General features: G+C 71.9%; 52 protein-coding genes, 1 pseudogene and 1 riboswitch (1 of these 54 running past the window's edge). Of the genes and pseudogenes, 36 read left to right on the top strand and 17 right to left on the bottom strand.

All coding sequences use genetic code 11. The features are described from left to right. Positions 1 to 91: 91 nt before the first annotated feature. Positions 92 to 574 carry a DUF3515 family protein gene (locus AB0F03_RS29560; protein WP_361997312.1) on the bottom strand — a complete coding sequence of 161 codons (483 nt, stop codon included), beginning with the start codon at positions 572 to 574 and terminating at the stop codon, positions 92 to 94. Between the two features lie 199 nt (positions 575 to 773). On the opposite strand from AB0F03_RS29560, the gene AB0F03_RS29555 reads away from it, so the two are divergent. The 6 genes from AB0F03_RS29555 (at position 774) to AB0F03_RS29530 (ending at position 7,537) form a co-directional block, all read left to right on the top strand. After that, on the top strand, positions 774 to 1,283 hold the full coding sequence (locus AB0F03_RS29555; RefSeq protein WP_361997310.1) for an RICIN domain-containing protein: 510 nt from the start codon (positions 774 to 776) through the stop codon (positions 1,281 to 1,283). Positions 1,284 to 1,411: 128 nt separating this feature from the next. Then, positions 1,412 to 2,614, top strand: coding sequence for a hypothetical protein (locus AB0F03_RS29550; RefSeq protein WP_361997308.1), 1,203 nt, complete (start codon positions 1,412 to 1,414; stop codon positions 2,612 to 2,614). A gap of 94 nt (positions 2,615 to 2,708) precedes the next feature. Beyond that, positions 2,709 to 3,173 carry a hypothetical protein gene (locus AB0F03_RS29545; RefSeq protein ID WP_361997306.1) on the top strand — a complete coding sequence of 155 codons (465 nt, stop codon included), beginning with the start codon at positions 2,709 to 2,711 and terminating at the stop codon, positions 3,171 to 3,173. Further along, positions 3,170 to 3,745, top strand: a complete 576-nt coding sequence (locus AB0F03_RS29540; RefSeq protein ID WP_361997305.1) for a TlpA disulfide reductase family protein — start codon at positions 3,170 to 3,172, stop codon at positions 3,743 to 3,745. Before AB0F03_RS29545 ends, AB0F03_RS29540 begins: the two co-directional genes overlap by 4 nt. Before the next feature lie 142 nt (positions 3,746 to 3,887). Beyond that, on the top strand, positions 3,888 to 5,690 hold the full coding sequence (locus AB0F03_RS29535; protein ID WP_361997303.1) for an ABC transporter ATP-binding protein: 1,803 nt from the start codon (positions 3,888 to 3,890) through the stop codon (positions 5,688 to 5,690). After that, positions 5,687 to 7,537 carry an ABC transporter ATP-binding protein gene (locus AB0F03_RS29530; RefSeq protein ID WP_361997301.1) on the top strand — a complete coding sequence of 617 codons (1,851 nt, stop codon included), beginning with the start codon at positions 5,687 to 5,689 and terminating at the stop codon, positions 7,535 to 7,537. Before AB0F03_RS29535 ends, AB0F03_RS29530 begins: the two co-directional genes overlap by 4 nt. A gap of 2 nt (positions 7,538 to 7,539) precedes the next feature. Here the strand turns inward: AB0F03_RS29530 and AB0F03_RS29525 are convergent, their stop codons facing one another. From AB0F03_RS29525 to glgX, 5 genes and pseudogenes are all read right to left on the bottom strand, one after another. After that, entirely contained in the window at positions 7,540 to 8,778 is a 1,239-nt protein-coding gene (locus AB0F03_RS29525) for a hypothetical protein (RefSeq protein ID WP_361997299.1), read from the bottom strand. A 26-nt stretch (positions 8,779 to 8,804) separates the two neighbouring features. Continuing rightward, positions 8,805 to 9,524 (bottom strand): annotated as a pseudogene (locus AB0F03_RS29520) (dolichyl-phosphate beta-glucosyltransferase); the annotation flags it as partial. 125 nt (positions 9,525 to 9,649) lie between these two features. Next, positions 9,650 to 10,327, bottom strand: a complete 678-nt coding sequence (locus AB0F03_RS29515; RefSeq protein ID WP_361997297.1) for a hypothetical protein — start codon at positions 10,325 to 10,327, stop codon at positions 9,650 to 9,652. 10 nt (positions 10,328 to 10,337) lie between these two features. Beyond that, entirely contained in the window at positions 10,338 to 10,844 is a 507-nt protein-coding gene (locus AB0F03_RS29510) for a SigE family RNA polymerase sigma factor (RefSeq protein WP_361997295.1), read from the bottom strand. Positions 10,845 to 10,991: 147 nt separating this feature from the next. Next, positions 10,992 to 13,232 (bottom strand): glycogen debranching protein GlgX, encoded by a 2,241-nt coding sequence (gene glgX / locus AB0F03_RS29505; protein WP_361997293.1) that lies wholly within the window; start codon positions 13,230 to 13,232, stop codon positions 10,992 to 10,994. Between the two features lie 151 nt (positions 13,233 to 13,383). Between glgX and AB0F03_RS29500 the strand changes: the two genes are divergently transcribed. From AB0F03_RS29500 to AB0F03_RS29475, 6 genes are all read left to right on the top strand, one after another. Then, entirely contained in the window at positions 13,384 to 14,607 is a 1,224-nt protein-coding gene (locus tag AB0F03_RS29500; protein ID WP_361997292.1) for an Ig-like domain-containing protein, read from the top strand. A 161-nt stretch (positions 14,608 to 14,768) separates the two neighbouring features. Then, entirely contained in the window at positions 14,769 to 15,992 is a 1,224-nt protein-coding gene (locus AB0F03_RS29495; RefSeq protein ID WP_361997330.1) for an Ig-like domain-containing protein, read from the top strand. A 78-nt stretch (positions 15,993 to 16,070) separates the two neighbouring features. Then, a complete protein-coding gene (locus AB0F03_RS29490) occupies positions 16,071 to 16,838 on the top strand; it encodes an enoyl-CoA hydratase-related protein (RefSeq protein WP_361997290.1) in 768 nt (255 codons plus the stop codon). A 300-nt stretch (positions 16,839 to 17,138) separates the two neighbouring features. After that, complete coding sequence (locus AB0F03_RS29485; protein WP_361997288.1) at positions 17,139 to 17,642, top strand: ATP-binding protein; 504 nt, start codon at positions 17,139 to 17,141, stop codon at positions 17,640 to 17,642. Positions 17,643 to 17,719: 77 nt separating this feature from the next. Then, the gene (locus tag AB0F03_RS29480) at positions 17,720 to 18,514 is read left to right on the top strand and encodes a polysaccharide deacetylase family protein (RefSeq protein ID WP_361997286.1); all 795 of its coding nucleotides are present in this window, start codon (positions 17,720 to 17,722) and stop codon (positions 18,512 to 18,514) included. Continuing rightward, positions 18,514 to 19,698, top strand: coding sequence for a hypothetical protein (locus AB0F03_RS29475; RefSeq protein WP_361997284.1), 1,185 nt, complete (start codon positions 18,514 to 18,516; stop codon positions 19,696 to 19,698). The genes AB0F03_RS29480 and AB0F03_RS29475 overlap by 1 nt, the downstream gene beginning before the upstream one ends. Positions 19,699 to 19,705: 7 nt before the next feature. Here AB0F03_RS29475 and AB0F03_RS29470 read toward each other — a convergent pair whose 3' ends face one another. Continuing rightward, complete coding sequence (locus tag AB0F03_RS29470) at positions 19,706 to 20,344, bottom strand: GNAT family N-acetyltransferase (protein ID WP_361997282.1); 639 nt, start codon at positions 20,342 to 20,344, stop codon at positions 19,706 to 19,708. Between the two features lie 166 nt (positions 20,345 to 20,510). Here AB0F03_RS29470 and AB0F03_RS29465 point away from each other — a divergent pair, with 166 nt between their 5' ends. Further along, on the top strand, positions 20,511 to 20,723 hold the full coding sequence (locus AB0F03_RS29465; protein ID WP_361997280.1) for an EF-hand domain-containing protein: 213 nt from the start codon (positions 20,511 to 20,513) through the stop codon (positions 20,721 to 20,723). A 184-nt stretch (positions 20,724 to 20,907) separates the two neighbouring features. Further along, positions 20,908 to 21,570 carry an NAD(P)-binding domain-containing protein gene (locus tag AB0F03_RS29460; protein WP_361997278.1) on the top strand — a complete coding sequence of 221 codons (663 nt, stop codon included), beginning with the start codon at positions 20,908 to 20,910 and terminating at the stop codon, positions 21,568 to 21,570. Between the two features lie 16 nt (positions 21,571 to 21,586). Here the strand turns inward: AB0F03_RS29460 and AB0F03_RS29455 are convergent, their stop codons facing one another. The 6 genes from AB0F03_RS29455 to gcvT form a co-directional block, all read right to left on the bottom strand. Next, positions 21,587 to 22,141, bottom strand: a complete 555-nt coding sequence (locus AB0F03_RS29455; protein WP_361997276.1) for a glycoside hydrolase family 25 protein — start codon at positions 22,139 to 22,141, stop codon at positions 21,587 to 21,589. A gap of 36 nt (positions 22,142 to 22,177) precedes the next feature. Next, a complete protein-coding gene (locus AB0F03_RS29450; RefSeq protein WP_361997274.1) occupies positions 22,178 to 23,209 on the bottom strand; it encodes a phosphatidylinositol-specific phospholipase C domain-containing protein in 1,032 nt (343 codons plus the stop codon). Between the two features lie 244 nt (positions 23,210 to 23,453). Continuing rightward, a complete protein-coding gene (locus AB0F03_RS29445; RefSeq protein WP_361997272.1) occupies positions 23,454 to 24,821 on the bottom strand; it encodes an L-serine ammonia-lyase in 1,368 nt (455 codons plus the stop codon). Positions 24,822 to 24,924: 103 nt separating this feature from the next. Then, positions 24,925 to 26,190 carry a serine hydroxymethyltransferase gene (glyA, locus tag AB0F03_RS29440; protein WP_361997270.1) on the bottom strand — a complete coding sequence of 422 codons (1,266 nt, stop codon included), beginning with the start codon at positions 26,188 to 26,190 and terminating at the stop codon, positions 24,925 to 24,927. Between the two features lie 14 nt (positions 26,191 to 26,204). Further along, complete coding sequence (gcvH, locus tag AB0F03_RS29435; RefSeq protein ID WP_361997268.1) at positions 26,205 to 26,582, bottom strand: glycine cleavage system protein GcvH; 378 nt, start codon at positions 26,580 to 26,582, stop codon at positions 26,205 to 26,207. A 137-nt stretch (positions 26,583 to 26,719) separates the two neighbouring features. Then, positions 26,720 to 27,838 (bottom strand): glycine cleavage system aminomethyltransferase GcvT, encoded by a 1,119-nt coding sequence (gene gcvT / locus AB0F03_RS29430; RefSeq protein WP_361997266.1) that lies wholly within the window; start codon positions 27,836 to 27,838, stop codon positions 26,720 to 26,722. Between the two features lie 157 nt (positions 27,839 to 27,995). Then, positions 27,996 to 28,099: riboswitch (glycine riboswitch) on the bottom strand. Between the two features lie 162 nt (positions 28,100 to 28,261). Here gcvT and AB0F03_RS29425 point away from each other — a divergent pair. The 10 genes from AB0F03_RS29425 to AB0F03_RS29380 all read left to right on the top strand — a co-directional run bounded on the left by AB0F03_RS29425 (position 28,262) and on the right by AB0F03_RS29380 (position 40,176). Further along, a complete protein-coding gene (locus AB0F03_RS29425) occupies positions 28,262 to 28,954 on the top strand; it encodes an AAA family ATPase (protein ID WP_361997264.1) in 693 nt (230 codons plus the stop codon). A 92-nt stretch (positions 28,955 to 29,046) separates the two neighbouring features. Then, positions 29,047 to 29,838: an enhanced serine sensitivity protein SseB gene (locus tag AB0F03_RS29420; protein WP_361997262.1), complete on the top strand. Its 792-nt coding sequence runs from the start codon at positions 29,047 to 29,049 to the stop codon at positions 29,836 to 29,838. A gap of 157 nt (positions 29,839 to 29,995) precedes the next feature. Next, positions 29,996 to 30,811 carry an enhanced serine sensitivity protein SseB C-terminal domain-containing protein gene (locus AB0F03_RS29415; protein ID WP_361997261.1) on the top strand — a complete coding sequence of 272 codons (816 nt, stop codon included), beginning with the start codon at positions 29,996 to 29,998 and terminating at the stop codon, positions 30,809 to 30,811. A gap of 350 nt (positions 30,812 to 31,161) precedes the next feature. Further along, the gene (locus AB0F03_RS29410; RefSeq protein ID WP_361997259.1) at positions 31,162 to 32,160 is read left to right on the top strand and encodes an ABC transporter permease; all 999 of its coding nucleotides are present in this window, start codon (positions 31,162 to 31,164) and stop codon (positions 32,158 to 32,160) included. A gap of 35 nt (positions 32,161 to 32,195) precedes the next feature. Next, on the top strand, positions 32,196 to 33,968 hold the full coding sequence (locus AB0F03_RS29405; protein WP_361997257.1) for an ABC transporter substrate-binding protein: 1,773 nt from the start codon (positions 32,196 to 32,198) through the stop codon (positions 33,966 to 33,968). A gap of 72 nt (positions 33,969 to 34,040) precedes the next feature. Next, positions 34,041 to 35,048 (top strand): ABC transporter permease, encoded by a 1,008-nt coding sequence (locus tag AB0F03_RS29400; RefSeq protein WP_361997255.1) that lies wholly within the window; start codon positions 34,041 to 34,043, stop codon positions 35,046 to 35,048. Beyond that, the gene (locus AB0F03_RS29395) at positions 35,045 to 36,139 is read left to right on the top strand and encodes an ABC transporter ATP-binding protein (RefSeq protein WP_361997253.1); all 1,095 of its coding nucleotides are present in this window, start codon (positions 35,045 to 35,047) and stop codon (positions 36,137 to 36,139) included. Before AB0F03_RS29400 ends, AB0F03_RS29395 begins: the two co-directional genes overlap by 4 nt. Further along, a complete protein-coding gene (locus tag AB0F03_RS29390; protein ID WP_361997251.1) occupies positions 36,076 to 37,977 on the top strand; it encodes a dipeptide ABC transporter ATP-binding protein in 1,902 nt (633 codons plus the stop codon). The genes AB0F03_RS29395 and AB0F03_RS29390 overlap by 64 nt, the downstream gene beginning before the upstream one ends. A 100-nt stretch (positions 37,978 to 38,077) precedes the next feature. Then, complete coding sequence (locus AB0F03_RS29385; protein ID WP_361997249.1) at positions 38,078 to 39,469, top strand: M1 family metallopeptidase; 1,392 nt, start codon at positions 38,078 to 38,080, stop codon at positions 39,467 to 39,469. A 47-nt stretch (positions 39,470 to 39,516) separates the two neighbouring features. Then, positions 39,517 to 40,176 carry a trimeric intracellular cation channel family protein gene (locus tag AB0F03_RS29380; RefSeq protein ID WP_361997247.1) on the top strand — a complete coding sequence of 220 codons (660 nt, stop codon included), beginning with the start codon at positions 39,517 to 39,519 and terminating at the stop codon, positions 40,174 to 40,176. On the opposite strand, the gene AB0F03_RS29375 is transcribed toward AB0F03_RS29380, so the two are convergent. Next, positions 40,085 to 41,332 carry an alpha/beta hydrolase-fold protein gene (locus AB0F03_RS29375; RefSeq protein WP_361997245.1) on the bottom strand — a complete coding sequence of 416 codons (1,248 nt, stop codon included), beginning with the start codon at positions 41,330 to 41,332 and terminating at the stop codon, positions 40,085 to 40,087. The two genes, AB0F03_RS29380 and AB0F03_RS29375, sit on opposite strands and share 92 nt — an antisense overlap. A gap of 173 nt (positions 41,333 to 41,505) precedes the next feature. Here AB0F03_RS29375 and AB0F03_RS29370 point away from each other — a divergent pair, with 173 nt between their 5' ends. Continuing rightward, positions 41,506 to 42,366 carry a thioesterase family protein gene (locus AB0F03_RS29370; protein ID WP_361997243.1) on the top strand — a complete coding sequence of 287 codons (861 nt, stop codon included), beginning with the start codon at positions 41,506 to 41,508 and terminating at the stop codon, positions 42,364 to 42,366. Between the two features lie 118 nt (positions 42,367 to 42,484). Here AB0F03_RS29370 and AB0F03_RS29365 read toward each other — a convergent pair whose 3' ends face one another. Further along, on the bottom strand, positions 42,485 to 43,111 hold the full coding sequence (locus AB0F03_RS29365) for a TetR family transcriptional regulator (protein ID WP_361997242.1): 627 nt from the start codon (positions 43,109 to 43,111) through the stop codon (positions 42,485 to 42,487). Positions 43,112 to 43,269: 158 nt separating this feature from the next. Here AB0F03_RS29365 and AB0F03_RS29360 point away from each other — a divergent pair, with 158 nt between their 5' ends. From AB0F03_RS29360 to AB0F03_RS29350, 3 genes are all read left to right on the top strand, one after another. Then, positions 43,270 to 43,437, top strand: a complete 168-nt coding sequence (locus AB0F03_RS29360) for a hypothetical protein (RefSeq protein ID WP_361997240.1) — start codon at positions 43,270 to 43,272, stop codon at positions 43,435 to 43,437. Positions 43,438 to 43,550: 113 nt separating this feature from the next. Next, on the top strand, positions 43,551 to 43,829 hold the full coding sequence (locus tag AB0F03_RS29355; RefSeq protein ID WP_361997238.1) for a DUF4190 domain-containing protein: 279 nt from the start codon (positions 43,551 to 43,553) through the stop codon (positions 43,827 to 43,829). A gap of 64 nt (positions 43,830 to 43,893) precedes the next feature. Beyond that, a complete protein-coding gene (locus AB0F03_RS29350; protein WP_361997236.1) occupies positions 43,894 to 45,063 on the top strand; it encodes a cysteine desulfurase family protein in 1,170 nt (389 codons plus the stop codon). A gap of 224 nt (positions 45,064 to 45,287) precedes the next feature. Here AB0F03_RS29350 and AB0F03_RS29345 read toward each other — a convergent pair whose 3' ends face one another. After that, positions 45,288 to 45,956 (bottom strand): N-acetylmuramoyl-L-alanine amidase, encoded by a 669-nt coding sequence (locus AB0F03_RS29345; protein ID WP_361997234.1) that lies wholly within the window; start codon positions 45,954 to 45,956, stop codon positions 45,288 to 45,290. Between the two features lie 102 nt (positions 45,957 to 46,058). Here AB0F03_RS29345 and mnmA point away from each other — a divergent pair, with 102 nt between their 5' ends. Beyond that, the gene (gene mnmA / locus AB0F03_RS29340) at positions 46,059 to 47,186 is read left to right on the top strand and encodes a tRNA 2-thiouridine(34) synthase MnmA (protein WP_361997232.1); all 1,128 of its coding nucleotides are present in this window, start codon (positions 46,059 to 46,061) and stop codon (positions 47,184 to 47,186) included. Positions 47,187 to 47,250: 64 nt separating this feature from the next. On the opposite strand, the gene AB0F03_RS29335 is transcribed toward mnmA, so the two are convergent. Continuing rightward, a complete protein-coding gene (locus tag AB0F03_RS29335) occupies positions 47,251 to 47,574 on the bottom strand; it encodes a DUF427 domain-containing protein (protein ID WP_361997230.1) in 324 nt (107 codons plus the stop codon). A gap of 65 nt (positions 47,575 to 47,639) precedes the next feature. Between AB0F03_RS29335 and AB0F03_RS29330 the strand changes: the two genes are divergently transcribed. From AB0F03_RS29330 to gatA, 7 genes are all read left to right on the top strand, one after another. Continuing rightward, positions 47,640 to 48,170 carry a TIGR00730 family Rossman fold protein gene (locus AB0F03_RS29330; protein WP_361997228.1) on the top strand — a complete coding sequence of 177 codons (531 nt, stop codon included), beginning with the start codon at positions 47,640 to 47,642 and terminating at the stop codon, positions 48,168 to 48,170. Between the two features lie 40 nt (positions 48,171 to 48,210). Continuing rightward, on the top strand, positions 48,211 to 48,909 hold the full coding sequence (locus AB0F03_RS29325; protein WP_361997226.1) for an SDR family oxidoreductase: 699 nt from the start codon (positions 48,211 to 48,213) through the stop codon (positions 48,907 to 48,909). A gap of 31 nt (positions 48,910 to 48,940) precedes the next feature. Next, complete coding sequence (locus AB0F03_RS29320; RefSeq protein ID WP_361997224.1) at positions 48,941 to 49,948, top strand: methionine synthase; 1,008 nt, start codon at positions 48,941 to 48,943, stop codon at positions 49,946 to 49,948. Positions 49,949 to 49,963: 15 nt separating this feature from the next. Continuing rightward, positions 49,964 to 52,159: an NAD-dependent DNA ligase LigA gene (gene ligA, locus AB0F03_RS29315; RefSeq protein WP_361997223.1), complete on the top strand. Its 2,196-nt coding sequence runs from the start codon at positions 49,964 to 49,966 to the stop codon at positions 52,157 to 52,159. A gap of 258 nt (positions 52,160 to 52,417) precedes the next feature. Continuing rightward, on the top strand, positions 52,418 to 54,658 hold the full coding sequence (locus AB0F03_RS29310) for a bifunctional diguanylate cyclase/phosphodiesterase (RefSeq protein WP_361997221.1): 2,241 nt from the start codon (positions 52,418 to 52,420) through the stop codon (positions 54,656 to 54,658). A 187-nt stretch (positions 54,659 to 54,845) separates the two neighbouring features. Further along, positions 54,846 to 55,142, top strand: a complete 297-nt coding sequence (gene gatC / locus AB0F03_RS29305) for an Asp-tRNA(Asn)/Glu-tRNA(Gln) amidotransferase subunit GatC (RefSeq protein ID WP_031117542.1) — start codon at positions 54,846 to 54,848, stop codon at positions 55,140 to 55,142. A 6-nt stretch (positions 55,143 to 55,148) separates the two neighbouring features. Next, positions 55,149 to 56,335: the 5' portion of an Asp-tRNA(Asn)/Glu-tRNA(Gln) amidotransferase subunit GatA gene (gatA, locus tag AB0F03_RS29300; RefSeq protein WP_361997218.1), read on the top strand. The gene runs 313 nt beyond the window's last position; 1,187 of the gene's 1,500 nt are visible here — the first part of the coding sequence; its start codon is at positions 55,149 to 55,151; the stop codon falls past the right edge of the window.

Raw genomic sequence — 56,335 nt, 5'->3', positions numbered from 1 at the left:
CCGCCAACCTACCCGGAGCGTCGGACATCGGCACACCGGTATAGTGCCAACTTTCCCTCTGCGAACGGCTGACCGCTCGCACGGGGAGCGGTCAGGGGGTGTCGATGCAGTGCGAGCGCTGCGGGATCGGGGCCACGAGACGGGACAGGTCGATCAAGGCCGCGTCGGGCTTGCTCCCACCCTCGAGGACCACCTGCGTGGCCGGGACGCGGCCATAGGTGACGACGACCTTGCGGGTCTGTGTGGAGTGCCGGGAGTCGACCACCCAGTCGACACCGTCGACCGCGACGCACAGATCCTCGGTGGGTCCCGGAGGCGTCACACCGCACCGCAGGACGATGCGACGGTCGCCCCACACGGCCACGCCGGTCGCATCACTGTCCCAGCGGGAGAAACCCCCCAGGGATTCGGGGGCGGCGCCGGTGATCCGCCGGCAGGGCGCCGTGTCGGCCCCCTTCGCGGCGGGCACGCCGGGGTCGCGTTGGGTGAGGGCATGACCGGTGACCGCGGCGACCGCGCCGAGGACGCACACCCCTGCGGCGAGTACGAACCGATTCCGGCGAGTGGAAGGCACGTTGGGGGGCTCGACTTTCCGGTGAGGGCAAGCGGTCTCGCAGCACGGTAGAGCACCCGCGCGCCCCGGTCCGAACCGGCCCCGGCATGCCTCCCTTTCGGGCAATGCCCCTTGGTACACCTCCCCAACGGACCTGGTGGCGTCCCCGGAACGTGCCTAGGTTCGGTCGCCGTACAAGACGACTGACCAAGGAGATGCGATGCGCAAGGCAGCCACCTCGTTCGTGCTCGCCGCCGTGGCGACCGGAACCATGACCGCGGTCGCGGCCCCGGCGGGCGCCGCTCCCCAGGCCAGGGACCCCTACGCCCACACCCGGCTGGAGCGTGTGTGGGCCCCCAACGTGTGCCTGTCGATGGGGGGAAGCACCAAGAACAACGCCCGTGCCGTCGTCGGCAAGTGTTCCAGGACCGACAAGACGCAGCGGTGGACGCTGAAGCGGCTGAACCGCGGAGGCTCCGTGTTCACCATCAAGAATGACAAGTCGGGCAAGTGCCTGGCCCTGGACTCCGCCGGCCACGTCGTCCAGTACACCTGCAAGCCGTCGTCCAAGAGCCATCAGTGGTGGCTGACCGATTCCCACCTCGTCAACGTGGCGAAGAACAAGGCGCTGGCGTCCAACTCCACCCGGTCCGGCTCCAAGACGTACCTGGAGAAGACGGACCGGAGCGGCTCCGCGGGTCGCGTCCGCCAGGAGTGGGGCCTGTCCTGACCCGACGGGCCGGCTTCCGAGGTCGCGCTCGGGGCGTGGAAGGCCGGCCCCGGCCCCCCGGCAGGTGACCACCCTGACCATCGCCGTCCGCACGGCCCGAACCACCCCGGAATGAGGAAAACCCCCCTATGAAGTGGCAGCCATCCGTACCGCGTGCCCTCGCGGCAGCGGCTGTTCCGGCCGTCCTCCTGGCTTCGTCGCTGACGTCCGCGTCCGCCGAGGAAGCCACCCCGCCGGCCGTGAGCCAGGCCGTCTTCGTTCTCGACTCCGACCACGGCAGTTTCACCACCGGCAAGCAGGCCCTCACCGGTCACACCGCCGGTGTCAAGCGCGTCGCCACCTACATCGGCAAGGCCACCGACACACAACTCCTGTCGGCCGGGGGGCAGAAGGTCATCGCCGACATCACCCTCGCCGCCTCTCCGGCGAAGAACGAGCGTGCCGCCTGGGCGGCCTCCCCCCGCTTCGTCGACGTGTCCTGGCCCGACCTGGGTGCGGGCCGCTACACGGTGTACCGCGACGGTGTCCGGATCGCGGCCACCACCGGGCACAGCCTCCGCGACACCGGTGTGAACGCCGGCAGCGAGGTGAACTACCAGATCTCCGGTGAGGCCGACGGGCGCGGGCACACCTGGGGCCTGACCGCCACCGTTCCCACGGCCGACGACGCCGCCACGCTCGCCAGCACCGCGCAGCGGGTCGAGGAACGGGCGAGGAGGTACACCAAGACGGCTGTGGTGTGGCGGTCGTTCATCCGCCAGAAGTGGGCCACCGTGCCCAAGCAGCTCGGCAGCGTATCCGGCTGCAAGTACACCCGGGGTTACCAGTACAGGGGTGACAACCGCGGCTTCTCCAGCAAGGTCACCGGCCCTTCCTTCCGGGCCAGTCTGCGCGGTGTCGTCTACTGGACGAAGTCCCCGTACGACCTCTTCCCCGAGACCGGCGTGACGAGGGTCTACCGCAACGGAACGGAAGTGGACCGGCGCAAGGCCTCCACCAGGGGCATCGACTTCCGCACCCGGACCCGCTTCGACGGCAAGACCCGCGCCGTGCACGGCGAGATCGAGGCGTCCGACCCCTTCTGCCCGTCCGGTGGCATCCGCCGTGCCGGCATCGGCGCGTTCTACGACGCACGCCTGGCCCGCAACGGTGACTTCTACGTCTCGGGCAAGTACCGGCAGGCTCCCGACCACGAGATGTACCTCTACGGCTACACCAGCGGCAGCCGGCACTCGACGAAGACCGTGCACCAGTCGAAGATGCGCAGCCTGATGTGCCTGTCCCAGCCCGCCTGTGAACTGGGCACCATCGGCAACTCCGGCGGTTACTGACCCCCGCCCTCCCGGCCCTCTTGGGCCGGGGGGACAATGATCGTGCGAAATGGGTCGCCCACTGGATGACCCGTCGTCAAAAGGGGTAAGTGATATGACCGTCACATGGCGCGGTGCCCTCTCCTACGCGCTCACCGTCACCCTGCTTTCGTGGTTGACCGGAGCCGCGGTGGACCTCGTCTGGCAGGCTGTCGGCGGAAGTCTCAGGACATGGGTGTCGACCTGGGTGGGGGACCCGTGGAGCGCGGTCTTCATCGTGGTCGCGGCGGCCACACTGACGATGACGCGCCGGCTGACGGCTCCGCTGCCCGTGTGGCGCGTTCCGCTGATCGACGGTTTCGCCTATCTGGCCGTACTGCTGGTCTGTGCGGGACTGTCCTCCTGGACCGCCGGAGACGAGGCTCCGGCCGACTCGGCCTTCGTGGTGGCCATCCTTGCCCTGTTCAGCCTCCAGTTGCCCTCCGCATGGCTGCTGAGTGCCTGGCGGGCCCGCCACCTGGAAACCGTCCTCACCCGGTCCGGTATCCGGAGCGCGTCCGCCCGGCTGACCGAACGATGACGGCCCCGCGACCGTACGCGGCAGCGCTCGGGATGTTGGCGGTCGGCGCCCTCCTGGCCGGCTGCACCGGCTACACGCCCGTCGGCGACACCGACGCCGCCGGCTCGCTCACCCACACGCTGAGCGAGGAGGACCGCCCGACAGCACCCGAGCTGGGCGGGGCCACGCTGGACGGCGACACCGTCCACCTGTCGGACTACCGGGGTGACGTCGTCGTCGTCAGCGCGTGGGGGTCCTGGTGCGGTCCATGTGTCGGCGAGGCACCCGAACTGACGAAGATCGAGCGTAAGTGGCGTCACCGCGGAGTGCGTGTGCTCGGCCTCGACAACGACGCCGACAGCGACCGAGGACGCGACTTCCAGAAGGAGCACCGCCTCGGTTTCCCGTCCTTGCGGGATCCGAGGGGACAGCTGGGGCGTCGCTTCCCGCACGGCCTCGTCAACCCGCAGGCTCTGCCCTACACGATCGTTGTCGATCGCACAGGGAAAATCGCCGCGTCCCGCATGGGGGCGGTGACCGAAGGTGAGATGGCGGCCGTCGTCACCCCCTTGCTGAGGACTCCGCGGCCGTAACGGTCCCCAGCGATGTCCCGTCATTGATCCCGGCCGCGCCCCGTAGCCGATGCCGCACCGGCCCCAGCACGACCGGACGCGGCCCCGCGCCCGCCGGAAACCCGGTGGGCGATGTCGGTGGCGGTCCGTAGGCTCGCACCTGATGCCCACGACACCCGCAACCACCGAGGACCGGTCCGCCGTCCGCACCCTCCTGCGCCTGTGGCCGTACGTCCGCCCCGTGCGTGCCCGGCTGTTCACCGCCGCGTTCGTCGCCGTCGTCGCCTCCTGTACGGGGCTGGTGATCCCGCTCGTCCTGAAGTGGCTGGTCGACGGGCCGGTTTCCGGCCGGGACCCGGCGGGTGTCTGGCTCGGCGCGCTGTACCTGCTGCTGCTCGGCGTCGCCGAGGCCGTCCTGTTCGGCATCAGACGGTGGCTGGTGGCCCGCCCGCTGTCGCACGTCGAGGCGGAGATGCGCGCGGACCTCTACCGCCGGCTGCAACGCCTGCCCGTGGCCTTCCACGACCGCTGGGCGTCCGGCCAGATGCTCTCCCGGGGCACCACCGACCTGATGCTGCTCCGTCAGTTCCTCGCCTTTCCGCTGACGTTCCTGCTGGTCAACGGCGTGACCATCACCGTCGGGCTGGTCATCATGCTGATGCAGGACTGGCAGCTGGGGCTGGTCATCCTCGGACCCACCCTCCCCGTGATGTGGACCTGCGCCGTCTTCGAACGGCGGTACGCGCAGGTGGCGCGGCGCGCCCAGGACCAGGTCGGGGACCTGACCACGGTGGTCGAGGAGAGCGTGCTCGGCATCCGCATCATCAAGGGCTTCGGCCGGCACCGCAGTCAGGCCCGGGCGTTCCGCGTCCTCTCGGGCACCCTGCGCGGCACCGAGCTGCGCAAGGCGCGGCTGCTGGCCGCGATCTGGGGTGTCATCGTCACGCTGCCCGAGCTGGCGATCGGGGCGGCGCTGGTGCTGGGGGCCGTGCGGGTCGCCGACGGCGGGCTCAGCACGGGCACGCTGGTCGCCTTCCTGAGCACGGCACTCGCGCTGCGCTGGCCCGTGGACTCGATCGGGTTCCTGCTGGCGATGAGTCAGGAGGCCGCCTCCGCCACGGAGCGGTACTTCGAGGTGATGGACCAGGCGCCGGAGGACCCCTCCGACGGGGCCGGGGACGCCCACGCGCGCGTCGGGGACGCCGCCGTGCCCGCCACCGTGCGCGGACTGCGGTTCGAGAACGTCTCGTTCCGCTATCCCGACGCGCCCCCCGGCTCCCCGCCCCTCCTCACCCGTGTCGATCTCCACGTCCGGCCCGGCGAGTCCATGGCCCTCGTCGGAGCCACCGGCAGCGGGAAGACCACCCTCACCGCGCTGGTGCCCCGGCTGCACGAGGTCACCTCAGGGCGGATCACCCTCGACGGCGTGGACATCACCGCGATGTCCCGCGAGGAACTGCGCACCAGGGTCGCCGTCGCCTTCGAGGAACCCACCCTGTTCTCCGCCACGGTGGGCGAGAACGTCCTGATGGGGGCACCGGACGGGGCGGGGGACGCGGACCTCGGCCGGGCGCTCGCCATCGCCCAGGCCGACTTCGCGCACGCGCTCCCGCACGGCACCGCCACCCGCGTCGGCGAGCAGGGACTCAGCCTGTCCGGCGGCCAGCGGCAGCGCCTCGCGCTGGCCCGCGCGGTGGTCGGCCGGCCGGAGTTCCTGGTGCTGGACGACCCGCTGTCCGCGCTGGACGTGCACACGGAGGCCGCCGTGGAGGCCGCGCTGCGGCGGGTCCTCGCCGACACCACCGCCCTGATCGTGGCCCACCGCCCGTCCACCGTGCTGCTCGCCGACCGGGTCGCCCTGCTCTCGGGCGGCCGGATCGCCGCCGTCGGCACCCATCAAGAACTGCTGCGCGGCAACGCCGAGTACGCCCGCCTGATGTCCGCGGAACCGGAGGACCAGCGATGACGACGACCGCCTCCGCCCCCGCCACGGGCAGCGACGACCGCAGCGCCCCGGACCCCGGCGACCCCTTCGACCGAGATGTCCTGTCCGCCCCGCCCGGCGCGACGGGCGCCCTGCTGCGCTCGCTGCTCGCACCCCTGAGGGGCCGGGCGGTGTTCACCGGGCTCCTGCTGCTGCTCCAGCAGGCGGCGACGCAGGTCGGCCCGCTGCTGGTGGCGTACGCCATCGACACCGCCGTACCCGCGTTCCGGGACGACCGGCACGGCCCGCTGATCGCGGTGGCCGTCGGCACCGCGCTGAGCGCCCTCGCCTCGGGCGTCTTGCAGTTCGGCTTCATCGAGTACAGCGCGCGGGTCAGCCAGGACGTGCTGCTGGACCTCCGGGGCCGGATCTTCCGGCACGCGCAGGCGCTGAGCCTGGACTTCCACGAGCGGTACACCTCGGGCCGGCTGATCTCCCGTGCCACCACGGACGTCGAGTCGCTGCGCGAACTCCTCAACGACGGCATCCAGGAACTGGTGACCGTCGTGCTGTCCTTCGTGTACATCGCGGCGATGCTGCTCTGGCTGGACCTCGGCCTGGGCGCGGTCGCGGTGGCCTCCTTCGTGCCGCTGTACCTGCTCGTCCGGCTCTACCAGCGGCGGGTGGGCCGGGTGTACCGGGCGCGGTCCACGGCGATCGCCTCGGTGATCGTGCGGTTCGTGGAGACGATGAACGGCATCCGGCCGGTGCGCGCGTTCCGCCGGGAGGCCGCGAACGACGCCGAGTTCGCCGTGCTGAACCGGCGGCACGAGCGGACCAACGGGGACGCGCTGCTGGAGATGGCCCGCTATGTCGTCGGCTCCCGGCTGGTGGCCAACACCTCGGTCGCGGCGATCGTGCTGTGGGGCGCCTACCGGGTGGCGTCCGGCTCGCTGGACCTCGGGGTGCTGGCGGCGGCGGTGCTGTATCTGCGCCGGCTGTACGACCCGATCGACCGGCTCGGCATGTTCCTGAACTCCTACCAGTCGGCCGCCGCCTCCCTGGAGAAGATCGCCGGGCTGCTGGCGCAGACGCCGTCCGTGCCGGAGCCCGCGGAGCCCCGCGCACTCCCGCCGCTGACGGGCGGCCTCCCGGGCCGCGAGGTCGTCTTCGACGGGGTGCGGTTCGCCTACCGCACCGGCGGCGAGGTGCTGCCCCGCTTCGGCCTGACCCTGCCGGCCGGACAGACCGTCGCGGTCGTCGGCTCGACCGGCGCGGGCAAGTCCACCCTGGCCAAGCTGCTCGCCCGCTTCTACGACCCCTCCGACGGGCGGGTCCTGCTGGACGGGGTGGACCTGCGGGAACTGGCTGCGCCGGAACTGCGGCGCGGGGTGGTCATGGTGACGCAGGAGGCGTTCCTGTTCTCCGGCACGGTCGCCGACAACATCGCGATCGGCCGGCCCGACGCCGGCCGGGACGAGATCGAGCGGGCCGCGAAGGCGATCGGCGCCCACGAGTTCATCAGCGCGCTGCCCGACGGCTACGACACGGACGTCCGCAAGCGCGGCGGGCGCATCTCCGCCGGGCAGCGCCAGCTGGTCGCCTTCGCCCGGGCGCTGCTCGCCGACCCGGCGGTGCTCATCCTCGACGAGGCGACCAGTTCGCTGGACATCCCGGGGGAACGGGCGGTGCAGCGGGCGATGTCGACGGTGCTGCGGGGCCGTACCGCCGTGGTGATCGCGCACCGGCTGTCCACCGTGGAGATCGCGGACCGGGTGCTGGTGATGGAGCACGGCCGGATCGTGGAGGACGGCCGCCCGCAGGACCTCATCGCCGGCACCGGCCGGTTCGCGGACCTGCACAAGGCATGGCGGGACAGCCTGGCCTAGCTCTAGGGCACTCCCAGTTCGAAGAGCGCGTACCCCGCGTACGACCCGGAGGCCAGCGCCGCGATGCCGAGCAGCGTGCACTGCACCGGCAGGCTCAGCCGGCGCATCGCCACCGCGAGCGGCAGGAACAGCGGGAAGCAGGGCAGCAGATAGCGGGAGATGTTGGCGACGATCTGCTGGCTGCCGAGCACCAGGGCCAGCGTCAGGACGGTGTACACGATCAGCACCGGCGGCGGGCGCAGCCGCAGCAGCAGCGGCAGCAGCGCGCAGGCGAGCAGGATCACGCCGACGGAGATGACGTCCGCGAAGGGGTACGCGAAGAGGTAGTCGAACTTGCCCACGGGCACGGACGTCAGCACGTCCAGGGTCTGCTTGCCGTAGTCGAAGCGGTGCGCCCAGGCGCCCGACTGGAGCTTGAAGTAGCCGCCCAGGTCGCCCATCCGGTTGCCGACCCAGAGCAGATAGCCGAGCAGTCCGAGCGGGGCCAGGGCCGTGGCGAGCAGCGGACGCAGGGGGCTCTCCTCGCGGCGGCGCAGCGCCAGCAGCGCGGCGACGCCGAGCGCGGCGATCAGCGCGGCGGCCGTGGGCCGGTTGAGGCCGGCCGCGAAGGTGAGCACCCCGGCGGTGAGCCAGTGGCGGGTGATGACGGCGTGACAGGCCCAGACGGCGAGGGCCACGTAGAGCGAGTCGGAGTAGACCGCCCACTCCACGCCCGAGCCCGGCCACACCGCCCACAGTCCGGCCGCCGCGAACCCGGCCCGCCGGCCGCCGAACCGCTCGGCGACGGCGTACACGCCGAGGGCGGCGGCGAAGGAGGCGGCGATCGAGACCAGCAGCCCGGCGCCGTACGAGCCGAGACCGGTGACCGTCGAGGTCAGCCGGATCAGGGCCGGGTACAGCGGGAAGAACGCCGCCGAGTTGCCCTCCAGCGTGATCAGGCCGGTGGCCCCCGGGACCGGGACGAGTCTCGGGTCGTAGCCGTGCAGCGCGATCTGCTGGTACCACCAGCCGTCCCAGGTGGCCAGGACGTCCCAGGCGTGCGCGCCGCCGCCGAACCGGGGGTGCCTGGTGCGGTAGTCCCCGCTGGCCGACAGCAGGTACATGAAGGAGCAGAAACCGGCCAGCTTCAGCGCGCCGAACACGGCGAGGACCGGCCCGTGACGGCGGCCGGCGGCCCGGAGCCGGGTGCCGGGCGCGGTCCGGGACGCCGGCGCCGCCGTCCCGGGGAGGGTCGCGGTCACCGGGTCACCGGCCCGGGACGGCGGCGGGCCAGGGTGCGCCGCATCCGGACGATCCCCCGCAGATCGGCCAGCGCGGTGGCGAGGAGGTCGACGCTGCTGTCGGGGTCGTCGACCCAGTCCACCGGGACCTCGTGGATCCTCAGGCCCGCCCGCTCGGCGAGCACCAGCAGTTCGGTGTCGAAGAACCACTCCCCGTCCCGCACCAGGGGCAGCAGCCGCTCGGCGGTCTCCCGCCGGACCGCCTTGAACCCGCACTGGGCGTCGGAGAACCCGACGGCGAGCGTGCAGCGCAGCAGCGCGTTGTAGCACCGGGATATGACCTCACGTTTGGCACCGCGCACCACCTGGGCGCCCGGGGCGAGCCGGGTGCCGATGGCCACGTCGGAGTGGCCCGAGATCAGCGGGGCGACCAGCGGCAGCAGCGCGGCCAGCCCGGTGGACAGGTCCACGTCGAGATACGCCAGCACGGGCGCCCGGGAGCCCGACCAGGCCGCCCGCAGCGCCCGGCCGCGGCCCTTTTCGGGCAGCCGCAGCGAGGTCACCTCCGGGAGTTCGCCGGCGAGCAGGGTGGCGATGGCCGGGGTGCGGTCGGTGCTCGCGTTGTCGGCGATGGTGATCCGGAACGCGTAGGGGAAGGTGTCCCGCAGGTGTGCGTGCAGCCGCCGGACGTTCGGTTCCAGGTCCTTCTCCTCGTTGAACACCGGTACGGCCACGTCCAGGACGGGCTCGTCGGGATCCGTCGGCAGGGGCGCGCGCCGGGACGCCGGGGACACCGCCGGTGGCCGGCTCGGTCGTATGTGTGTCACGTCATTCCCTGGGGTCAGGTGTGTCGGGCGTGCCGGGGCACGCGGGGCGGAGGGCGGAGCGGGGGCTAGCCGGCCGGGCCGGCCGTGGAGGAGGGCCGGTCCGACGGCACGGCGGGTGCGTGCACCGGTGCCGTGGTGCTGCCGCCGGCCCGGGAGCCGGCCGTGGCCGACGGCGGCCGGGGTGTGGTGGTGGCCGTGCTCCCGGGGTCCGGCCCGGCCGTGGCGGTGGCGGTGGTGGTGGCGGTGGCGGTGGTGGTGGCGGCGGCGGTGGTGGTGGCGGCGGCGGTGCTCGACGGTGTGGGCGGGACCGTCGTCGGGAACGACGTGGACGGCGGCGCACCCGGTGACCGGGACGACGACGGCGACGGCGACGACGACGGTGACGGCGTTGTACTGGGGCCGGGTGCCGGGCTGGTCAGGGGCTGGGGGCGCGGTGCGCTGGGCCGGTCGTCGGTGTGGCCGTGCGGCCACAGCAGCAGCCCCAGGCCGAGGCCGGCCACGGCCAGCGCGGAGCCGGCGGCCCGGCGCGCCGTGCGCGCCCGGTGCCGGGCGCGCACACCGGCGCGGAGCGCCTCCCGGTGCCGGGCCTCGAACGGCGCCGGCTGCCGGGCCTGGTGCATGAGCTGTGTCAGCTGCCGCTCGAAGTGATCCGCGCGGTCCGCGCCGTCCATGCGGTCCGTCCCGTCCATACCGTCGAAGCCGTCGAAGCCGTCGAAGCCGTCGAAGCCGTTCCTGCGGTCCATGGGTCCTCCCTCACCCCACCGGCTCGATGACGTCGGCCAGGAGCCGGCGCAGCCGGGCCACCCCGCGTGCGGCATGGGACCGGGCCGTGCCCACCGGGCAGCCCAGGGCCTCCGCCACCTGCCGGTCGGGCAGGTCCTGGTAGTAGCGCAGCACCACCGCGGCCCGTTGCCGCGGGGTCAGCTGGGCGAGCGCCGCCTCCAGCCGGGAGCGTTCGGCCACGGTCGCCGACACGTCGCCGGCCGCCACCACCTCGGGCAGCTCCTCCACCGGCCGTTCGCCCCACCAGCGGCGGCGCGCCGACCGGGCCGCGGCCCGCGCCAGCACCTTGCGCACATACGCCTCCGGCGCCTCGTCGGCGACCTTCGGCCAGACGAACCACAACGCGACCAAGGACTCCTGCAACAGGTCCTCGGCGCGGTACCGGTCCCCTCCGGTGAGCAGACGGGCGAGATGGAACAACACCGACCAGCGGGCCGCCACGAACGCGTCGTACTCACCGGCCCTGGTCTGCTCCATCCCCACGGTCCCCGTTCTCGCCGGCTGTTCACACCAGGAGAAAGGCCCTGGACCCCCGCCCGCGCTGCACCCGGCGAGCGTGATCCGCGTCACGCACAGCCGGTGCACAGGCTCCGGGGAGTCTCTCGCACCGCCGTCCGGGCCGGTTCAGGCGACCCGCAGGAGCAGGACCGCCCGCGCCGGCACGGTGATCTCCGCCCCCGCCGGGTGGACCGTGTCCGGCGCCCCGGCCTGTTCCTCCCGCGAGGTGTCCACGACGACCTCGTACCGCTCGGCCCACGGCGGCCCGGGCAGTACGAAGCCCGTCGGCCGGTCCCCGGCGTGCAGCACCGCGAGGAAGCTGTCGTCCACCACCGGCGCGCCCCGCTCGTCCCGGCCGGGTATGTCCCGCCCGGAGAGGTACATGCCGAGCGTGGCCGCGGGGGCGTACCAGTCGCCCTCGGTCATCTCCGCGCCCCGCGCGGTGAACCAGGCCAGATCGCGAAGCCCGTCCGCGGTCTGGGCCCGGCCGGAGAAGAAGGCGCGCCGGCGCAGCACCGGGTGGCGGTGGCGCAGCGCGATCAGCCGGGACGTCAGGTCGTACAGCGCCCGCCAGCCGGGGTCCTCCAGCAGCGACCAGTCCAGCCAGCTGATCTCGTTGTCCTGGCAGTAGGCGTTGTTGTTGCCGCGCTGGGTGCGGCCCAGCTCGTCACCGGCCACCAGCATGGGCACGCCGGTGGACAGCAGCAGGGTGGTGAGGAGGTTGCGCAGCTGCCGGCGCCGCAGCGCCTCCACCCGCTCGTCGTCCGTCCCGCCCTCGGTCCCGCAGTTCCAGGAGCGGTTGTCGTCGGTGCCGTCCCGGTTGTTCTCCCCGTTGGCCTCGTTGTGCTTGGTCCCGTACGACACCAGGTCGCGCAGGGTGAAGCCGTCGTGCGCGGTGACGAAGTTGACCGAGGCGTACGGGCGCCGGCCGCCCCAGGCGTACAGGTCGCTGGAGCCGGAGAGGCGGTAGCCCATCTCGCGGACGTCCGGCAGGGCGTGCCGCCAGAAGTCCCGGACGGTGTTGCGGTAGCGGTCGTTCCACTCGGTCCACAGGGGCGGGAAGGCGCCCACCTGGTAGCCGCCGGAGCCGATGTCCCACGGCTCGGCGATCAGCTTCACCCGGCGCAGCACCGGGTCCTGGGCGATGACCGCCAGAAACGGCGAGAGCATGTCGACGTCGTGCATCGAGCGGGCCAGCGCCGCCGCGAGGTCGAAACGGAAGCCGTCCACGCCCATCTCGGTCACCCAGTAGCGCAGCGAGTCGGTGATCAGGCGCAGCACCTGCGGCTGGACGACGTGCAGGGTGTTGCCGCAGCCGGTGTAGTCGGCGTACCGGCGGGCGTCGTCCTGGAGCCGGTAGTAGCCCCGGTTGTCGATGCCCTTCAACGACAGCGTCGGCCCCAGCTCGCCCGCCTCCGCCGTGTGGTTGTAGACCACGTCGAGGATGACCTCGATGCCGGCCGCGTGCAGCGCGCGCACCATCCGCTTGAACTCGCCGACCTGCGCTCCCGTCGTACCGGAGGCCGCGTAGGCCGCGTGCGGGGCGAAGTAGCCGATCGAGTTGTAGCCCCAGTAGTTCCGCAGGCCCCGGCGCAGCAGGTGGTCCTCGTGCGCGAACTGGTGGACGGGGAGCAGCTCGACGGCCGTCACACCGAGGCGCACCAGGTGCTCGACCGCGGCCGGGTGCGCCAGCCCGGCGTACGTGCCGCGCAGTTCCTCGGGGATGTCCGGGTGCAGCCGGGTGAAACCGCGCACGTGCAGTTCGTAGATGACCGAGTCCGCCCACGGTGTCTTCGGGCGGTGGTCGTCGGACCAGTCGTCGTCGTCGTGGACCACGACGCCCTTCGGGACGTACGGCGCCGAGTCCCGCTCGTCGCGCACGGTGTCCGCGACATGCTGCTCCGGCCAGTCCCGGACGTGCCCGTACACCTGCGGCGGCAGGCCGAACTCGCCGTCCACCGCCCGCGCGTAGGGGTCCAGCAGCAGTTTCGCCGGGTTCCAGCGGGCGCCGGTCCACGGGTCCCAGCGGCCGTCCACCCGGTAGCCGTACCGCTGTCCGGGCAGCACGCCGGGCACGAAGCCGTGCCATATCTCGTGCGTCAGCTCGGTCAGCGGGATCCGTGTCTCCCGGCCGCCCTCGTCGAACAGGCACAACCGCACCGCCTCGGCCCCGGCCGCCCAAAGGGCGAAGTTGGTGCCGGCGACCCCGTCCGGACCGGCCCGGAAACGGGCCCCCAGCGGGGTCGGCGCACCCGGCCACGCGGCCGGGACGGGCGGTACGGCACGCCGGGCGCCCCTCACCGCCGCCGTCTGCCCGCTCCCGGCCGGCTCCCCGGCCGGTGCCCGCTGCTCGGCTGCGCTCGTCACAGTCGGCCCCTCTTCCCAGTGGCTCCGGCCGGGCTGGGGGCGCCCCCCTTTCCCCGGGGAGGCACCCCCACGTGTCGTCCTTCCCTCTGTTCTGCCCAGTGCGTGGCTCGCACTCACGTTTCCCCGGGGCGCCCCCGTCGTTGGGAGTCGTGTGAGGCACGTACAACGACGCGCACGGCGCGTGGGGGCCGCGCTGGCCGCCGTACTGACATGGGCGGGGCTGCTGTCGGGCTGCTCCTCGGACGGCTCCGGGCCGCTGGGCATGGGCGGGGGCCCGGGCAGACCCCCCGCCGCCGAGGAGGTCATCAAGGTCACTCCCGGCGACGGCGGCAAGGCCGTGCGCCCCGGCGAGCGGCTGCGGGTGCGGGTACCCGGCGGGCGCCTGGAGAAGGTGACGGTGGTCAGGGAACAGGACGCGCAGAGCTCGCCGGTCCCGGGGCGCGTCAGCGACGACGGGCTGACCTGGCGGCCCGACGAGGACCGGCTGGCGCTCGCCGCCCGGTACACCGTGGACGCGGTCGCGCTGGACTCCCACGGCCACCGCACCGCCCGGCACACCACGTTCACCACCTACGTCCCCGACGAGCGGTTCATCGCCTACGTCACCCCCGAGAACCGCGCCACCGTGGGCACCGGCATGATCGTCTCCCTCTCCTTCAGCCGGGACATCGCCGACCGGGCCGCCGTCGAACGCGCCGTCCGCGTCAGCGCCCGGCCCCCGGCCGAGATCCGGCCGCACTGGTTCGGCAAGAACCGCCTGGACTTCCGTCCCGAGCGCTACTGGAAACCCGGCACCGAGGTCACCGTCGACCTGAACCTGCGGGACGTGCAGGGCGCGCCCGGTGTCTACGGGCTCCAGGACCGCACGTTCGCGTTCACCGTCGGCCGCAGCCAGGTCTCCCTGGTCGACGCCGCGAAGCACACCATGGACGTACGGCGCGACGGACAGCTGCTGGCCACCGTCCCCATCACCGCGGGCGCCCCGAAACACCCGACGTACAACGGGAAGATGGTGGTGATGGACATGCTGGAGGTGACCCGCATGAACAGCCGCACGGTCGGCTTCGGCGGTGAGTACGACATCCCGGACGTCCCGCACGCCATGAAGCTCACCGACTCCGGCACCTTCCTGCACGGCAACTACTGGGCCACGGACGCCCCGGGAGAGGCCAACGTCAGCCATGGCTGTGTGGGGCTCGTGGACGTCAAGGGCGGCAGCTCGGACACCCCCGCCGGCTGGTTCTTCGACCGCAGTCTCGTCGGGGACGTCATCGAGGTCGTGCACAGCAAGGACAGGACGGTCGCACCCGACAACGGCCTCGGCGGCTGGAACATGGGTTGGAGGGAGTGGAAAGCGGGCAGCGCGGTGAAGTAACCGGGTGAGGGGCGGGGGCGCGGTGGGGTGCCGGGTGCGAGTTGCGACGGAACGGTGACATCTGCCTGACACCCCGCTCAAATCCGGGCGGTTAATATGCGCGCACCGATGTGGTGGGGAGCGGGCCTGAGCAGGTCCGGCGAGGGGAGAACAAGGTGGACGTGCGGCCTGTGACGGGGGCGGCGGCTCGGGGGCGGCGGGGTCGCGGGGGACTGGCACTCATAGCCGGCGCCCTGGTGCTGTCGCTCGCCGCGTGTGGCGGAGGCGGGGATTCCGGTTCTGGGAACGGAAAGGGCGAGGACCGGGGCAGCGGACGGGGCGCGCAGTCCACGGCCGCCGTCAGCATCGCCCCCGCATCCGGTGCCACCGGCGTCGACACCAGCGGCGCGCTGAAGGTCGGCGTCACCAAGGGCAGACTGACCCGGGTCAGCGTCAAGGACGCCAAGGGCGGCGAGATAGCCGGGGCCATCACCGGGGGCGGCGCCTCCTGGACCCCGTCGACCCATCTGGCCGCGGCCACCAAGTACACCGTGCACGCGGTCGCCAAGGACTCCGAGGGCCGCGAGGCCGCCGAGGACGCCAGCTTCACCACCCTCACGCCGAAGAACACCTTCGTCGGCTACTTCACCCCCGAGGACGGCTCCACCGTCGGCGTCGGCATGCCGTTCTCCATACGCTTCACCCGGGGCATCACCCAGCCCGCCGCGGTCGAGAAGGCCATCCGGATCAGGACCGAGCCGGCCGTCGACGTCGAGGGCCACTGGTTCGGCAACGACCGCCTGGACTTCCGTCCCGAGACGTACTGGAAGACCGGCACCAAGGTCACCGTCGACCTCGACCTGGACGGCGTCGAGGGCCGCGACGGCGTCTACGGCAAGCAGCGCAAGACCGTGAAGTTCACCATCGGCCGCAACCAGGTCTCCGTCGTGGACGCCAAGAAGCACACGATGCGGGTCACCCAGGACGGCAGGACCGTCAAGACACTCCCCGTCACGACCGGCAAGGCCGGGTACGAGACCTGGAACGGTCAGATGGTCATGAGCGAGAAGCTCTCCGTGACCCGGATGAACGGCGAGACCGTCGGCTACGGCGGCGAGTACGACATCAAGGACGTCCCGCACGCCATCCGCCTCACCACCTCCGGCACCTTCATCCACGGCAACTACTGGGGCGGCGGCGCCTTCGGCCACTACAACGCCAGCCACGGCTGCGTGGGCCTGCGCGACGTGCGCGGCGGCTCCGACGGCTCCGCCCCGGCGGCCTGGTTCTTCCGCCACTCGATCATCGGTGACGTGGTGGTCGTGAAGCACTCCCACGACCGCACGGTGGACCCGGCCAACGGCCTGAACGGCTGGAACATGTCCTGGGCCGACTGGAAGAAGTGACCCCACCCGCCCCACCGGCCCGGCGCTGTGACCTACGGCACCGGGCCGTCCGGCGTTAGTGGCCGTTAACCTGCCTGCATGACCGTCTCTCTCGAAGTCGCCGAAGGCGTCGGCACGCTGCGTCTGGACCGGCCGCCGATGAACGCGCTGGACATCGCCACCCAGGACCGGCTGAAGGAACTCGCCGAGGAGGCCACGCGCCGCGACGACGTGCGCGCCGTGGTGATCTACGGCGGCGAGCGGGTGTTCGCGGCGGGCGCGGACATCAAGGAGATGCAGAACATGGACCACGCGGGGATGGTCCTGCGGGCCCGCGCCCTCCAGGACTCCTTCACCGCCGTGGCCCGCATCCCCAAGCCCGTCGTCGCCGCCGTCACCGGCTACGCGCTCGGCGGCGGCTGCGAACTGGCGCTGTGCGCCGACTACCGCATCGCCGCCGACAACGCCAAGCTCGGCCAGCCCGAGATCCTGCTCGGCCTGATCCCGGGCGCGGGCGGCACCCAGCGGCTGGCCCGGCTGGTCGGCCCCTCCCGGGCCAAGGACCTGATCTTCACGGGCCGTCAGGTGCGGGCCGAGGAGGCCCTCGCGATCGGCCTGGTGGACCGGGTCGTGCCGGCCGCCGAGGTGTACGAGCAGGCGCACGCCTGGGCCGCCGGGCTCGCCAAGGGGCCGGCGATCGCGCTGCGCGCGGCCAAGGAGTCCGTCGACACCGGTCTGGAGACCGACATCGACACCGGGCTCACCGTGGAACGGAACTGGTTCGCGGGGCTGTTCGCGACCGAGGACCGCGAGCGTGGCATGCGCAGCTTCGTGGAGGAGGGGCCGGGCAAGGCCAAGTTCCGCTAGGCGTCGGCAGCCCGAGGTTGCCGGTTAACTCCCGTGGGGGGTGGCGTAGTTGACGGGCCGTCCAGTTGGGGTCCCTCGATGGGGCGGTTTATGGGAGCCTTAAGGCAACCTTAAGTCTGTCGCGTCGAGGGAGCCCGACGATTGCCCGGTTGTGAGCCGTCGCCGCAGGTCGGACAGGTTGTGCCGGACGCTGCCGTGCCGAAGGCATATGCCGGTCGCACAGGGTGGAACAGGGGCGTGCGGGGGGCGTATTCCTCCGGAACGGCCCCCGAGGACACACCGGACGGCCATCATGGGGGCATGGCGGGGCTGGAGGGCATCGAGCAGCCGCGGGGACAAGGCCGCACAGCCGCGGCACGCTGGTCGCCCGCGGTCGAGGACGAACAGGCGCTCAAGGCGCTCGAACTGTTCGGAAACCCCGCGGAGGCGGAAGTGCCGCTGCCGTCCCGCCCCGAATCCGCGGCCACCGCCCGCCGCCTCGCCCAGGTCGTCGTCCTGCGCACCTGGCGGCTCACCCCGAAGCTGGCCGAGGACGCCGTCCTGCTCGTCTCCGAACTCGTCGGCAACGCCGTACGGCACACGGGCGCCCGCGTCTTCGGCCTGCGGATGCGCCGCCGCCCCGGCTGGGTCCGGGTGGAGGTCCGCGATCCCTCGCGCGGGCTGCCCTGTCTGATGCCGGTCCAGGAGCTGGACGTCAGCGGACGCGGCCTGTTCCTCGTGGACAAACTCTCCGACCGCTGGGGCGTCGACCTGCTGCCGCGCGGCAAGACGACCTGGTTCGAGATGCGGGTCGCCGACCGCTGACACCGCTCCCGGCGCCGCGACCCGAAATCGCCCCCCGATCGGGCTAATCGGCCGTTTTCCCGGCCATCACGCCTTAAATGGTGCGAGTGACCTCCACCAACCGACGCGGAGTGCTGCGCGCGAGCGCGGGGCTCGTCGCCGGCGGCGCGTTCGCCGCCGGTTGCGGCACCGGCCGGGCCGCCCCGCCCGCCGCCCCGGCCTCCGGCTCCCCGACGACCGCCGCCCCCGCCGCGCGCCCCGCGGCGGCCCCCGCCCCCCGCGCCTACCCCGGCCTGCCCGCCCAGATCACCCACGGCCCGCGCACCCGCCCCCAGGTGGCCCTCACCTTCCACGGCCAGGGCGACCCCGCCCTCGCCCGCTCCCTGTTCACCGAGGCCGAACAGCGCGGCGCCCGGCTCACCGTGCTCGCCGTCGGCACCTGGCTGGACGGGCACCCGGACCTCGCCCGCCGCATCCTCGACGGGGGCCACGACCTCGGCAACCACACCCAGCGGCACGTCTCCGTCAACGCGATGTCCGAGGCCGACGCCCGCCGGGAGATCACCGACTGCGCCGAACGGCTACGGCGGCTCACCGGCTCCATCGGCACCTGGTTCCGCCCCTCCCGCGCCCCCACCGCCACCCCGCTCGTCACCCGGCTGGCCCACGCCGCGGGCTACCCGCACGTGCTGTCGTACGACGTCGACTCGCTCGACTACACCCGCCCGGGCGCCGCCGCCGTCACCCGCACGGTCCTCGACACCGTGCGCAACGGCTCGGTGGTGAGCCTGCACCTCGGATATCCGGACACGGTCGCCGCCCTCCCCGACCTCCTGACCGAACTCGGCCGTCGCGGACTGCGCGCGGTCACCACCACGGAGCTGCTGAGCTGATGCGAACCACGAAAGCCGCCCGCCTGCTGGCCGCCGGTGCCGCCGTCACCGCCCTGACCCTGCTGTCCGCGTGCGACGGCGGGAGCGGGTCCCACGCGGCCCCCGCCAGCAAGGCCCCGGTCCAGCCGGAGGTGCGCAGACAGCCCCGGGTGCACGTGCTGCCCGGGATGCCGCCGGTGGAGGACCCGGCCGACATCTACGCCGCCGACCGGCCCGGCCGGCTCTCGCCCGTGGTCCGGGGCTTCCCCTCCCGCGTGTACGTCCCCAACACCAACTCCGACACGGTCACCGTCATCGACCCCGCGACCTACCGGGTCATCCGCACCATCCCGGTCGGCCGCCAGCCCCAGCACGTCGTACCGTCCTGGGACCTGAAGACCCTCTGGGTCAACAACGACCTCGGCAACAGCCTCACTCCCATCGACCCCAGGACCGGCAAGGCCGGCGAACCGGTCGACGTGCACGACCCGTACAACCTGTACTTCACGCCCGACGGTAAGTACGCCGTGGTCATGGCCTCCATGGACCGCCGGCTGGTCTTCCGCGACGCGCACACCATGAAGGTCGTCAAGTCCGTCCCGGTCAGCTGCCACGGCGTCAACCACGCCGACTTCTCCACCGACGGCCGCTACTTCATCGTCTCCTGCGAGTTCAGCGGTGAGGTGCTGAAGGTCGACACCGCCCGGATGAAGGTCGTGGCCCAGGAGAAACTGCCGTTCCAGGGCGCCATGCCGCAGGACGTGAAGATCTCCCCGGACGGCAAGCTGTTCTACATCGCCGACATGATGGCCAACGGCCTGTGGATCCTCGACGGCGACAAGTTCACCCGGCCCCGTTTCCTCGCCACCGGCAAGGGCGCCCACGGCCTCTACATCAGCCGGGACTCGCGGGAGATGTACATCTCCAACCGCGGCGAGGGCACCATCTCGGTCTTCGACTTCACCCGCGACCGCCTGACCAGGAAATGGGACCTGCCCGGCGGCGGCAGCCCCGACATGGGCGGCGTCTCCGCCGACGGCAAGGTCCTGTGGCTGTCCGGCCGCTACAACGCCGAGGTCTACGCCATCGACACCCGCACCGGCACCCAACTGGCCCGCATCAAGGTCGGCAGCGGCCCCCACGGCCTCGCCGTCTACCCCCAGCCGGGCCGCTACTCCCTCGGCCACACCGGCATCTTCCGCTGACGCCCGCTCAGCCCTCCGGGGCGAGCAGCAGCGCCTCCGCGCCCACCGGGCGGTAACCGGCCGCCAGGAACGCCCGCAGGCTGCGGGCGTTCCCCGGGGTCACCTGCGCCCACAGCGGCTCCGTGACCAGGTGCCGGGCGGCGGTCACCAGCAGCCGGCCCAGCCCCCGGTGGTGTACGTCCCCGGCCACCTCGACCGACACCTCGAGGCGTCCGGCGACCCCGCGCCCCATGACGAGCACCCCGCCCTCGGCGGTCCAGGCGCGCACCGCGTCCCGGCGCCCCCGGGCGTACCGGATCCGGGGATGGCCGGCGTCCCGGATCTCCCGCAGCGCGAGCGGCGGTCCGCCCGGCAGCGGGGAGCCCACCAGCAGCGCGTCGACCGTCTCGGCCCGCCGCCCCGTCCGGTCCATGAGGGCGGCCAGGAAGCGGGGGTGCATCGGCGCCGCCAGGGGATCGCAGTCCAGGGCGCCCAGTGTCCGCGCCACCCAGGCCGGGTCCTCGTCCGTGAAGACGACCGCGTGCGCGGTGAAGGACAGCACCCCCGCGTCCCGCGGTGACGCCTGCGGCAGGATCGTCGTACCGCCGTCGGGCGGCGGGAAGACACCGGCCGCCGCCGCACCGAGAACGTCCTGCAAGGTCTTCAAGGCCACCCCTTCGGTCTCCACCCACCCTACGACCGGACGCGCGAACGCCGTCGGCGGCGACGGCGCCAGGGTGGTCGCCGCACCCCGCGTTCCCGCGGGCCGTTAATCTGACCAGCGACAGAACGCCGGTACGGCATGTGACACACGAGCAAAAAGGGGCGGATCGGTGGCGGACATCGAGGAAGCACGCAAGCAGTTCCAGCGGATCGACGCGGACGGTGACGGATTCATCACCGCGGCGGAGTTCAAGTCCGCCCTGGCCCAGCAGGGTGACTGGAACGTCACCGAGACGGTGGCGGAGGCCATCATCCGCACCCGTGACGTCAACGGCGACAAGGTGCTGTCGTTCGACGAGTTCTGGGCCTACCTGAGCAAGTGACGCCGGCAGGGGGTGTCCGTCCCACGGGGACCGGGCGCCCCCGCGCCGTCCACGGGCCCGCTGCGCCGCCGCAGGTCCGTGGCGTTCACCCGGTCGCCGCGGCGGTGGAATAGCCCGCCGCCCCGCACGGTTGTCGACCCACACGACGCATGCACATGCATCGACAACCCCGGAAGGGCCTGTCATGAAGATCGGCATCATCGGCGCGGGCAACATCGGCGGCAACCTCACCCGGCGGCTCACCGCCCTGGGCCACGACGTCTCCGTGGCCAACTCCCGCGGCCCCGAGACACTCAAGGACCTGGCGCAGGAGACCGGCGCGACCCCGGTCCGGGCCGAGGAGGCCGCCAGGGACGCCCAGGTCGTCGTCGTCACCGTCCCCCTGAAGGCGGTCCCGGACCTGCCCGCCGGGCTGCTGGACGGCGCGGCCGAGGGCGTCGCGGTCATCGACACCGGCAACTACTACCCGCAGCAGCGCGACGGCCGGATCGCCGCCATCGAGGACGAGGGCCTGACCGAGAGCCGCTGGACCGAGCGGCACCTCGGCCACCCGGTGATCAAGGCTTTCAACGGCACCTACGCGCAGGACATCCTCGACCGCGGCCGTCCCGCCGGCGACCCCGAGCGCATGGCCCTCCCGGTCGCGGGCGACGACGAGGATGCCAAGCGGACCGTGCGCGACCTGATCGGGGAGCTGGGCTTCGACACGGTCGACGCGGGCGGCATCGACGACTCCTGGCGCCAGCAGCCCGGCACCCCGGTCTACGCCCTGCGCGCCGGCACCGAGGCCGTGCGCAAGGCCCTGGCCGAGGCGCCCCCGGAGCGCCCGGCGGACTTCCGGGGCTGACGCCTGGGCACGGCTCCTACGGCGTGGCCCACGCGCGCAGGTCGTCCTGCCGCGCGAACCGGGCCACGTCCTTGTCGTGCGGCTCGCTGGTGTACTGGTGGAACAGCCAGTCGGCCTTGATGCGGGGCTTGCCGGCCGTGACGTAGTCGGCGATCCAGAGCCCGTCGCCCGCGTACGAGGTGGTGTCGACGGTCAGCCAGAAGTGGCGGTTGCAGTAGAGGACGACCCGGTTGTCCGGCCGCAGTTCCTTGAGCCTGCGCAGGAAGCGGTCCTTCTCCGCGTTGCTCGCGTGCGTGCCGTCGCCGGTGGTCTCCCAGTCGACGGCGAGGATGTCACCCGGCCGGTCGGGAGCGTGCCGGAGAAAATAATCGGCCTGGGCGGTGAGGTCGCCGGGCCACAGGAAGTGGTAGAAGCCGACGACCAGTCCGGCGTCACGGGCCCGCTTCGTCTGCGCGGCGAGCCGGGGACTGGCGTAGGAACGGCCCTCCGTCGCCTTGACGAAGACGAAGGAGAGGCCGTCCGTGGCATAGGAGGAGGACTGATAGGCGCTGACGTCGATGCCATGGAGCATGGGGGAGTTGTGCCCCCTGCGGCCGTGGCCGGAACCTCAGCCCCGGGTCGTCACCGAACTCAGTACGGCCGGTGACTTCGCCGACCAGTCCGAGGTGATCAGACTCGCGTGGTGCTGGGCCAGCAGCGCGAGCCGGGCGGTGACTTCGGCGTCCGTCGGGTTGGTGGCGGAGATGGCGGGGGAGACGTTGTGGGCGTCCGTCGTGATCAGGATGTAGTGGTTCGCGGAGTAGAACGAGGTGTCGTAGCCGTTGTTGACGTAGGTGGCCGCGTCACCGTCGAAGAACACGAACCAGGGCCGGATCGAGGCGTCGTAGCGGCTGGTGCGCGGGTCGCCGCCGGCGGCGCCGAGCACCGCGGGGAAGGCCTGGGCCGCGGAGATGTTCCCGGCCGCGGACAGGTCGCGCAGGTGGTCGCCGTACTCCTCGTCCGTCCAGTAGGTGTCGAACGGGTTGGACTGCTCCACCGTGCCCGGGATCAGTTCGAAGAGGAACTTGCCCCGGAGGGCGTCACGGGCGGGCCAGGCGTCGGCCTTCGCTGCGGCGTCCAGCGTGCCGTACGTCCCGCCCAGCAGGGCGGCCGGCTTGTACACGCTGCTGCCGAGCTTCTGCGCGACGAGCGTGTCGAACTCGTCGGGTCCGAGGCCCGATCTGTCGTTGAAACCGACCTTCATCTCGACCTTGACGACGATCGGCGGGTGGTCGGGGTGCAGCTGGTTCCAGGCGGCCATGTTGTCCAGGCAGCTGCCGAGGTCCTGGTTGCGGCTCTTGCTGTACAGCTCGGCCGGGGTCTTCGCGGCCTCGCAGTTGTTGTCGTCGCCCAGCGGGTTGCTGTGGCTGACCCGCCAGCGGTGGCTGACGGTGTCCGCGTACACGTCCAGCTCCAGCAGCGAGGCGCCCGAGTCCAACGCCTGTGCGAAGTAGGTGTACTTGGCCTTGTCGTACGCGTTGTGCGTGCCGACGGCCGTCGTCGCGGAGAACTTGGGCGACGCCGCGTGCGCGTTGCCCGGCGCCATCACCAGCAGAGCGGCGGCTCCCAGCAGCGCCGCCGCCCGTCTCAGTCTGAGCATGTGTCAATTCCCCTTCGCAGTCGCCGAGTTCGGCGGCAGCGTAGGGGCATGCGGTTACTTAGGGGTAGCCCTTGGGGGAACAGCGGTCAGCACTCGATCGGCAGGCTCGAGCGGTCCCGGCTCACCTACTGGGGTTCACGGGCATAGGCGACCCCGGCGACACTCCGGGGACGTTCCGCCGCACAGGCAGGGAAAGGCCCTGACGGCGCCGAAAGACACCGACGCGCCGGTCAGGGCCGCCCGGTCAGCACTCGATGATGTTCACCGCGAGTCCGCCCCGGGCCGTCTCCTTGTACTTGACGCTCATGTCCGCGCCGGTTTCCTTCATGGTCTTGATGACCTTGTCCAGGGACACCTTGTGGGAGCCGTCGCCGCGCATCGCCATCTTCGCGGCCGTGACCGCCTTCACCGCGGCCATGCCGTTGCGCTCGATGCACGGGATCTGCACCAGGCCGCCGACCGGGTCGCAGGTCAGGCCCAGGTTGTGCTCCATGCCGATCTCGGCCGCGTTCTCGACCTGCTCGGGGGAGCCGCCGAGCACCTCGGCGAGGGCGCCGGCCGCCATGGAGCAGGCGGAGCCGACCTCGCCCTGGCAGCCGACCTCGGCGCCGGAGATGGAGGCGTTCTCCTTGAAGAGCATGCCGATCGCGCCGGCCGCCAGCAGGAACCGTACGACTCCGTCCTCGTCGGCGCCGGGGACGAAGTTGATGTAGTAGTGCAGGACCGCGGGGATGATGCCGGCCGCGCCGTTGGTCGGGGCGGTGACGACCCGGCCGCCGGCGGCGTTCTCCTCGTTCACGGCCATCGCGTAGAGCGTGATCCACTCCATGGCGTGCGCCAGCGGGTCGCCCTCGGCGCGCAGCTGGCGGGCCGAGACGGCCGCGCGGCGGCGGACCTTGAGACCGCCGGGCAGGATGCCCTCGCGGGACATGCCGCGCTGCACGCACTCGCGCATCACCCGCCAGATCTCCAGCAGGCCCTCGCGGATCTCCTCCTCGGTGCGCCAGGCCCGCTCGTTCTCCAGCATCAGCGAGGAGATGGACAGGCCCGTCTCGCTCGTGCGGCGCAGCAGCTCGTCGCCGGTGCGGAAGGGGTACTTCAGGACGGTGTCGTCCAGCTTGATGCGGTCCGCGCCCACCGCGTCCTCGTCGACCACGAAGCCGCCGCCGACCGAGTAGTACGTCTTGGAGAGCACCTCGGCGCCGTCGGCGTCGTACGCCAGGACGGTCATGCCGTTGGCGTGGTAGGGCAGCGCCTTGCGGCGGTGCAGGACCAGGTCGTCGTCGAAGGAGAACGGGATCTCGTGCTCGCCGAGGATGTTCAGCCGTCCCGCCCGCTTGATCGTCTCGACCTGCTCGTCGGCCGTCTCGACGTCCACCGTGCGCGGTGAGGCGCCCTCCAGGCCGAGCAGCACCGCCTTCGGGGTGCCGTGGCCGTGCCCGGTCGCGCCGAGCGAGCCGTACAGCTCGCAGCGCAGGGCCGCGACGGAGCCGAGCAGCTCCTCGTTGCGCAGCCGGCGGGCGAACAGGCCGGCCGCGCGCATCGGGCCGACCGTGTGGGAGCTGGACGGGCCGATGCCGATCGAGAACAGGTCGAAGACCGAGATGGCCACGGGTGACTCCTCAATGCGGGGGGTGGTGCAAAAGGCGGTACAGGGTGCGGGCACCGCGCACCTCCGGTTCCTCCAGTGTGCGCGGTGCCCGGCGAAAGGTGACTTACTTGTTCAGCCCCGGGTACAGCGGGTGCTTGTCGGCCAGGGCCTTCACCCGGACCTTGAGCGCCTCGGCGTCGTAGGACGCCTTCAGCGTCTCGGCGATCACGTCCGCGACCTCGGCGAAGTCCTCGGCCGTGAAGCCGCGGGTGGCGAGGGCGGGCGTACCGATCCGCAGGCCGGAGGTGACCATCGGCGGGCGCGGGTCGTCCGGGACGGCGTTGCGGTTGACCGTGATGCCGACCTCGTGGAGCCGGTCCTCGGCCTGCTGCCCGTCCAGCTCCGAGGCACGCAGGTCCACCAGGATCAGGTGCACGTCGGTGCCGCCGGACAGGACGTTCACGCCGGCCTCGCGGGCGTCCGCCGCCGTCAGCCGCTCGGCGAGGATGCGCGCGCCCTCCACCGTACGGCGCTGGCGCTCGGCGAACTCCTCCGAGGCGGCGACCTTGAAGGAGACCGCCTTCGCCGCGATCACGTGCTCCAGGGGGCCGCCCTGGAAGCCCGGGAAGACGGAGGAGTTCAGCTTCTTCGCGAAGTCCTTCTTCGCGAGGATGATGCCGCCGCGCGGGCCGCCGAGGGTCTTGTGGGTCGTGGAGGTGACCACGTCCGCGTACGGCACCGGGTTCGGGTGGAGACCGGCGGCGACCAGGCCCGCGAAGTGCGCCATGTCGACCCAGAGGTACGCCTCGACCTCGTCGGCGATCCGGCGGAACTCGGCGAAGTCCAGCTGACGCGGGTACGCCGACCAGCCGGCGATGATCACCTTCGGGCGGTGCTCCTTGGCCAGCCGCTCGACCTCGGCCATGTCGACCAGGCCGGTCTCCGCGTCCACGTGGTACGCGACCACGTCGAACTGCTTGCCGGAGAAGTTCAGCCGCATCCCGTGGGTCAGGTGGCCGCCGTGTGCCAGGTCCAGGCCGAGGATGGTGTCCCCGGGCCGGGCCAGGGCGAACAGGGCCGCCTGGTTCGCGGAGGCACCGGAGTGGGGCTGCACGTTGGCGTACTCGGCGCCGAACAGCTCCTTGACCCGGTCGATGGCGATCTGCTCGGCGACGTCGACGTGCTCGCAGCCGCCGTAGTAGCGGCGGCCCGGGTAGCCCTCGGCGTACTTGTTGGTGAGGACCGAGCCCTGGGCCTCCATCACCGCGAGCGGCGCGAAGTTCTCGGACGCGATCATCTCCAGCGTGGACTGCTGGCGGTTCAGCTCCGCGTCGACCGCGGCGGCGATCTCCGGGTCCAGCTCGTGGAGGGACGTGTTCAGGACAGTCATGGGGCTACGACTCCTCAGCCGGCGGTGTGGGCGGCGTACTCGTCGGCGGAGAGCAGGTCGGCCGGCTCCTCGGTGACCCGTACCTTGAACAGCCAGCCGCCCTCGAAGGGCGCGGAGTTCACCAGCGAGGGGTCGTTGACGACATCCTCGTTGATCTCGGTGATCTCACCGCTGACCGGCGAGTACAGGTCGGAGACCGACTTCGTCGACTCCAGCTCACCGCAGGTCTCGCCCGCCTCGACGGTGGAGCCGACCTCGGGGAGCTGGGCGTAGACCACATCGCCGAGCGCGTTGGCCGCGAACTCGGTGATGCCGACCGTCGCGACGCCGTCCTCGGCGGTCGACAGCCACTCGTGCTCCTTGCTGTAGCGCAGCTGCTGGGGGTTGCTCATGGCCTGGATTCTCCTGTACGCGCGGGAGTGCTGATGAAGGGGGGACGGTAGGACCTGCTGGTGAGCAGGGGAAATGTGCGCAGGGTCACGTCCGGCGACGCGGGGCGGGGCGCCGGGAGCGCCGCAGCGCCCAGTGTCTACTTCTGGCGCTTGTAGAACGGCAGCGCCACGACCTCGTACGGCTCGTGGGTGCCCCGGATGTCCACGCCGACGCCCTCGGTGCCCGGCGCCGCGTACGCCGCGTCGACGTACGCCATGGCGATCGGCTTGCCCAGGGTGGGGGAGGGGGCACCGGAGGTGACCTCGCCGATCACCTGGCCCCCGGCGACGACGGAGAACCCGGCGCGCGGCACCCGGCGGCCCTCGGCGACCAGGCCGACGAGCACCCGGGGCGCGCTCGCCTCGGCCCGGGAGGCGGCCCCGGCGAGCGCCTCACGCCCGACGAAGTCCCCCTCCTTCTCGAACTTGACGACCCGGCCGAGCCCGGCGTCGAAGGGGGTGAGCGCGGTGGTCAGCTCGTGCCCGTACAGCGGCATGCCCGCCTCCAGGCGCAGGGTGTCCCGGCAGGACAGGCCGCACGGCACCAGGCCGACGCCCTCGCCGGCCTCGGTCAGCGCCTGCCACAGCCGCACGGCGTGCTCCGGCCGCACGAACAGCTCGAAGCCGTCCTCGCCGGTGTAGCCGGTGCGGGCGATCAGCGCCGGGACGCCGGCGACGGTGCCGGGCAGACCGGCGTAGTACTTCAGCCCGTCCAGGTCGGCGTCGGTGAGCGACTTCAGGATGCCGGGGGACTCCGGGCCCTGCACGGCGAGCAGCGCGTAGGCGTCCCGGTCGTCGCGGACCTCGGCGTCGAAGCCGGCGGCCCGCTCGGCCAGCGCGTCCAGCACCACCTGGGCGTTGGAGGCGTTGGCCACGACCATGTACTCGGTCTCGGCCAGCCGGTAGACGATGAGGTCGTCCAGGATGCCGCCGTCGGCCCGGCAGATCATGGTGTAACGGGCGCGGCCGACGCCGACGGAGGCGATGTTGCCGACCAGGGCGAAGTTCAGGAGGGCGGCCGCCCCGGCGCCGCTCACGGTGATCTCGCCCATGTGGGAGAGGTCGAACAGGCCGGCCCGGGTGCGCACCGCGAGGTGCTCGTCGCGCTCGGAGCCGTAGCGCAGGGGCATGTCCCAGCCGGCGAAGTCGGTCATGGTCGCGCCGAGCGCGCGATGCACGGCATCCAGCGCGGTGTGGCGGAGTTCGGTGCTGCTCATCGGTCGGTCGTCTCCCAGGGCATACGGACGGGGCGAGGAACGTTCCTCCCCATCTGTCATCGGAACCTGAGAGGTTCGCCGTGACCGCCACGGGGACGATCACGGTTTGCACCTTGGGTGGGACCACTGGACACAGCGGCCCGCTTTTCAGATGTGCCTCGCCCGCGCGGTAACGGGGCCTGAGAGATTCAAGGGAGGGACTTGCTCCTTCGGCGCCCCAGACGGTCCAACGGGACCTGGGGACTCTCCCGCGCGGATTCAAGCGGCCGGTATGCAGTTGGCGGGCACATCATTGCACGCGAGCCCGGCTTCTGTAACCGACCTGTGGCACGACCCGCACCGAACCACCGGCCAGTGGGCATTACCTTCCCTTTAACTTCAAGGGGCAGGACATGACCGAGCCCACAGGGGAGGACGACCACGGTGAACAGGACCACGGCGTACGTCACCGCCGCCACCACCGGCCTCGCGGTGCCGGAGCAGCGCTCCGCGCCCGCCACCGCCCGCGAACGTCACCCCGCGCGCCCGGTCCCGGTCGTCCGTGACCTGCGCGACCGCGCCGGCCGCAGCCCGCGCGCCCTCGTCTTCGGGCCGCGGGACGTGGTGGTGATCACCGGCCTGCCCGGCAGCGGCAAGTCCACGCTGATGCGGCGCGCGGTCGCCGGCCACCGCATCGACTCCCAGGACGCCCGCGACCGCTTCGCGGCCCGCCTGCCCCGCTTCCTGCCGTACGCGCTCTACCGCCCCCTGGTCCGCCTCGCGCACTACGCCGGACTGCGCCGCGCGCTGCGCACCGGCGGCGGCGTCGTCGTCCACGACTGCGGCACCCAGCCCTGGGTGCGCGGCTGGCTCGCCCGCGAGGCCCGCCGCCGTGGCGGCACCCTGCACCTGCTGGTGCTCGACGTCGCCCCCGAGACCGCCCGCGAGGGCCAGCGGGAGCGCGGCCGGGGCGTCTCCCGCTACGCCTTCCGCCGGCACCGCCGTACCGCCGCCCGGCTGCTGCGCGCGGTCGAGCGGGGCGAACCGCCCATGGGCTGCGGCTCGGCGCTGCTGCTGGACCGGGCCGCCGCGGACACCCTGCACCGCGTGGACTTCGCCGCCCCGGACCCCCGCTGACGCGGCGCGCGTGTCCCCGGCGGAGCCGCGATGTCACAGCCACCCGATAGCCTTCGACCTCACAGCAGTGGTTCCCAGCAGGCGGTAGGCAGATGGACTTCCCGGCGGACCTTCCCGCGGACTTCCCGGCACAGACACACCCCCACCCGCACGGCGGTTGGCCCGGCAACGAACTGGAGGAGGTGCTCTCGGCCTCCCTCGGCGTCCCCACGGCGGGCGGCCGGATCATCGAGGTCCTCGGCCGCAGCTTCCTGTGGATCCCGCTGCCGGCCGGCGGCGGTCCGGACAGCGGCCCGCTGGACCTGCCCACCGTCGACATCGAGGGCCAGGTGTACGTGCCGGTCTTCAGCTCCGAGGAGCAGTTCCGGCAGGCGGCCGGCTCCCACATGTCGTACGCCGTCGCCCCCGCCGTGGAGTTCGCCCGTGGCCTGCCGCCGCAGGCGGGCCTGGCCGTGAACCCGGGCGGCGTGATCGGCATCCCGCTGCCGCCCGAGGCCGTGGCCGAACTGTGCCGGGTGGGCCGCACCCCGCTCGACGGGCCCGGCAGCGGCGGCCGGGTCCGCCTCTTCGAGCCCGACTGGCAGGACGACCCGGTCGACTTCCTCTCCGCCGCCTCCGCCGAGTTCGCGGACACCGGCGTGGTGGTCACCGCCCGCCGCTGCCTGGCCGCCGTCGAGACGGCCGAACCGGTGATGTTCGTCGGCGTGGAACTCTCCCAGTGGGAGGGCGACCTGCGCACCGCGCCCCTGGAGGCCCTGGGCCGGGCGCTGGGCAGGGTCCCGGTGAAGTGGCCGGTCAACCTCGTCCTCATGGACGTCACCGACGACCCGGTGGCGAACTGGCTGAAGGCGAACGTCCGCCCCTTCTACCGTTTCGGCCACTAACGGCCGGGGCGCGGAGCCGGGCCGGCACGCGATGGTGCGCCGGGCGCGGCACGCCACCGCGCGCCCGCCCCCGTGTACGGCCACGAGGTCCCGGGCCACCGGGCGCTTAAGCTGTCCCCCAACGCGGGGCACTCCACGAGAAGGGGCGGTAAGACAGGTGAGCGCGAGCCCGAGCGGCAGCGTCGAGCACATGCTGCGCCAGGTCACGCCTGGACGTTACGACTACGACGCCTACGAGGCCCTGCTGCGCGCCCTCGCCGCCCCCTCCTCCGGCCAGATCTGGATGTTCCTGTGGCACGGCCAGGCCGGTTCCCCGGACGCCCAGTACGGCGACATGGAGATCGACGGCATCCACTACGCCCCCTGTGTCACCTCCGCCCAGGAACTCTCGGCCAGCGGCTGGAACCGCTCCTACGAGGTGGTCGACGGCCTCGACGTGGCCCGCACCCTCTACCCCGACCACTACGGCCTGTGGCTCAATCCGCACGCCCCGGGCGGCGGCGTGGGCATCCCCTGGCTCGACCTGCGCCGCATCGCCACCGGCCTGGACCGCCAGCCCGCCGGCCCCCTGAGCCTGTCGGAACCCGGCATCGAGATCCCGCAGTTCTACGCCCTGCTCGCGCAGAACGCGCACCGCACCCCCGCGCTGCGCTCGCTGCGGCGCGCCTGGGTGCAGCCCGCGCTCGGGGCGCCGTACCTCGCCCTCGGCCTGGACGTGTACGACACCTCCCCGGCGGCGGTCGACTCGGTGCGTGCGATGATGCAGCAGTCGGTCGGCGCGGTCCCGGAGGGGCTGCCGGTGTCGACGGTCGTGATGACCGACGGCTACGACCCGGTGGTCATGTGGATGCGGGCCAACGCGCGTCCCTTCTACGACCGCGAGGCGCACGCCGTCGCCCCGCCGCCCCGGCCCCCGCTCCAGATTCCGCCGGCGACCGGCTACGGCTACCCGCCCGCGCACGGCGGCTACTGACCAACGGGCGAGCATGTCAAGAGGTTTGAGCGGGGTCACGGTGTCCGCGTGAGCGGGCCTCTTCTGCGCGCGTAGACATCGCCAGTACGTCCCGTTCCGGGTGAATGTGCCGTTCTGCCCCAACTGACCCGCGTCCGGGAGTCGTTACCCACTGTTCGGATAACGGAATCCCCTGCACTGCATCACGGTTGCGCATACTTTCACCGCCAACTCTGGCGGGTGATCACGACGACGCTGAAGACTCGCGACTCAGACGCGAGGCCGAGGCCTCGTGCTCGATGGCAAGTCGACAAAGCCGCAATCCGCGGCAGGCGCAGGCCGGTCACCACCGGCGAGAGGGGTCGCTCACCGTGACCGCACCGATCGAGACCACCGGAGCGGCAGCCGAGGCACAGCCGGAGGCTGTGCTGGAGGGTGTCGGAAAGGGGCAGATCGAGGGTCGTTCCCTGGGCCAGATCGCCTGGACCCGGTTCAAGAAGGACAAGGTCGCCGTCGCGGGCGCCGTCATCGTGGTCCTGCTGATCCTCGTCGCGATTCTCTCGCGCCCCCTCCAGGCCGTGTTCGGGCTCGACCCCAACGCCTTCCACCAAGACCTGATCACCCCCGACACCTCGCTGCCCAAGGGTAGTTGGGGCGGCATGAGCCTGGATCACCCGCTCGGTGTGGACCCGAAGTTCGGCCGTGACATCGCCACCCGCGTCCTGGAGGGCTCCTGGGTGTCGCTGGTGGTCGCCTTCGGCGCCACCGTCCTGTCGAACGTGATCGGCGCGGTCCTCGGTGTCGTGGCGGGCTACTACGGCGGGCGGGTCGACTCGATCATCAGCCGGCTGATGGACACCTTCCTCGCCTTCCCCCTCCTGCTCTTCGCGATCGCCATCTCCGCCACCCTCCAGGGCGGCGCCTTCGGTCTCAACGGGCTGCCGCTCCACCTGAGCGTGCTCATCTTCGTCATCGGCTTCTTCAACTGGCCCTACCTGGGCCGGATCGTGCGCGGCCAGACGCTGGCCCTGCGGGAGCGCGAGTTCGTGGACGCCTCCCGCGGCATGGGCGCCAAGGCCCCGTACATCCTGTTCCGCGAGCTGATGCCCAACCTGGTCGGCCCGATCATCGTCTACTCGACGCTGCTGATCCCGACCAACATCCTCTTCGAGGCGTCCCTGAGCTTCCTCGGCGTCGGCATCCAGCCCCCGCAGGCGTCCTGGGGCGGCATGCTCCGTGAGGCGGTCACCTACTACCAGGTCGACCCCCAGTTCATGATCGTCCCCGGACTCGCCATCTTCGTCACCGTCCTCGCGTTCAACCTGCTCGGCGACGGTCTCCGCGATGCTCTCGATCCGCGCAGCCGCTGACGCCTGCTGCGAAGAGCCCGAAAATTTTGTCAACAATGGAGGGGAAAGCGCCCATCATGCGAAGGTCAGCGCTGGCCGCGATCGCGGCCATCGGCTCCGCCAGCCTGCTTCTTGCGGGTTGCAGCAAGGCCGATGACAACAAGAACGACAACGGCACCAAGTCGGCCGGGGCCAACGCCGCGACCAAGGGCGTCGTCAACGCGTCCGACAAGAAGGGCGGCACGCTCACCTACGAGCTGTCCGACGTGCCGGACTCCTTCGACCCCGGCAACACGTACTACGCGTACATGTACAACCTCAGCCGGCTGTACGCCCGCCCGCTGATGACCTTCCAGCCGGGCGCCGGCCAGAAGGGCAACACCCTCGTCCCGGACCTCGCGGCGAGCAAGGGTGTGCCGAGCGACGGCGGCAAGACCTGGACGTACAAGCTGCGTGCGGGCCTGAAGTACGAGGACGGCTCGCCGATCACCTCGAAGGACGTCAAGTACGCCGTCGAGCGCTCCAACTTCGCGCGTGACGTGCTCTCCCTCGGCCCGAACTACTTCCAGCAGTTCATGGCCGGCGGCGACAAGTACAAGGGCCCGTACAAGGACAAGAGCGCCAAGGGCCTGTCCTCCATCCAGACGCCGGACGACACCACCATCGTCTTCCACCTGAAGCAGGCCTTCCAGGAGTTCGACTACCTGGTCGCCGCCCCGCAGACGGCCCCGGTGCCGCAGGCGAAGGACACGGGCGTCGACTACATCAAGCACATCGTCTCCTCGGGCTCGTACAAGTTCCAGAGCTACCAGGACGGCCGGCAGGCCGTGCTGGTGCGCAACCCGAACTGGGACCCGAAGACGGACCCGCTGCGCAAGCAGCTGCCGGACAAGATCGTCGTCAAGCTGAAGGTCAACGCGGAGACGATCGACCAGGACGTCCTCGCCGGCGACGCGATCGACCTGGCCGGCACCGGTGTCCAGGCCTCCACCCAGGCCAAGGTCCTCACCGACGCCGACAAGAAGGCCAACACGGACAACACCTACGGTGGCCGTCTCGTGTACCTGGCGATCAACACCAAGGTCGCGCCGTTCGACAAGCCCGAGTGCCGCAAGGCCGTGCAGTACGCGATCGACAAGGTCTCGGTGCAGACCGCCGAGGGCGGCCCGATCCGCGGTGACGTCGCCTCCACCGTGCTGCCGCCGGACATCCCGGGCTACGAGAAGTCGGACGTCTACGCCAGCCAGGGCAACAAGGGTGACGCCGCCAAGGCCAAGCAGCAGCTGAAGGCCTGCGGCAAGTCGTCGATCACGACGAACATCGCCGCGCGTTCCGACCGTCAGCCGGAGATCGACGCCGCGACGGCGATCATCGCCTCGCTGAAGAAGGTCGGCATCAACGCCTCCCTGAAGCAGTACCCGTCGGGCAAGTACTTCACCGACTACGTGGGTGTGCCGAAGTTCTCGGAGAAGCAGAACCTCGGTCTGATCATGATGCAGTGGGGTGCCGACTGGCCCTCCGGCTACGGCTTCCTCCAGCAGATCCTGAACGGCAAGGCGATCAGCCAGTCGGGCAACACGAACCTGTCGCAGTACAACGACAAGTCCGTCAACGAGCTGCTGGGCAAGGCGATCGGCACGCAGGACCTCAACCAGCGCAACAGCGTCTACACGCAGATCGACAAGAAGACCATGGACGACGCCGTCCTGGTCCCGCTGACCTACTTCAAGGTCCTGCTGGGCCGCCCGCAGAACTACACCAACCTGGTTTCCACGGCGGCCTTCAGCGGTCAGTACGACTACCTCAACATCGGCGTCGCGTCGAAGTAGCAGCCCCGGAAGGCAGGTGAAGGCATTGGTGCCCGCGGGCTTCGCGGCCCGCGGGCACCAGCGCCGGTCCCCGTGATCTCGTACATCCTCCGCCGGACGTTCGCGGCAGTGATCCTGCTGCTGGTCGTCTCCGCGGTCACCTTCGCCATCTTCTTCCTGCTGCCACGGCTCGTCGGCCAGACAGCGGACCAGCTGGCGCAGCAGTACATCGGCAAGAGCCCGTCGCCGGCGGACATCGCCGCCGTCAAGCACAACCTCGGTCTGGACCAGCCTGTCTACGTCCAGTACTGGCACTTCATCAAGGGGATCGTGGCCGGCGCCTCCTACGACCTCGGCCCCACCACGGTGCACTGCGACGCGCCCTGCTTCGGTTACTCCTTCAAGAACCACCAGGCGGTCTGGCCGGAGCTCACCTCACGCCTTCCGATCACCCTCTCGCTGGCCGCGGGTGCCGCCGTACTGTGGCTGGTGTCCGGTGTGGTGGCCGGTGTCGTCTCCGCGCTGAAGCCGCGCTCGGTCCTCGACCGGGGCTTCATGGGCATCGCGCTCGCCGGCGTCTCGCTGCCCATGTTCTTCACCGGCAACCTGGCGATCCTGCTCTTCGAGTACCAGTGGCCGATCTTCGGCAAGAGCTACGTCCCGTTCACCGACAACCCCTCGCAGTGGGCCAACACCCTCTTCCCCGCGTGGTGTTCGCTCGCCCTGCTGTACTCCGCCATCTACGCGCGGCTCACCCGCTCGGGCATGCTGGAGACGATGAACGAGGACTTTATCCGCACGGCCCGCGCCAAGGGCCTGCGCGAGCGCAACGTCGTCGTCCGGCACGGACTGCGCGCCGCTCTCACCCCGATCATCACGGTCTTCGGCATGGACATCGGTCTGCTGCTCGGCGGCGCCGTGATCACCGAGAGCGTCTTCTCGCTGCCCGGCATCGGCCAGTACGCGGTGCAGGGCATCACGGACAACGACCTGCCCAAGATCCTCGGCGTGACCCTGCTCGCCGCCTTCTTCGTCGTGATCGCAAATCTCCTGGTGGACGTGCTGTACGCCGCCGCCGACCCGCGGGTGAGGCTCTCGTGACCGAACTCTCCAAGACCGGCGCCGCCGTGGGCGAGCCCACGACCGCCGGCAAGGCGCCCGAAGCCTTCCTCGAGGTCCGCGACCTCAAGGTGCACTTCCCGACCGACGACGGCCTGGTCAAGTCCGTCGACGGGCTCAGCTTCTCGCTGGAGAAGGGGCAGACCCTCGCCATCGTGGGCGAGTCCGGCTCCGGCAAGTCGGTCACCTCGCTGGCCGTCATGGGCCTGCACCGGCTCGGCGCGCGCGGCAAGAACGTGCAGATGTCCGGTGAGATCTGGCTGGACGGCAAGGAACTGGTCTCCGCCGCCCCGGACGAGGTGCGCAAGCTCCGCGGCCGGGAGATGGCGATGATCTTCCAGGACCCGCTGTCCGCGATGCACCCGTACTACAAGGTCGGCGACCAGATCGTCGAGGCCTACCGGGTGCACCACGACGTCAGCAAGAAGGTCGCCCGCAAGCGCGCGATCGAGATGCTCGACCGCGTCGGCATCCCCGAGCCCGCCAAGCGCGTCGACGGCTACCCGCACGAGTTCTCCGGCGGTATGCGCCAGCGCGCCATGATCGCCATGGCGCTGGTGAACAACCCCGAGCTGCTCATCGCGGACGAGCCGACCACCGCCCTCGACGTGACCGTCCAGGCGCAGATCCTGGACCTGATCCGTGACCTCCAGAAGGAGTTCGGCTCCGCGGTCATCATGATCACCCACGACCTGGGTGTGGTCGCCGAGATCGCCGACGACGTCCTCGTGATGTACGGCGGCCGGTGCATCGAGCGCGGTCCCGCCGACGAGGTCTTCGAGCAGCCGCAGCACCCCTACACCTGGGGCCTGCTCGGCTCGATGCCCCGCATCGACCGCGCGACCTCCGAACGGCTCATACCGGTCAAGGGTCAGCCGCCGAGCCTCATCAACATCCCCTCGGGCTGCGCCTTCCACCCGCGCTGCCCGTACGCGGACATCCCCAAGGGGAACGTCACCCGCACGGTGCGCCCCGAGCTGGAACAGGTGGACGCCGGGCACTGGTCCGCATGCCACCTGTCGGCCGAGGACCGCCAGCGGATCTGGACCGAAGAGATTGCGCCGAAGCTGTGAGTGAGACCAAGAAGACGGACGAGGCCGAGGCCGTGATCCCGCAGCAGGCGACGGCCCCCGAGGACCGTGACGTGCTGCTCAGGGTCGAGGGGCTGACCAAGCACTTCCCGATCAAGAAGGGCATCCTCCAGCGTCAGGTCGGCGCGGTGAAGGCCGTCGACGGCATCGACTTCGAGGTGCGCAAGGGCGAGACCCTCGGCGTGGTCGGCGAGTCGGGCTGCGGCAAGTCGACCATGGGCCGGGTCATCACCCGGCTCCAGGACCCGACCGGCGGGAAGATCACCTTCGAGGGCCGGGACATCACGCGGCTGGGCGCCGGGCAGATGCGCCCGCTGCGCCGCGACATCCAGATGATCTTCCAGGACCCGTACGGCTCCCTGAACCCCCGGCACACCATCGGCTCCATCGTCTCCGCGCCCTTCCGGTTGCAGGGCGTGGAGCCCGAGGGCGGGGTGAAGAAGGAGGTCCAGCGGCTCCTCGAACTGGTCGGCCTCAGCCCCGAGCACTACAACCGCTACCCGCACGAGTTCTCCGGCGGTCAGCGCCAGCGCATCGGCATCGCCCGCGCGCTCGCCCTGAAGCCGAAGCTGGTGGTGGCCGACGAGCCGGTCTCCGCCCTGGACGTGTCGATCCAGGCGCAGGTCGTCAACCTCATGGACGACCTCCAGCAGGAACTCGGTCTCACCTATGTGATCATCGCCCACGACCTCTCCGTGGTCCGGCACGTCTCGGACCGCATCGCGGTGATGTACCTCGGCAAGATCGTCGAACTCGCCGACCGCAACTCGCTGTACGAGGCGCCGATGCACCCGTACACCAAGGCGCTGATGTCGGCGGTGCCGGTCCCGGACCCCAAGCGCCGGGGCCAGAAGACCGAGCGCATCCTGCTCCGCGGTGACGTCCCGTCGCCGATCGCCCCGCCCTCCGGCTGCCGGTTCCACACCCGCTGCTGGAAGGCGACGCAGATCTGCAAGACGACCGAGCCGCAGCTCGTGGAGCTGAGGCCGGGTCAGCGGGTCGCCTGCCACCACCCGGAGAACTTCGCCGACCAGGCACCGCAGGACACGGTCCTGCTGTCGTCGGCGGTGGCCTCCGCCGGTGCGGCGGGCAAGGAGCCGGTGTCCGAGGTGGCCGCCGGGAAGACGGCGGCGCCGGAGACGGCCGAGGCGACGGAGACGGCGGAGACCGCCGCGGCACCGGAAGCGGTGGCCGCGTCCGAGGCGGCCACAACCGCCGGCGCGCACACCGGTCCGGGCGCGAAGACGTCGACCACGACGCCGTCGGCGCCGGAAAAGGTCGCCGCGGAAGAGGCTTCGTCCGAGGAGCCGGCGACGGAGAAGACCTCGGCTGAGGTGCCGGCTGCGGAGAAGGCCTCGGCTGAGGAGCCGGTGACCGAGGCGCCGGCTGCGGAGAAGGCTTCGGCTGAGGAGCCGGTGACCGAGGAGCCCTCGGCCGAGGTGCCTGGCGTCGAGGAGCCCTCGGCGGAGAAGGTCACGGCGGAGAAGCCCTCGGCCACCGAGCCGGTGGCCGAGACGGCTCCGTCCGAGGAGCCGGTGGCTGAAATGACCTCGGTCGAGAAGCCTGCGGTCGAGAAGCCCGCTGCCGAACAGCCCGTAGCGGACAAGCCCGCAGTCACGAAGCCCGTGGCGGACAAGCCCGCGGTCACGAAGCCCGTGGCGGACAAGCCCGTGATCAAAAAGCGCGCTGCCAGGAAGCCCGTGGCCGGCAAGCCCGCTGCTACGAAGCCCGTTGCCGGGAAGCCCGTGGCGGAGAAGCCCGCTGCCGAAGCGGGCGAGGCCGGTGCCGGTGGCGGCTCCGCGGAGGTTTCCGACGAGTAGCACATGACGACTGGGCAAAGTCATGAACATGCCCGAACGGGAGAGCGCAGAGTCGTCCGTGTCAGGCCACTGACCGGCACATGCTCGAAAGGGACGACTCATGGCACTCTCCCGTTCGGCACGTCTGGGGGCCCTCGCCACCGCGGCGGCCTCCTTCCTCGTCATCGCCGCCTCGGCCGCCCCCACCCAGGGCGCCCCCGGCATCGGTGACTCCTACTTCCCCCGGCTCGGCAACGGCGGCTTCGACGCCAGCCATTACGACCTCGACGTCGCCTACGCCCCCGGCACCGGCCGCCTCGACGGCCGTACGACCCTCACCGCCCGCGCCACCCGCACCCTGTCCTCCTTCGACCTCGACCTCCAGCAGCTGGAGATCACGCGGATCGAGGTCGACGGCAGACGGGCCGAGTTCACGCGCGACGGCGACGAGGTCACCGTCACCCCGCGGCACAGCCTGCGCGAGGGAAGGGACTTCCGGGTCACCGTCACCTACGGCGGCGTACCGCAGTCCCTCGGCGGGCCCATCGTCTTCGGCTCCCGGTACGGCTGGATGAAGACGGACGACGGCGTCTTCGTCGCCTGTGAGCCCAACGCCGCCTCCACCTGGTTCCCGTCCAGCGACCACCCCTCCGACAAGGCCACCTACGACATCCGGATCAAGGCGCCCGAGGGCCTGACGGCCGTCTCCAACGGCCGGCTGGTGTCGACGTACGACAGGGGCGGTTCGACGTACACCCACTGGCGGGAGTCGAGGCCCATGGCGACCTACCTCGCCACCGCCACCATCGGCAAGTTCGACGTGCGCACCGGGCGGACCCCCGGCGGCATCCCGGTCTACGTCGCCGTCGACCCCGTGCTGAAGAACGGCAACAGCGTCGACGTGTACGCCGTCACGTCCGCCGTGACCGACTACTGGTCGCAGGTCTTCGGGCCGTACCCCTTCGAGGAGACCGGCGCGATCGTGGACGACATGCCCGAGGCGGGGTTCTCGCTGGAGGTGCAGAGCAAGCCCGCCTACTCGGCCGTGCGCAGCGAGACGACCATCGTGCACGAGCTGGCCCACCAGTGGTTCGGCGACTCGGTGAGCGTGGCGCGGTGGAAGGACATCTGGCTCAACGAGGGGTTCGCCACCTACGCCCAGTGGCTGTGGGCGGAGCACCAGGGCACCCGCACCGCCCACGACTCCTTCCTCGCCGCCTACGGCGCCCGCCCCGCCGACTCCGCCTTCTGGCAGATCGAGGTGGCCGACCCGCAGCGGGACACGATGTTCGCCTCCGCCGTCTACCAGCGCGGCGCGATGGCGCTCCAGGCCCTGCGCGAGCGGATCGGCGACACCGCCTTCTTCCGGCTGCTGCCCGCCTGGACGGCACTGCACCGGTACGGCAACGCGGACACCGCCGGATTCGTCCGCCTCGCCGAGCGGATCAGCGGACAGCAGCTGGACGACCTGTTCGACACCTGGCTGTTCACCACAGGGAAACCCGCCCTGTGATCCTGGCTTTGTAAGGTTGCAGCTCGCCGACGGGTGAGAATGTCAGGGTGCAGCTCCAGCAACTCTTCAGTCCCTCCGTCCAGCACACGCTCGATGTGATCGGCATCTTCGTGTTCGCGATCTCCGGCGCCCTGCTGGCCGTCCGGAAGAACTTCGATGTCTTCGGGATCGCCGTCCTCGCCGAGGTCACGGCGCTGGGCGGGGGGATGATCCGTGACCTGGTCATCGGGGCCGTGCCCCCGGCCGCCTTCACGGACCTCGGGTACTTCCTGACGCCCCTGCTCGCCACGCTCGTCGTCTTCTTCCTGCACCCGCACGTCGAGCGCATCCAGTCCGCGGTGCTCGTCTTCGACGCGGCCGGCCTCGGCCTGTTCTGCGTCAGCGGTACGACGAAGGCGTACAGCTACGGCCTGGGCCTGACCGCGTCGGCCACGCTGGGCCTGGCCACGGCCGTCGGCGGCGGTGTGCTGCGGGACGTGCTGGCCAATGAGGTGCCCTCGCTGCTGCGCTGGGACCGCGACCTGTACGCGGTCCCGGCGATCGTCGGCGCCGGCATGGTCGTGCTGTGCATCCGCTACGGCGCTCTCACCCCGTTCACCAGCGGACTCGCGGTCGTCACGGCCTTCGTGCTGCGTCTGCTCGCGATGCGCTTCCACTGGCGAGCGCCGCGTGCGTGGAACCGCCGTTCGACGGTGACCGAGGAGTAGAACCGGCGAGGGAACCGTCCTGCCCGCCGGCGCGGTTCTGGCCCATCTGGAGGGTCAGCCAGCGGAAGGACGCGGGGACCTGCGGCCGCCACAGCGCCATCGTGTGACCGCCCGCGCTGCGCGGCAGGAACACCACGTGCACGGTGGTCGGCGCCTTGGCGGCGGACGCCAGGGCCTCGCCCGCCTGGTAGCCGTCGCCTGACTCGCCGGAGAGGTACAGCGCGACGGGAGGCGGTGCGGCAGCCCTCCTGAGCAGCAGGTAGGGGTTGTTCGCGGCCCGCAGTGCGGGGGTCTGGGCGGCGAGGGAACTGCGTTCGCCGATCGGGTCGTTGTAGCCGGACATGCTCACCGCGGCCCGGTACCGGCCGGGGTGGGCCACCGCCAGCTTCACCGCGCAGTGCGCGCCCGCCGAGTACCCGGCCACCGCCCAGCCCCGGGGCGCGGGCTGGGCCCGGAAGTTGTCCGTGACCATCTTCGGCACGTCGACGCTGAGCCAGCTGTCGGCGTTGACCTGGCCCGGGACGTTGGCGCAGCCGGTGTCCACGCCGGCCAGCAGGTTGGTGCGCGGGGCGACCAGGATGAACGGCGCCACCTGGCCGCTCCGCATCAGCGGCAGCAGCTGCTCATGGGTCCGCATCGACCCGAACCAGGCCTTGGCGGACCCGGGGTAGCCCGGCAGCAGCTCGACCACCGGGAACCGTTTGTGGCGGTAGGCGGGGTCGTGGTACTGCGGCGGCAGCCAGACGTACACCTCGGCGTTCACACCGGAGACCCGGCCGCGGAGCTGGGTGACACGTACACCGCCGGCCGCGCGCATGCCGGGTCCGTCGGCAGGCCGGAAGGTCTGCCTGACCCGGGGCAGCCGTTTCACGGCGATGCCGCCGGTGCCGTCCCGGCCGAGGTCGGCTGCCTCCTGGACGTGGTTGCCGGTGCCGAGCAGGTCCGCCCAGTTGTCGTACAGGTTGTTCTGGTTGTTGACCAGTACGAAGACCAGGGTGACGGCCGTACCCTGGGCGAACAGCAGCATGAGGATCCGGGCCACGGCCCGCAGAGGCCGGGGCCCGCGCATCCGCGACCACAGGACGAGCGGCAGTATGACGGCGACCACCGACAGCACGAGGGTGGTGTAGAGGAACGGAGTCCCGGTGAGGCTCATGTCCCCATAGAGGGGAATCACGGGCCGGGGGTTGTGGACGTGTCCGGACACTTACCGAGAAATTGCCGGAAGCTCACCCGGAGGCCGGAACTCTTACCTTGAGGCCGGGGCGCGTGAGGCGGCCGCCCCACGGAAAGCTACCGCTTAGTAATTTGTTGTTGTACCGTTTCCCCATGCCAGAAGCGACTTCCGCCCCGGCCAGGCGCGCCGTGATCGGCGACAGCGAGTTCGACCGCGACACCGCGGTCACCCGGCGCGAGCCCGGCGTCTACGACGCCGACCTCTCGGCCGGCTGGACCATCATCAACGCCGTCAACGGCGGCTATCTGCTGGCCGTACTCGGCCGGGCCCTCGCGGACACCCTCCCGCATCCGGACCCGTTCACCATCACCGCGCACTACCTGACCGCCTCGCAGCCCGGCCCGGCGGTCATCCGCACGGGAACCGTCCGCACCGGCCGCACCCTCTCCACCGGCCAGGCCTCCCTCTTCCAGTACGACGACGCGGGCAACGAGGTCGAACGCATCCGCGTCCTGGCCTCCTACGGCGACCTCGCCACCCTCCCCGACGACGTGCGCACGACGGCCACCCCGCCCGCGATCCCGCCGCTGGAGCGGTGCTTCGGCCCGGACGACGCGCCGGCGCCCGTCCCCGGCAGCTCCGCGATCGCCGACCGCCTGATGCTCAAGCTGGACCCCGACACCCTCGGCTGGGCACTCGGCGCGCCCTCCGGCAGGGGTGAGATGCGCGCCTGGTTCGGCCTGGCCGACGGCCGCGACGCCGACCCGCTGTCGCTGCTCCTCGCGGTGGACGCCCTCCCGCCCACCGCCTTCGAGATCGGCCTGCGGGGCTGGGTCCCCACGGTGGAACTCACCGTCCACGTCCGCCACCGTCCGGCCCCCGGCCCGCTGCGGGTGGCGATCACCACCCGCAATCTGGCCGGCGGCTTCCTGGAGGAGGACGCCGAGGTCTGGGACAGCGAGGACCGTCTGGTCGCCCAGTCCCGTCAGCTGGCCCGCGTCAGGCTCGGCTGAGCGGCGCGGAACCGGGGTGGGGGGCGGCTCCCGGGCCGCCCCTCACCCGTATGCGCCGGGAAGGGCCGGACGCCGGGTGCGCGGGGCGGGATCGAGGGGGCCGTACCCGCCGGGCGGCTCAGTCGAGCCAGTGGCCGCGGCCGATGGTGATGAGCCGCAGCTGGTGGGTGGCCAGCTGGGTCACCCGCTCGCGCTCCTCCTCCGGAGCCTCCAGCGCCTCCAGGAACAGGGAGGCGGTGATGAGCATCTGGTCGACGTAGAGGTGCGCGAGCATCAGCAGGTCGTCGTCGCTCCAGCCCGCCGCCTCGGGGTCCCCGGCCAGCTCGGCCTTCACCTCCTCGGCGAACCGCAGCAGCTGGCCCCGGATGGCCTCGCGCACCGGCTGCACCCCGCCGTGCCGTTCCCGGGCGATGAAGCGGACGTGCGCCGGGAACGCCGCGACGTGACGGGCGATCAGCTCGACGGCGCGCGTGATGCGTTCCTCGCTGTCGCCCGTCGTGGACACCGTCGTCCGCACCATCGGATGCAGGCTCCCCAGCGCCTCGTCGACCAGGGCCACACCGAGGTCGGCGGTCGAGCGGAAGTGCCGGTAGAAGGCGGTCGGCGCGACGCCGACGGCCCGGGTGACCTCGCGCAGGCCCAGGCTGCTCAGGCTCTGCTCCTCCAGCAGCGAGAGCGCCGCGTCGAGGAACGCCTGCCGGGTCTTCTGCTTCTGGGCCTGCCGGATGCCGAGGGTGTGACTCATGTCATCCAGTTAACAACTGTTCTCCGGAATTGGAAAGCCGTCGGAGGCGTTAGGCTCGAAGTCAGTGAACAACTGTTACTACAACTGTTCACCCAAACTTCACACCGGCCGAACGCACCGGCCGCACACGAGGTATTCCTGAGGGGGGATCCGATCCCATGCTGTTCCTCGTCGCCGCTCTCATGCTGTTCGGTGTCGTGCTGGGCACCGTGGCCCACGCGCCGCTGACCGTCACCGCCGCCCTGGCCGCCGTCATCGTCGTCTGGCTCGCCGTCTTCGCGCTCCGCGAGCGCCACGGCCGCCGCCGGCAGCCCTCGGCCAACTGACCGGCCGCAAGGACACCGGGACCGCGAACAGGCCCCGGAACCGGCAGGACCGCCGGAGCCACGCAGACACCAGGACCGCCAGGAACCGCCAGGACCATCAGGAGCTGACACCCATGCACCTCACCGCACCGGCCGTGCCCCGCACCGACACCCGTCCGCGCATGCGCGACGCCGACGGCATGGCCGTGGCGTCCTTCATCCTCGGCCTCCTCGGCCTGCTCGTCCTCAACCTCTTCCTCGGGCCGGTCGCCGTCGTCCTCGCCGCGGTCGCCCTGTGGCGCGGCACGGGCCGCCGGGGCCGCGCCTGGCTGGGCCTGGCCCTCGGCGTCGCCGACCTCGCCGTCCTGGTGGCGGCCATGGAGATGTCCGGCACGGTCTCCTGGAGCCTGTGAGGCGCCGGACGCCGCCCGGCGCGGCCGGAGCCGGTTGTGGGGGCCACGTAGAATCGGCGTCACCATGGCATACCTCGACCACGCCGCCACGACCCCGATGCTCCCGGAGGCGGCAGAGGCACTGACCGCCCAGCTGAGCATCACCGGCAACGCGTCCGCCCTGCACGCCTCCGGGCGCCGGGCCCGCCGCACGGTCGAGGAATCCCGGGAGGCCCTGGCGGAAGCGCTGGGCGCCCGCCCCAGCGAGGTCGTCCTCACGTCCGGCGGCACCGAGGCCGACAACCTGGCCGTCAAGGGCCTTTACTGGTCGCGCCGCGCCGCCGACCCGGCCCGCACCCGGGTCCTGGCCAGCCCGGTCGAGCACCACGCCGTGCTGGACGCCGTGCACTGGCTCGGCGAGCACGAGGGCGCGACGGTCGAGTACCTTCCGGTCGACCCCCACGGCCGCGTCCACCCCGACGTCCTGCGCGAGGCCATCGCCCGCAACCCCGACGACGTCGCCCTGGTCACCGTGATGTGGGCCAACAACGAGATCGGCACCCTCATGCCGGTCCGCGAACTCGCGGACATCGCCGCCGAGTTCGGCGTTCCGCTGCATGCCGACGCGGTCCAGGCCTTCGGCCAGGTCCCGGTCGCCTTCGAGGCCTCCGGCCTCGCCGCGATGACGGTCTCCGGCCACAAGATCGGCGGTCCGTACGGCATCGGCGCCCTGATCCTCGGCCGCGAGCACACCCCCGTGCCCGTCCTGCACGGCGGTGGCCAGGAACGCCACGTCCGCTCCGGCACGCTCGACGTCCCGGCCGTCGCCTCCTTCGCCGTGGCCGGCCGGCTCGCCGCCGGGCGGCAGGAGCGGTTCGCCCGCGAGATCGGCGCCCTGCGCGACCAGCTGGTCGACGCCGTCCTCACGGCCGTACCGGACGCGCTCCTCGGCGGCGACCCCGCCCCCGGGGGCCGCCTGCCGGCCAACGCGCACTTCACCTTCCCCGGCTGCGAGGGCGACTCCCTGCTGCTCCTGCTGGACGCCCAGGGCATCGAGTGCTCCACCGGCTCCGCCTGCACCGCCGGCGTCGCCCAGCCCAGTCACGTCCTCCTCGCCACCGGCACCGACCCCGACCTGGCCCGCGGCACCCTGCGCTTCTCCCTCGGCCACACCTCCACGCGGGCCGACGTCGAGGCGGTGGCCGAGGCGATCGGCCCGGCGGTGGAACGGGCCCGCGCGGCGGGACTCACCTAGGGCCTCTCGTTCGGATCATGCCGGGCTCGCGGGGTCCGGCACCGCTCCTCCGCTCCCGGCTTCGCCCGAGCGGGAGGTGCCCCCACTGCCGCGTCGTCGGTTTCCATGGCTCCGCCGTGGCGCCCTCCTCCGCCTTGCGACGCACGGCACCGGACCCCGCTCCCTGATCCGGCCTGATCCGAACGAAAGACTTGAGCCCCACGAGCCCGCCCGGTCCCGAAGGCTCACCCGGCTGCCGGGGCTCCCGGGTGTGCGGCGCGGACCAGCCGCAGATAGCGCTCCCAGTCCCAGAACCGGCCCGGGTCCGTGTGGTCCGTGCCCGGCACCTCCGCGTGGCCCACGACGTGCTCACGGTCGGCGGGTATGCCGTAGCGCCGGCATATCGCCGCCGTCAGCCGTGCCGAGGCCGTGTACAGGGCGTCCGTGAAGGACGAGGCGTCCTCCACGAAGCCCTCGTGCTCGATGCCGACGCTGCGCTCGTTGTACTCGCGGTTGCCCGCGTGGAAGGCGACGTCCAGCTCCCGGACCAGCTGGGTGACCCGCCCGTCCCGGCGCACGACGTAGTGCGCCGCCGCCCCGTGCGCCGGGTCCTGGAAGACCTTCACCGCCGACGCGTAGCCGCCCTGGGTGACATGGACGACCACCCGGTCCACCGGATAGTCGTCCGGCCGGTCCGCCCGCCGGTAGTTCGCCGGGGAGGCCGCCACCCAGCGCGCGCCCCGGAAGTCCACCGCACCCGCCACCCGGGACCGCTCCACCCCGGGCAGCCGCCACCACAGCCGCGCCAGCTCGTCCCGGGCCAGCACGGCCGTGCCCACCGCCGCCGCGGCCCCGCCGGCCAGCAGGGCCCGCCGCCCCAGCCGCCGGTCCGTGTCGCCCGTCCCCGCAGCCATGGTCACCCCCTCGTCGTGCCCCGGTCGTCCCCTCGTCGCCCCTGCCGTCTCAACGGCTGCCCGGCCCATCCGGTTCCCGCGTCCCCGTACCCTGGAAGGGCTATGACTGACACCCCGCAGCGCACCCGCCCCCTCCGCGTCCTCGCCGCCATGTCCGGCGGGGTCGACTCCGCCGTCGCCGCCGCGCGCGCCGCGGAAGCCGGCCACGACGTCACCGGCGTCCACCTCGCGCTCTCCGCGAACCCGCAGTCCTTCCGTACCGGCGCGCGGGGCTGTTGCACCATCGAGGACTCGCGCGACGCCCGGCGCGCCGCCGACGTCATCGGTATCCCGTTCTACGTCTGGGACCTCGCCGACCGCTTCCGCGAGGACGTCGTCGAGGACTTCGTCGCCGAGTACGAGGCCGGCCGCACCCCGAACCCGTGCCTGCGCTGCAACGAGAAGATCAAGTTCGCCGCGCTCCTGGACAAGGCACTGGCCCTCGGCTTCGACGCCGTCTGCACCGGCCACTACGCCAAGGTGATCGTGCGCGAGGACGGCTCCCGCGAACTGCACCGCGCCTCCGACATGGCGAAGGACCAGTCGTACGTGCTGGGCGTGCTGGACGAGAAGCAGCTCGCCCACGCGCTGTTCCCGCTCGGCGACACGGTCACCACCAAGGAGGAGATCCGCGCGGAGGCCGAGCGCCGGGGTCTGGCCGTCGCCAAGAAGCCCGACTCGCACGACATCTGCTTCATCGCCGACGGCGACACGCAGGGCTTCCTGGCCGGCCGGCTCGGCAGGGCCGAGGGCGACATCGTGGACGAGTCCGGCACCCGGCTGGGCACGCACGAGGGCGCGTACGGCTTCACCATCGGCCAGCGCAAGGGGCTCAGGATCGGCACCCCGGCCGCCGACGGCAAGCCCCGCTACGTCCTGGACATCTCCCCGGTCACCAACACCGTCACGGTCGGCCCGGCCGAGGCCCTGGACGTCACCGCCCTCACCGCGATCAGGCCCCGCTGGTGCGGCGCCGCGCCCACCGCCGCCGGCACCTACACTGCCCAGCTGCGCGCCCACGGCGGCGAGACCGAGGTGACCGCCGAGCCGGCCGGCGGCGAGCTGCGGGTCACCTTCAGCGAGCCGGTCCGCGGGGTCGCCCCCGGCCAGGCGATCGTGCTGTACGACGGCACGCGCGTGGTGGGCTCGGCGACGATCGCGGCCACCACGCGCGCGGCGGCGGCGGTCTGAGCCCGCCCACCGCGTCCGTCCCCGGCCGTGCGGGCCGCCCCCGCACGGCCCCGGCTCCGGCCGGTCAGGACACCTCGGCGTCGTAGAAGCAGTAGTGGTCCTTGATCTCGGCGACCCCCGGCTTCGGGTCCGGGTACCCCCAGACGAGGTCGGGCGCGTCCGGCAGGGACCAGTACGACGCCGTGCCCTTGAAGGGGCAGACGGTGTGCGTGTCGGAGGGAGCCAGCAGGTCCAGGCGCACGTCCTCGGCGGGGACGTAGTACCGCACCGGACAGCCCGTCTCCCGCAGCTCCAGCGAGCGGTCGGACTCCGCGAGCACCAGGCCGTCGCGCTCCACGCGCACGTGCCGCCCGCTCTTCTCGATCGTGATCGTGTGTCCTCGGGTCATACCGGGTCAGCACCGCGCAGGCCGCGCTTCTTCCCGCCCGGGCCGGTCACCGTACGGTAGGAGCCATGAACATCTGCGTCTTCCTGTCCGCCGCCGACCTCGACGAGCGGTACACCGGCCCCGCGCGCGAGTTCGCCGAACTGATCGGCAAGGCGGGCCACACCCTGGTCTGGGGCGGCTCGGACGTCGGCCTGATGAAGGTGGTCGCCGACGGTGTGCAGGAGGCGGGAGGCAGGCTGCTGGGCGTCTCCGTGGAGTTCCTGGCGAACAGGGCACGGCCCGGCGCCGACGAGATGGTCATCGCCGCCGACCTCGCCGAGCGCAAGAAGCTGCTGCTGGAGAAGGCCGACGCCGTGGTGATCATGGTGGGCGGCACCGGCACGCTCGACGAGGCCACCGAGATCCTGGAGCTGAAGAAGCACGGCCGCACCGAGAAGCCGGTCGTGCTGCTGAACACCGCGGGCTTCTACGACGGGCTTCAGCAGCAGTTCCTCCGCATGGAGGCCGAGGGCTTCCTGCCCCGCCCGCTGTCCGAGCTGGTCTTCTTCGCCGAGGAGCCCGCCGCGGCGCTCGCATACCTTCAGTCCGCGACATGATCGGCTGCCGCCGCGGGGTCCGGCGCCCGCTGATGCGAGCATGGCGGGCATGGCTACTCATGTGATCACCGGAGCCGGTTCCGGCATCGGCGCGGCCGTGGCCCGCCGGCTGCACGCGCGCGGGGACGACCTCGTGCTGCACGCGCGCGACGCGGGCCGCGCCAGGGAACTGGCCGCCGAGTTCCCCGGCGCCCGCACCCTCGTCGGCGACCTCGCGGACCCGGACCGGCTGTCCTGGGCGTTCTCCCACCAGACACTCCCGGGCAGCGTGGACTCCCTGCTGAACATCGCCGGCGTCGTCGACCTCGGTGACGTCGGCGACCTGACCCCGAAGTCCTGGCACCACCAGCTCAACGTGAACCTGATCGCCCCCGCCGAGCTGACCCGGCATTTCCTGCCGCAGCTGCGGGCGTCCCGCGGCCATGTGATCTTCGTCAACTCCGGCTCCGGCCTGAACGCCCACGCCGGCTGGTCCGCGTACGCGGCCTCCAAGCACGGCCTGAAGGCGCTCGCCGACTCCCTGCGCCAGGAGGAGCACGCGGCCGGTGTCCGGGTCACCTCCGTCTACCCCGGCCGCACCGCCAGCCCCATGCAGGCCAAGGTCCACCAGCAGCAGGGCGAGGAGTACGACCCGGCCCGGTGGATCGACCCCGAGTCGGTGGCCACGACGATCCTGATGGCCCTGGACCTGCCGCGGGACGCCGAGGTCAACGACCTGACGGTACGACCGGGGCGCTGATCCCGGCCGCCGGGTTCCGTAGGCTGCCCCGGTGAGCGAAAACAGCGTGTTCAGGTTCGGTGGCGCCACCGGTGTCGGGTCCCTGCCCGGTGGTGACGCCCGGGAGGCCGCCCGGACCGCCACCGGGTCCTTCGAGGACTTCCCCTTCCTTGCCGAGCTGCCCGCGCGCGGACCCGGCGCCGACATGATCGGCCGTACCGCCGGCATGCTGGTCGAGCTGTACGCGCGCGTGGAGCCCAGCGGCTGGCGGATCGGTGACCGGCCGGGCCGGGACACCCGGCGGGCGCGGTCCTGGCTGGGCGAGGACCTCGACGCCGTCGAGGAGTTCACGCAGGGCTACGAGGGCGATCTGAAGGTGCAGGCCGTCGGGCCGTGGACGCTGGCCGCGGCCCTGGAGCTGAAGAACGGCGAGGCCGCCCTGTCGGACCCCGGCGCGTGCCGGGACCTCGCCGCCTCGCTCGCCGAGGGACTGCGGCTGCACCTGGACGACGTGCGGCGCCGCGTCCCCGGTGCCCGGATCGTCCTCCAGCTCGACGAGCCCTCACTGACCGACGTGCTTCGCGGACAGGTGCCGACCGCCAGCGGCTACCGCAGGCACCGCGCGGTGGACCGGCAGGTCGTGGAGGCCAGGCTCCGGGACGTCGTCGGGGTGAACGGCGGCGGCCCCGTGGTCGTGCACTCCTGCGCCCCGGACGTGCCGTTCGCGCTGCTGCGGCGGGCCGGCGCGGCAGCCGTCTCCTTCGATCTGGCACTCCTCACCGAGCGTGACGACGAGGTGATCGGCGAGGCCGTCGAGGGCGGGACCCGCCTGTTCGCCGGTGTCGTGCCGGGCACGGACGGCCCATTGTCGGACCCTGCCGGTAGCGTCATGGGTGTCAGGACGCTGTGGCGCAGGCTGGGGCTGCGTCCGGGGCTGCTCGCGGAGGCGGTCACGGTCACCCCGGCGTGCGGTCTGGCGGGCGCTTCCCCGGGCTACGCACGCCAGGCGCTCGCCCACTGCGCCCAGGCGGCGAGATCCCTTGCGGACAACCCAGAGTAACAGGAGGACAACACGGTGGCCGGCGACAAGCAGGCGGAGACGACGGCGGTGCCCGCCGAGGCCCGCGAGAGGCACGTGCGGCTGGCGGAGCAGATCGAGGAGCACCGCTTCCGGTACTACGTGAAGGACGCTCCGGTCGTCAGCGACGCGGAGTTCGACACGCTCCTGAAGACTCTGGAGGCCCTGGAGGAGGAGTATCCGGAGCTGCGCAGCCCGGACTCGCCGACCCAGAAGGTCGCCGGGGCGTACGAGACGGAGTTCACCGCGGTCGAACACCGCGAGCGGATGCTCTCGCTCGACAACACCTTCAACGACGACGAGCTGGCCGCCTGGGCGGACCGCATCGCGCGGGAACTGGGCGGCCAGGCCTACCACTTCCTGTGCGAACTGAAGGTGGACGGCCTCGCGGTCAACCTCACCTACGAGAACGGCCGGCTCACGCGCGCCGCCACCCGGGGCGACGGCCGCACCGGCGAGGACATCACCCCGAACGTCCGGACGATCGCGGAGATCCCCGACCGCCTCGACGGCGACCGGGTGCCGGACGTGGTGGAGATCCGCGGCGAGGTCTACTTCCCGATGGAGAAGTTCCTCGAACTGAACGAACGCCTCGTCGCGGCCGGCGACAAGCCCTTCGCCAACCCGCGCAACGCCGCCGCCGGTTCGCTGCGCCAGAAGAATCCGCGGGTCACCGCCACCCGCCCGCTGCACATGGTCGTCCACGGCATCGGCGCCCTGGAGGGCTACACCGGCATGACCCGGCTCTCCCAGGCCTACGACCTGCTGAAGGAGTGGGGCCTGCCCACCTCCCCGCACAACCGCGTGGTCGACGACCTCGACGGCGTACGGGAGTTCATCGCGTACTACGGCGAGCACCGCCACTCCGTCGAGCACGAGATCGACGGGGTCGTGGTCAAGCTGGACGAGCTGCGCCTCCAGGGGCGGCTCGGTTCCACCGCGCGGGCCCCCCGCTGGGCGATCGCCTACAAGTACGCGCCCGAAGAGGTGAACACCAAGCTCATCGACATCAAGGTGGCGGTCGGCCGCACCGGCCGCGTCACGCCGTACGCCCAGGTGGAGCCGGTGACGGTCGCGGGCAGCGAGGTGGAGTTCGCGACCCTGCACAACCAGGAGGTCGTGCGGGCCAAGGGCGTCCGCATCGGCGACACGGTCGTCATCCGCAAGGCCGGTGACGTCATCCCGGAGATCCTCGGCCCGGTCTACGACCTGCGGGACGACACCGAGCGGGAGTTCGTGATGCCGGGCGAGTGCCCGGAGTGCGGCACGCCGCTGCGGCCCATGAAGGAGGGCGACATCGACCTCCGCTGCCCCAACGCCCGTGCTTGCCCGGCCCAGTTGCGGGGACGTGTCTCCTACCTCGCCGGGCGCGAGTGCCTGGACATCGAGCACTTCGGCGAGGTGGCCGCCGCCGCGCTCACCCGCCCGCTGGAGCCGGCCGACCCGCCGCTGGTGGACGAGGGCGACCTGTTCGACCTGACGGTGGAGAAGCTGCTGCCCATCAAGGCCCACGTCCTCGATCCCGACAGCGGGCTGCCCAAGCGCGACCCGAGGACGGGGGAGGAGAAGGTCGTCACGGTCTTCGCCAACCAGAAGGGCGAGCCGAAGAAGAACACCTTGACGCTGCTGGCCAACATCGAGGCCGCCAAGTCCCGTCCGCTGGCCCGGTTCCTGAACGGACTGTCCATCCGGCACGTCGGCCCGGTGGCCGCGCAGGCCCTCGCCCGCGAGTTCCGCTCCCTCGACCGCATCGAGCAGGCGACCGAGGCGGAGCTGGCGGCCACCGACGGCGTCGGCCCGATCATCGCCGCCGCGCTCAAGGAGTGGTTCGCCGAGGACTGGCACCGCGAGATCGTCCGCAAGTGGAAGGCCGCCGGAGTCCCCCTGGAGGACCGGTCGTCCGGCGAGGACGAGGGTCCGCGCCCGCTGGCGGGGCTCACGGTCGTCGTCACCGGCACGCTGGAGAACCACACCCGGGACGGCGCCAAGGAGGCGCTCCAGAGCCGGGGCGCGAAAGTGGTCGGTTCGGTGTCGAAGAAGACCTCGTTCGTCGTTGTGGGTGACAACCCCGGATCGAAATATGACAAGGCCGTACAGGCGAAGGTGCCGATCCTCAACGAGGACGGTTTCGGCGTCCTTCTGGAGCAGGGGCCCGAAGCGGCGGCCGAAGTCGCGCTTCCGACCGAGGAGTAGCGGTTGAAGGCCACCCGATCGGCGCATATCAGTTGCATACGGGTGGCCCGGGCGCATTCGGGCAACCGTCGGAGACCGCTGCCCGTGGAAGCCTTCCGCGGCCTACTGTTGAGGTGTGCGCCTGCCGTGCCCAGCTGCGGCTGGGGCATCCCCGTGCTCCGAAGAGGCCGGGGAGGGTTTCTTCGGCGCGGAGCTGCTGATGGTTGTCGGGCATCGGACCGCGTGGCGTGGGCACCGCCGGCTGTGAGAGGGACGGGAATGGAACCGACCGAGAGCGCCGCCCCGGACTCATGGCTGCGCCTGCGCCGCCGCGCGGGCACGTGGCGGGGAATCCGGTGGAGCGGGCCGGCCGGCGGACGGACGGGCGGGCAGCCGCGCCCGGCCGGACCGGGCTCCGCCGCCGAGGCACACGCCCCGCTGTCCCGGGCCATGGAGTCCGCTTCCGGCCTGTCCGGCGCCGACACCGAACGGCACCCGTCCTGGCCGGCGCTGCCCGCGGCCGTCGCCGCCGCCGCCGGCCTCGTCCTGGGCGCCGGCTTCTACCGCGCCTACGCCGGTCACCACGCCCTCTTCCCCTGCGGCACGCTCGGCTGGGCGCTGGCCCTGCTCACCGGCGTCATCGTCGGCCACCTCGTCATGCTGGGCCGCGCCCGCTGGTCGGGCGGCACCGGCTCGGGCGCCGCCCTCACCCTCGCCGTCCTGCTGCTGTACGGCTGGGTGCCCGCCGGTCTGGTCAGCCTCACCGTGGTCGTCCTGGTCGGCATCGCCCGCCGGCACCGCTGGCGGCAGGGCGTCCTGCACGGCGCGGTCGACATCCTCGGCATCGGCGCCGGCGCCCTGCTGCTCGGCGCGTTCGGCCGGGTCCCGAGCGTCGAGCAGCCCTGGCGGCCGGGCACCTGGACCGTCGCGACGGCCCCCCAGGTCGTCCTGGTCGCGTGCGCCTATCTCGCCGTCAGCCGCGGCCTGCTGTGGTACCTGCACGCCCCGCGCGGCGGCGGGGTGCCCACCGTCGCCCGCACCGCCCTGGTCAGACAGGGTCTGGTCGCCGTCGCCCTGCTCGGCATCGCGCCCCTGCTCTGCGTCGTCGCGGACGCCCAGCCGGTCCTGCTCCCGCTGTTCGCCATCCCCCTCATCGCCCTGGACTCCACGCTGTGGATGGCCCGCGCCCGCGCCGAGGAACAACTGCGCGACCCGCTGACCGGACTGCCCAACCGGCAGTGGCTGCTGGAGCGGATCTGGACCGCCCTCGACGACGCCGAGCGCATCGGTGCCCGCGCCGCCCTCATGCTGATCGACCTCGACCGTTTCCGGTCGGTGAACGACACCCTGGGGCATCTCGCCGGGGACCGGCTGCTGCTCCAGATAGCCGACCGGCTGCGCCTCGCCCTGCCGCGCGGCGCCGAGGCCGCCCGCCTCGGCGGTGACGAGTTCGCCGTCTTACTGCCCGTCGCCGACTCCACCACGTCGGCCACGCGCGTCGCCCGCGGCCTCGTCGCCGCCCTCAGCTCCCCGCTCGACCTCGACGGCCTCACCCTCGTCCTGGAGGCCAGTGCGGGGGTCGCCGTCTTCCCCGACCACGCCCTCGACGCCGAAGGACTGCTGCGCCGGGCCGATGTGGCGATGTACCAGGCGAAGCGGGACCGTACGGGCGTCGAGGTGTACGAGTCCAAGCGGGACTCCAACACCCCCGACCGCCTCGGCTTGCTGGGCGACCTGCGCCGCGCCCTGGACGCACGCGAGGTGCAGCTGCACTACCAGCCCAAGGTCCGCTTCGACGGCCAGGTCGCCGGCCTGGAGGCGCTGGTCCGCTGGGTGCATCCCGAGCGCGGCAAGGTGCCGCCGGACGAGTTCATAGCGATAGCCGAGTCCTCGGGCCTGATGCCCCATCTGACGGAGTACGTCCTCGACACCGCTCTCGCGCAGGTCGCCCGGTGGCGTGCGCAGGGGCTGCGGGTCCCGGTCGCCGTCAACGTCTCGCCGCGCGACGTCCACACCCCCGGATTCGCGGGATCGGTGGCCGCGCGCCTCGCCCGGCACGGGGTCCCCGCCGGGGCGCTCCAGCTGGAGATCACGGAACACGTCCTGCTGGAGGACCCGCAGCGGGCCGCCGACACCCTCGCCGGCCTCACCGCGCACGGCGTGAAGATGTCCCTCGACGACTTCGGCACCGGCTACTCCTCGCTGGTGCACCTGCGCCGGCTGCCGGTCAGCGAGCTGAAGATCGACCGCTCCTTCGTGGCCCGGCTGGCCGTCGACACCGAGGACGCCGAGATCGTCCGCTGCACCGTCGACCTCGCCCATTCGCTGGGCCTCCTCGTCGTCGCCGAGGGCGTGGAGGACGACGAGACGTGGGAGCGGCTGCGGGATCTGGGCTGCGACGCGGTGCAGGGATGGCTGGTCGCCGCGGCGATGCCCCCGGACGAGGCCACCGCCTGGCTGCTGGCCCGCGGCACCCGCGGCTGGCAGCGGCCGCGCGCCGCGCTGCCCGCCGCCGAGTAGCGTTCCCATCCCCGGCGGGCCCTTCGGAGGGGCCTTGTCCGAGGGTGCCGACGGGGTCCGCCGAGGGCCGTACCCGCGACGGGCGGCACCGGCGAGGACGGTGTCCCGGCAAACCGTTTCACGGGCACCCGGGCCCGCCCCATAGGATTGGCCCCAAACCACACACTCTCACCCAGAGGATCGCTGCATGCCTGGCATCACGCGCGAGGAGGTCGCCCACCTCGCCCGGCTGGCGCGTCTGGAGCTGAAGCCCGAAGAACTCGACCACTTCGCGGGACAGCTGGACGACATCATCGGCGCGGTCGCCCGCGTCAGCGAGGTCGCCGACCAAGACGTACCGCCGACCTCGCACCCGCTGCCGCTGACGAACGTCATGCGGCCGGACGAGGTCCGTCCCTCGCTCACCCCCGAGCAGGCGCTCTCCGGCGCCCCGGCCCAGGAGCAGCAGCGTTTCAAGGTGCCGCAGATCCTGGGGGAGGACTAAACCGTCATGACGGACAGCAACATCATCAAGCTCACGGCAGCCGAGATCGCCGCGAAGATCGCTTCCGGCGAGCTGACGGCCGTCGAGGTGACCGAGGCCCACCTCGCCCGGATCGACGCGGTGGACGAGAAGGTGCACGCCTTCCTCCACATCGACCGCGAGGGTGCCCTCGCCCAGGCCCGTGCCGTGGACGACAAGCGCGCCCGCGGCGAGAAGCTCGGCCCGCTGGCCGGCGTACCGCTCGCCCTGAAGGACATCTTCACCACCGAGGGCGTGCCCACGACCGTCGGCTCGAAGATCCTCGAAGGCTGGATCCCGCCGTACGACGCGACGCTCACCAAGCGGCTGAAGGCCGCCGACGTCGTCATCCTCGGCAAGACCAACATGGACGAGTTCGCCATGGGGTCCTCCACGGAGAACAGCGCGTACGGCCCCACCGGCAACCCGTGGGACCTCACCAGGATCCCCGGCGGCTCCGGCGGCGGCTCCAGTGCCGCCCTCGCCGCCTTCCAGGCACCCCTGGCCATCGGCACCGACACCGGCGGCTCCATCCGCCAGCCGGCCTCCGTGACCGGCACGGTCGGCGTGAAGCCGACGTACGGCGCGGTCTCCCGGTACGGCATGGTCGCCTTCTCCTCCTCCCTGGACCAGGGCGGCCCCTGCGCCCGTACGGTCCTGGACGCGGCCCTGCTGCACGAGGTGATCGCCGGGCACGACCCGCTCGACTCCACCTCGATCGACGCCCCGGTCCCGCCGGTCGTCGAGGCCGCCCGCAACGGCAGCGTCGCGGGCATGCGCGTCGGCGTGGTCAAGCAGTTCCGCGGCGAGGGCTACCAGGCCGGCGTCATCCAGCGCTTCGACGAGTCGGTCGAGCTGCTCAAGGAGCTGGGCGCCGAGATCGTCGAGCTGGACTGCCCGTCCTTCGACCTCGCCCTGTCGGCGTACTACCTGATCGCGCCCTCCGAGTGCTCCTCCAACCTCGCCCGCTTCGACGGCCTGCGCTACGGCCTGCGGACCGGCGACGACGGCACGCACTCCGCCGAGGAGGTCACCTCCCTCACCCGTGAGGCGGGCTTCGGCCCGGAGGTCAAGCGCCGCATCATGCTCGGCACGTACGCCCTGTCGAGCGGCTACTACGACGCGTACTACGGCTCGGCGCAGAAGGTCCGCACGCTCATCACGCGGGACTTCGA

Source organism: Streptomyces sp. NPDC028722 (assembly GCF_040637655.1).
Classification (GTDB): domain Bacteria; phylum Actinomycetota; class Actinomycetes; order Streptomycetales; family Streptomycetaceae; genus Streptomyces.
The sequence above is the reverse complement of the archived record's forward strand: the minus strand, read 5'-3'. Positions and strand labels throughout refer to the sequence as shown.

Excerpts from the sequence above, each read along its gene's own strand:
- AB0F03_RS29555 (WP_361997310.1), top strand. The coding sequence starts at position 774 with ATGCGCAAGGCAGCCACCTCGTTCGTGCTCGCCGCCGTGGCGACCGGA.
- AB0F03_RS29550 (WP_361997308.1), top strand. The coding sequence starts at position 1,412 with ATGAAGTGGCAGCCATCCGTACCGCGTGCCCTCGCGGCAGCGGCTGTT.
- AB0F03_RS29545 (WP_361997306.1), top strand. The coding sequence starts at position 2,709 with ATGACCGTCACATGGCGCGGTGCCCTCTCCTACGCGCTCACCGTCACC.
- AB0F03_RS29540 (WP_361997305.1), top strand. The coding sequence starts at position 3,170 with ATGACGGCCCCGCGACCGTACGCGGCAGCGCTCGGGATGTTGGCGGTC.
- AB0F03_RS29535 (WP_361997303.1), top strand. The coding sequence starts at position 3,888 with ATGCCCACGACACCCGCAACCACCGAGGACCGGTCCGCCGTCCGCACC.
- AB0F03_RS29530 (WP_361997301.1), top strand. The coding sequence starts at position 5,687 with ATGACGACGACCGCCTCCGCCCCCGCCACGGGCAGCGACGACCGCAGC.
- AB0F03_RS29515 (WP_361997297.1), bottom strand. The coding sequence starts at position 10,327 with ATGGACCGCAGGAACGGCTTCGACGGCTTCGACGGCTTCGACGGCTTC.
- AB0F03_RS29510 (WP_361997295.1), bottom strand. The coding sequence starts at position 10,844 with ATGGAGCAGACCAGGGCCGGTGAGTACGACGCGTTCGTGGCGGCCCGC.
- AB0F03_RS29490 (WP_361997290.1), top strand. The coding sequence starts at position 16,071 with ATGACCGTCTCTCTCGAAGTCGCCGAAGGCGTCGGCACGCTGCGTCTG.
- AB0F03_RS29485 (WP_361997288.1), top strand. The coding sequence starts at position 17,139 with ATGGCGGGGCTGGAGGGCATCGAGCAGCCGCGGGGACAAGGCCGCACA.
- AB0F03_RS29480 (WP_361997286.1), top strand. The coding sequence starts at position 17,720 with ATGGTGCGAGTGACCTCCACCAACCGACGCGGAGTGCTGCGCGCGAGC.
- AB0F03_RS29475 (WP_361997284.1), top strand. The coding sequence starts at position 18,514 with ATGCGAACCACGAAAGCCGCCCGCCTGCTGGCCGCCGGTGCCGCCGTC.
- AB0F03_RS29460 (WP_361997278.1), top strand. The coding sequence starts at position 20,908 with ATGAAGATCGGCATCATCGGCGCGGGCAACATCGGCGGCAACCTCACC.
- AB0F03_RS29455 (WP_361997276.1), bottom strand. The coding sequence starts at position 22,141 with ATGCTCCATGGCATCGACGTCAGCGCCTATCAGTCCTCCTCCTATGCC.
- AB0F03_RS29450 (WP_361997274.1), bottom strand. The coding sequence starts at position 23,209 with ATGCTCAGACTGAGACGGGCGGCGGCGCTGCTGGGAGCCGCCGCTCTG.
- glyA (WP_361997270.1), bottom strand. The coding sequence starts at position 26,190 with ATGACTGTCCTGAACACGTCCCTCCACGAGCTGGACCCGGAGATCGCC.
- gcvH (WP_361997268.1), bottom strand. The coding sequence starts at position 26,582 with ATGAGCAACCCCCAGCAGCTGCGCTACAGCAAGGAGCACGAGTGGCTG.
- gcvT (WP_361997266.1), bottom strand. The coding sequence starts at position 27,838 with ATGAGCAGCACCGAACTCCGCCACACCGCGCTGGATGCCGTGCATCGC.
- AB0F03_RS29420 (WP_361997262.1), top strand. The coding sequence starts at position 29,047 with ATGGACTTCCCGGCGGACCTTCCCGCGGACTTCCCGGCACAGACACAC.
- AB0F03_RS29405 (WP_361997257.1), top strand. The coding sequence starts at position 32,196 with ATGGAGGGGAAAGCGCCCATCATGCGAAGGTCAGCGCTGGCCGCGATC.
- AB0F03_RS29390 (WP_361997251.1), top strand. The coding sequence starts at position 36,076 with ATGCCACCTGTCGGCCGAGGACCGCCAGCGGATCTGGACCGAAGAGAT.
- AB0F03_RS29385 (WP_361997249.1), top strand. The coding sequence starts at position 38,078 with ATGGCACTCTCCCGTTCGGCACGTCTGGGGGCCCTCGCCACCGCGGCG.
- AB0F03_RS29375 (WP_361997245.1), bottom strand. The coding sequence starts at position 41,332 with ATGAGCCTCACCGGGACTCCGTTCCTCTACACCACCCTCGTGCTGTCG.
- AB0F03_RS29370 (WP_361997243.1), top strand. The coding sequence starts at position 41,506 with ATGCCAGAAGCGACTTCCGCCCCGGCCAGGCGCGCCGTGATCGGCGAC.
- AB0F03_RS29365 (WP_361997242.1), bottom strand. The coding sequence starts at position 43,111 with ATGAGTCACACCCTCGGCATCCGGCAGGCCCAGAAGCAGAAGACCCGG.
- AB0F03_RS29360 (WP_361997240.1), top strand. The coding sequence starts at position 43,270 with ATGCTGTTCCTCGTCGCCGCTCTCATGCTGTTCGGTGTCGTGCTGGGC.
- AB0F03_RS29355 (WP_361997238.1), top strand. The coding sequence starts at position 43,551 with ATGCACCTCACCGCACCGGCCGTGCCCCGCACCGACACCCGTCCGCGC.
- AB0F03_RS29350 (WP_361997236.1), top strand. The coding sequence starts at position 43,894 with ATGGCATACCTCGACCACGCCGCCACGACCCCGATGCTCCCGGAGGCG.
- AB0F03_RS29345 (WP_361997234.1), bottom strand. The coding sequence starts at position 45,956 with ATGGCTGCGGGGACGGGCGACACGGACCGGCGGCTGGGGCGGCGGGCC.
- mnmA (WP_361997232.1), top strand. The coding sequence starts at position 46,059 with ATGACTGACACCCCGCAGCGCACCCGCCCCCTCCGCGTCCTCGCCGCC.
- AB0F03_RS29335 (WP_361997230.1), bottom strand. The coding sequence starts at position 47,574 with ATGACCCGAGGACACACGATCACGATCGAGAAGAGCGGGCGGCACGTG.
- AB0F03_RS29330 (WP_361997228.1), top strand. The coding sequence starts at position 47,640 with ATGAACATCTGCGTCTTCCTGTCCGCCGCCGACCTCGACGAGCGGTAC.
- AB0F03_RS29325 (WP_361997226.1), top strand. The coding sequence starts at position 48,211 with ATGGCGGGCATGGCTACTCATGTGATCACCGGAGCCGGTTCCGGCATC.
- AB0F03_RS29310 (WP_361997221.1), top strand. The coding sequence starts at position 52,418 with ATGGAACCGACCGAGAGCGCCGCCCCGGACTCATGGCTGCGCCTGCGC.
- gatC (WP_031117542.1), top strand. The coding sequence starts at position 54,846 with ATGCCTGGCATCACGCGCGAGGAGGTCGCCCACCTCGCCCGGCTGGCG.